Annotated in this window: 55 protein-coding genes (2 of these 55 running past the window's edge); 29 read left to right on the top strand and 26 right to left on the bottom strand. The window is 64.4% G+C overall.

Annotated elements, in window-relative coordinates; translation table 11 throughout:
* Positions 1 to 1,122: the 5' portion of an acyl-CoA dehydrogenase family protein gene (locus tag JQ631_RS29630; RefSeq protein WP_212332985.1), read on the bottom strand. It extends 24 nt beyond the left edge of the window; 1,122 of the gene's 1,146 nt are visible here — the first part of the coding sequence; its start codon is at positions 1,120 to 1,122; the stop codon falls past the left edge of the window.
* A 126-nt stretch (positions 1,123 to 1,248) separates the two neighbouring features.
* Between JQ631_RS29630 and JQ631_RS29625 the strand changes: the two genes are divergently transcribed.
* Complete coding sequence (locus JQ631_RS29625; RefSeq protein WP_212332983.1) at positions 1,249 to 1,926, top strand: alpha/beta hydrolase family protein; 678 nt, start codon at positions 1,249 to 1,251, stop codon at positions 1,924 to 1,926.
* 2 nt (positions 1,927 to 1,928) lie between these two features.
* Here the strand turns inward: JQ631_RS29625 and JQ631_RS29620 are convergent, their stop codons facing one another.
* Entirely contained in the window at positions 1,929 to 2,903 is a 975-nt protein-coding gene (locus JQ631_RS29620) for a ketopantoate reductase family protein (RefSeq protein ID WP_212332981.1), read from the bottom strand.
* A 156-nt stretch (positions 2,904 to 3,059) separates the two neighbouring features.
* Here JQ631_RS29620 and JQ631_RS29615 point away from each other — a divergent pair, with 156 nt between their 5' ends.
* Positions 3,060 to 3,863: an enoyl-CoA hydratase-related protein gene (locus tag JQ631_RS29615; protein WP_212332979.1), complete on the top strand. Its 804-nt coding sequence runs from the start codon at positions 3,060 to 3,062 to the stop codon at positions 3,861 to 3,863.
* Between the two features lie 37 nt (positions 3,864 to 3,900).
* Here the strand turns inward: JQ631_RS29615 and JQ631_RS29610 are convergent, their stop codons facing one another.
* Positions 3,901 to 4,785, bottom strand: a complete 885-nt coding sequence (locus JQ631_RS29610; protein WP_212332977.1) for a LysR family transcriptional regulator — start codon at positions 4,783 to 4,785, stop codon at positions 3,901 to 3,903.
* A gap of 111 nt (positions 4,786 to 4,896) precedes the next feature.
* Between JQ631_RS29610 and JQ631_RS29605 the strand changes: the two genes are divergently transcribed.
* The 4 genes from JQ631_RS29605 to JQ631_RS29590 all read left to right on the top strand — a co-directional run bounded on the left by JQ631_RS29605 (position 4,897) and on the right by JQ631_RS29590 (position 9,012).
* Complete coding sequence (locus JQ631_RS29605; RefSeq protein WP_212332975.1) at positions 4,897 to 6,264, top strand: FAD-dependent oxidoreductase; 1,368 nt, start codon at positions 4,897 to 4,899, stop codon at positions 6,262 to 6,264.
* A 35-nt stretch (positions 6,265 to 6,299) separates the two neighbouring features.
* On the top strand, positions 6,300 to 7,304 hold the full coding sequence (locus tag JQ631_RS29600; protein ID WP_212332973.1) for an ABC transporter substrate-binding protein: 1,005 nt from the start codon (positions 6,300 to 6,302) through the stop codon (positions 7,302 to 7,304).
* A 120-nt stretch (positions 7,305 to 7,424) separates the two neighbouring features.
* Positions 7,425 to 8,198: an ABC transporter ATP-binding protein gene (locus tag JQ631_RS29595; protein ID WP_212332970.1), complete on the top strand. Its 774-nt coding sequence runs from the start codon at positions 7,425 to 7,427 to the stop codon at positions 8,196 to 8,198.
* Entirely contained in the window at positions 8,191 to 9,012 is an 822-nt protein-coding gene (locus tag JQ631_RS29590; RefSeq protein ID WP_212332969.1) for an ABC transporter permease, read from the top strand. Before JQ631_RS29595 ends, JQ631_RS29590 begins: the two co-directional genes overlap by 8 nt.
* A 118-nt stretch (positions 9,013 to 9,130) precedes the next feature.
* Here JQ631_RS29590 and gtdA read toward each other — a convergent pair whose 3' ends face one another.
* Positions 9,131 to 10,171: a gentisate 1,2-dioxygenase gene (gtdA, locus tag JQ631_RS29585; protein ID WP_212332967.1), complete on the bottom strand. Its 1,041-nt coding sequence runs from the start codon at positions 10,169 to 10,171 to the stop codon at positions 9,131 to 9,133.
* Between the two features lie 103 nt (positions 10,172 to 10,274).
* On the opposite strand from gtdA, the gene maiA reads away from it, so the two are divergent.
* Positions 10,275 to 10,907 (top strand): maleylacetoacetate isomerase, encoded by a 633-nt coding sequence (gene maiA / locus JQ631_RS29580; protein WP_212332965.1) that lies wholly within the window; start codon positions 10,275 to 10,277, stop codon positions 10,905 to 10,907.
* Complete coding sequence (locus JQ631_RS29575) at positions 10,897 to 11,409, top strand: MarR family winged helix-turn-helix transcriptional regulator (protein WP_212332963.1); 513 nt, start codon at positions 10,897 to 10,899, stop codon at positions 11,407 to 11,409. Before maiA ends, JQ631_RS29575 begins: the two co-directional genes overlap by 11 nt.
* A gap of 182 nt (positions 11,410 to 11,591) precedes the next feature.
* On the opposite strand, the gene JQ631_RS29570 is transcribed toward JQ631_RS29575, so the two are convergent.
* The 5 genes from JQ631_RS29570 to JQ631_RS29550 form a co-directional block, all read right to left on the bottom strand.
* Positions 11,592 to 13,205, bottom strand: a complete 1,614-nt coding sequence (locus tag JQ631_RS29570) for a benzoate-CoA ligase family protein (RefSeq protein ID WP_212332961.1) — start codon at positions 13,203 to 13,205, stop codon at positions 11,592 to 11,594.
* Entirely contained in the window at positions 13,202 to 14,359 is a 1,158-nt protein-coding gene (locus JQ631_RS29565) for an FAD-dependent monooxygenase (protein WP_212332959.1), read from the bottom strand. The genes JQ631_RS29570 and JQ631_RS29565 overlap by 4 nt, the downstream gene beginning before the upstream one ends.
* A gap of 183 nt (positions 14,360 to 14,542) precedes the next feature.
* Entirely contained in the window at positions 14,543 to 14,758 is a 216-nt protein-coding gene (locus JQ631_RS29560; RefSeq protein ID WP_212332957.1) for a hypothetical protein, read from the bottom strand.
* A gap of 119 nt (positions 14,759 to 14,877) precedes the next feature.
* Positions 14,878 to 15,744, bottom strand: a complete 867-nt coding sequence (locus tag JQ631_RS29555; RefSeq protein ID WP_212332955.1) for a cysteine rich repeat-containing protein — start codon at positions 15,742 to 15,744, stop codon at positions 14,878 to 14,880.
* Positions 15,745 to 15,896: 152 nt separating this feature from the next.
* Entirely contained in the window at positions 15,897 to 16,898 is a 1,002-nt protein-coding gene (locus tag JQ631_RS29550; RefSeq protein WP_212332953.1) for an NADP-dependent oxidoreductase, read from the bottom strand.
* 211 nt (positions 16,899 to 17,109) lie between these two features.
* On the opposite strand from JQ631_RS29550, the gene JQ631_RS29545 reads away from it, so the two are divergent.
* The gene (locus JQ631_RS29545; protein ID WP_212332951.1) at positions 17,110 to 18,405 is read left to right on the top strand and encodes a dicarboxylate/amino acid:cation symporter; all 1,296 of its coding nucleotides are present in this window, start codon (positions 17,110 to 17,112) and stop codon (positions 18,403 to 18,405) included.
* A 12-nt stretch (positions 18,406 to 18,417) separates the two neighbouring features.
* Complete coding sequence (locus tag JQ631_RS29540; protein ID WP_212332950.1) at positions 18,418 to 19,338, top strand: amino acid ABC transporter substrate-binding protein; 921 nt, start codon at positions 18,418 to 18,420, stop codon at positions 19,336 to 19,338.
* Between the two features lie 10 nt (positions 19,339 to 19,348).
* Here JQ631_RS29540 and JQ631_RS29535 read toward each other — a convergent pair whose 3' ends face one another.
* The gene (locus JQ631_RS29535; protein ID WP_212332948.1) at positions 19,349 to 20,161 is read right to left on the bottom strand and encodes an ATP-grasp domain-containing protein; all 813 of its coding nucleotides are present in this window, start codon (positions 20,159 to 20,161) and stop codon (positions 19,349 to 19,351) included.
* Between the two features lie 373 nt (positions 20,162 to 20,534).
* On the opposite strand from JQ631_RS29535, the gene JQ631_RS29530 reads away from it, so the two are divergent.
* The 4 genes from JQ631_RS29530 (at position 20,535) to JQ631_RS29515 (ending at position 24,693) form a co-directional block, all read left to right on the top strand.
* On the top strand, positions 20,535 to 21,308 hold the full coding sequence (locus tag JQ631_RS29530) for a ferredoxin--NADP reductase (protein WP_212332946.1): 774 nt from the start codon (positions 20,535 to 20,537) through the stop codon (positions 21,306 to 21,308).
* Positions 21,309 to 21,638: 330 nt separating this feature from the next.
* Positions 21,639 to 22,517, top strand: coding sequence for a patatin-like phospholipase family protein (locus JQ631_RS29525; RefSeq protein WP_249161238.1), 879 nt, complete (start codon positions 21,639 to 21,641; stop codon positions 22,515 to 22,517).
* 201 nt (positions 22,518 to 22,718) lie between these two features.
* Positions 22,719 to 24,344 carry an FMN-binding glutamate synthase family protein gene (locus JQ631_RS29520; RefSeq protein ID WP_212333138.1) on the top strand — a complete coding sequence of 542 codons (1,626 nt, stop codon included), beginning with the start codon at positions 22,719 to 22,721 and terminating at the stop codon, positions 24,342 to 24,344.
* 106 nt (positions 24,345 to 24,450) lie between these two features.
* Complete coding sequence (locus JQ631_RS29515; protein WP_212332944.1) at positions 24,451 to 24,693, top strand: PilZ domain-containing protein; 243 nt, start codon at positions 24,451 to 24,453, stop codon at positions 24,691 to 24,693.
* Between the two features lie 84 nt (positions 24,694 to 24,777).
* Here JQ631_RS29515 and JQ631_RS29510 read toward each other — a convergent pair whose 3' ends face one another.
* The 4 genes from JQ631_RS29510 to JQ631_RS29495 all read right to left on the bottom strand — a co-directional run bounded on the left by JQ631_RS29510 (position 24,778) and on the right by JQ631_RS29495 (position 29,796).
* On the bottom strand, positions 24,778 to 26,076 hold the full coding sequence (locus JQ631_RS29510) for a hemolysin family protein (protein ID WP_212332942.1): 1,299 nt from the start codon (positions 26,074 to 26,076) through the stop codon (positions 24,778 to 24,780).
* A 124-nt stretch (positions 26,077 to 26,200) separates the two neighbouring features.
* A complete protein-coding gene (locus JQ631_RS29505; protein ID WP_212332940.1) occupies positions 26,201 to 28,252 on the bottom strand; it encodes a carbohydrate porin in 2,052 nt (683 codons plus the stop codon).
* 331 nt (positions 28,253 to 28,583) lie between these two features.
* Positions 28,584 to 28,850, bottom strand: a complete 267-nt coding sequence (locus JQ631_RS29500) for a hypothetical protein (protein ID WP_212332938.1) — start codon at positions 28,848 to 28,850, stop codon at positions 28,584 to 28,586.
* 139 nt (positions 28,851 to 28,989) lie between these two features.
* Positions 28,990 to 29,796: a creatininase family protein gene (locus JQ631_RS29495; RefSeq protein WP_212332936.1), complete on the bottom strand. Its 807-nt coding sequence runs from the start codon at positions 29,794 to 29,796 to the stop codon at positions 28,990 to 28,992.
* 139 nt (positions 29,797 to 29,935) lie between these two features.
* Between JQ631_RS29495 and JQ631_RS29490 the strand changes: the two genes are divergently transcribed.
* The 7 genes from JQ631_RS29490 to JQ631_RS29460 all read left to right on the top strand — a co-directional run bounded on the left by JQ631_RS29490 (position 29,936) and on the right by JQ631_RS29460 (position 36,144).
* Positions 29,936 to 30,958: an ABC transporter substrate-binding protein gene (locus tag JQ631_RS29490; RefSeq protein WP_212332934.1), complete on the top strand. Its 1,023-nt coding sequence runs from the start codon at positions 29,936 to 29,938 to the stop codon at positions 30,956 to 30,958.
* Positions 30,959 to 30,968: 10 nt separating this feature from the next.
* Complete coding sequence (locus tag JQ631_RS29485) at positions 30,969 to 31,784, top strand: ABC transporter ATP-binding protein (protein ID WP_212332932.1); 816 nt, start codon at positions 30,969 to 30,971, stop codon at positions 31,782 to 31,784.
* On the top strand, positions 31,781 to 32,599 hold the full coding sequence (locus JQ631_RS29480) for an ABC transporter permease (protein ID WP_212332930.1): 819 nt from the start codon (positions 31,781 to 31,783) through the stop codon (positions 32,597 to 32,599). Before JQ631_RS29485 ends, JQ631_RS29480 begins: the two co-directional genes overlap by 4 nt.
* Complete coding sequence (locus JQ631_RS29475; protein WP_212332927.1) at positions 32,599 to 33,588, top strand: 2-hydroxyacid dehydrogenase; 990 nt, start codon at positions 32,599 to 32,601, stop codon at positions 33,586 to 33,588. The genes JQ631_RS29480 and JQ631_RS29475 overlap by 1 nt, the downstream gene beginning before the upstream one ends.
* Positions 33,588 to 34,283 carry an AprI/Inh family metalloprotease inhibitor gene (locus JQ631_RS29470; protein WP_212332925.1) on the top strand — a complete coding sequence of 232 codons (696 nt, stop codon included), beginning with the start codon at positions 33,588 to 33,590 and terminating at the stop codon, positions 34,281 to 34,283. Before JQ631_RS29475 ends, JQ631_RS29470 begins: the two co-directional genes overlap by 1 nt.
* 141 nt (positions 34,284 to 34,424) lie before the next feature.
* Complete coding sequence (locus tag JQ631_RS29465) at positions 34,425 to 34,832, top strand: YciI family protein (RefSeq protein ID WP_212332923.1); 408 nt, start codon at positions 34,425 to 34,427, stop codon at positions 34,830 to 34,832.
* Between the two features lie 31 nt (positions 34,833 to 34,863).
* A complete protein-coding gene (locus tag JQ631_RS29460) occupies positions 34,864 to 36,144 on the top strand; it encodes an RNA polymerase sigma factor (protein ID WP_212332921.1) in 1,281 nt (426 codons plus the stop codon).
* Here JQ631_RS29460 and JQ631_RS29455 read toward each other — a convergent pair.
* Positions 36,141 to 37,622 carry a peptidoglycan-binding protein gene (locus tag JQ631_RS29455; RefSeq protein WP_212332919.1) on the bottom strand — a complete coding sequence of 494 codons (1,482 nt, stop codon included), beginning with the start codon at positions 37,620 to 37,622 and terminating at the stop codon, positions 36,141 to 36,143. The two genes, JQ631_RS29460 and JQ631_RS29455, sit on opposite strands and share 4 nt — an antisense overlap.
* A gap of 285 nt (positions 37,623 to 37,907) precedes the next feature.
* Between JQ631_RS29455 and JQ631_RS29450 the strand changes: the two genes are divergently transcribed.
* On the top strand, positions 37,908 to 38,282 hold the full coding sequence (locus JQ631_RS29450) for a hypothetical protein (RefSeq protein ID WP_212332917.1): 375 nt from the start codon (positions 37,908 to 37,910) through the stop codon (positions 38,280 to 38,282).
* 224 nt (positions 38,283 to 38,506) lie between these two features.
* On the top strand, positions 38,507 to 38,812 hold the full coding sequence (locus JQ631_RS29445; RefSeq protein ID WP_212332915.1) for a YMGG-like glycine zipper-containing protein: 306 nt from the start codon (positions 38,507 to 38,509) through the stop codon (positions 38,810 to 38,812).
* A gap of 34 nt (positions 38,813 to 38,846) precedes the next feature.
* Here JQ631_RS29445 and radC read toward each other — a convergent pair whose 3' ends face one another.
* Positions 38,847 to 39,560, bottom strand: coding sequence for a RadC family protein (gene radC, locus JQ631_RS29440; protein WP_212332914.1), 714 nt, complete (start codon positions 39,558 to 39,560; stop codon positions 38,847 to 38,849).
* Positions 39,561 to 39,824: 264 nt separating this feature from the next.
* Here radC and JQ631_RS29435 point away from each other — a divergent pair, with 264 nt between their 5' ends.
* Together JQ631_RS29435 and JQ631_RS29430 are read left to right on the top strand one after the other, a co-directional pair.
* Positions 39,825 to 40,265 carry an antibiotic biosynthesis monooxygenase family protein gene (locus JQ631_RS29435; RefSeq protein WP_212332913.1) on the top strand — a complete coding sequence of 147 codons (441 nt, stop codon included), beginning with the start codon at positions 39,825 to 39,827 and terminating at the stop codon, positions 40,263 to 40,265.
* A 66-nt stretch (positions 40,266 to 40,331) separates the two neighbouring features.
* Positions 40,332 to 41,249, top strand: coding sequence for a sigma-70 family RNA polymerase sigma factor (locus tag JQ631_RS29430; RefSeq protein WP_283841832.1), 918 nt, complete (start codon positions 40,332 to 40,334; stop codon positions 41,247 to 41,249).
* 16 nt (positions 41,250 to 41,265) lie between these two features.
* Here JQ631_RS29430 and map read toward each other — a convergent pair whose 3' ends face one another.
* Positions 41,266 to 42,084, bottom strand: a complete 819-nt coding sequence (gene map, locus JQ631_RS29425) for a type I methionyl aminopeptidase (RefSeq protein ID WP_212332911.1) — start codon at positions 42,082 to 42,084, stop codon at positions 41,266 to 41,268.
* A gap of 118 nt (positions 42,085 to 42,202) precedes the next feature.
* Complete coding sequence (locus JQ631_RS29420) at positions 42,203 to 43,513, bottom strand: mechanosensitive ion channel family protein (protein ID WP_212332910.1); 1,311 nt, start codon at positions 43,511 to 43,513, stop codon at positions 42,203 to 42,205.
* A gap of 216 nt (positions 43,514 to 43,729) precedes the next feature.
* Here JQ631_RS29420 and JQ631_RS29415 point away from each other — a divergent pair, with 216 nt between their 5' ends.
* Positions 43,730 to 45,523: a potassium/proton antiporter gene (locus JQ631_RS29415; protein WP_212332903.1), complete on the top strand. Its 1,794-nt coding sequence runs from the start codon at positions 43,730 to 43,732 to the stop codon at positions 45,521 to 45,523.
* A gap of 173 nt (positions 45,524 to 45,696) precedes the next feature.
* Complete coding sequence (locus tag JQ631_RS29410) at positions 45,697 to 45,957, top strand: PepSY domain-containing protein (protein ID WP_212332900.1); 261 nt, start codon at positions 45,697 to 45,699, stop codon at positions 45,955 to 45,957.
* Positions 45,958 to 45,999: 42 nt separating this feature from the next.
* Here JQ631_RS29410 and modC read toward each other — a convergent pair whose 3' ends face one another.
* The 8 genes from modC to JQ631_RS29370 form a co-directional block, all read right to left on the bottom strand.
* Positions 46,000 to 46,662: a molybdenum ABC transporter ATP-binding protein gene (gene modC / locus JQ631_RS29405; protein WP_212332898.1), complete on the bottom strand. Its 663-nt coding sequence runs from the start codon at positions 46,660 to 46,662 to the stop codon at positions 46,000 to 46,002.
* Between the two features lie 2 nt (positions 46,663 to 46,664).
* Positions 46,665 to 47,360, bottom strand: a complete 696-nt coding sequence (gene modB / locus JQ631_RS29400; protein WP_212332896.1) for a molybdate ABC transporter permease subunit — start codon at positions 47,358 to 47,360, stop codon at positions 46,665 to 46,667.
* A 19-nt stretch (positions 47,361 to 47,379) separates the two neighbouring features.
* Positions 47,380 to 48,165 carry a molybdate ABC transporter substrate-binding protein gene (modA, locus tag JQ631_RS29395; protein WP_212332894.1) on the bottom strand — a complete coding sequence of 262 codons (786 nt, stop codon included), beginning with the start codon at positions 48,163 to 48,165 and terminating at the stop codon, positions 47,380 to 47,382.
* Positions 48,166 to 48,356: 191 nt separating this feature from the next.
* The gene (locus tag JQ631_RS29390; protein ID WP_212332892.1) at positions 48,357 to 48,860 is read right to left on the bottom strand and encodes a hypothetical protein; all 504 of its coding nucleotides are present in this window, start codon (positions 48,858 to 48,860) and stop codon (positions 48,357 to 48,359) included.
* Between the two features lie 225 nt (positions 48,861 to 49,085).
* Positions 49,086 to 50,030 (bottom strand): penicillin-insensitive murein endopeptidase, encoded by a 945-nt coding sequence (gene mepA, locus JQ631_RS29385; protein WP_212332890.1) that lies wholly within the window; start codon positions 50,028 to 50,030, stop codon positions 49,086 to 49,088.
* A gap of 71 nt (positions 50,031 to 50,101) precedes the next feature.
* The gene (locus JQ631_RS29380; RefSeq protein ID WP_212332888.1) at positions 50,102 to 50,926 is read right to left on the bottom strand and encodes an adenylate/guanylate cyclase domain-containing protein; all 825 of its coding nucleotides are present in this window, start codon (positions 50,924 to 50,926) and stop codon (positions 50,102 to 50,104) included.
* A 124-nt stretch (positions 50,927 to 51,050) separates the two neighbouring features.
* Positions 51,051 to 51,536: a hypothetical protein gene (locus tag JQ631_RS29375; RefSeq protein ID WP_212332886.1), complete on the bottom strand. Its 486-nt coding sequence runs from the start codon at positions 51,534 to 51,536 to the stop codon at positions 51,051 to 51,053.
* 142 nt (positions 51,537 to 51,678) lie between these two features.
* Entirely contained in the window at positions 51,679 to 52,833 is a 1,155-nt protein-coding gene (locus tag JQ631_RS29370; RefSeq protein WP_212332879.1) for an acyl-CoA dehydrogenase family protein, read from the bottom strand.
* 211 nt (positions 52,834 to 53,044) lie between these two features.
* On the opposite strand from JQ631_RS29370, the gene JQ631_RS29365 reads away from it, so the two are divergent.
* Positions 53,045 to 54,664 carry an amidase family protein gene (locus JQ631_RS29365; protein WP_212332877.1) on the top strand — a complete coding sequence of 540 codons (1,620 nt, stop codon included), beginning with the start codon at positions 53,045 to 53,047 and terminating at the stop codon, positions 54,662 to 54,664.
* Positions 54,665 to 54,695: 31 nt separating this feature from the next.
* Positions 54,696 to 55,137: the 5' portion of a hypothetical protein gene (locus JQ631_RS29360; protein WP_212332876.1), read on the top strand. It continues 305 nt past the right edge of the window; 442 of the gene's 747 nt are visible here — the first part of the coding sequence; it begins with the start codon at positions 54,696 to 54,698; its stop codon lies off the right edge, out of view.

Below are 55,137 nucleotides of genomic sequence, written 5' to 3'. Positions count from 1 at the left end.
CTTCATGATCTCGTTGGTGCCGCCGTAGATCTTCTGGATACGGGAATCGATGAAGATGCGCGAGATCGGATATTCCTGCATGTAGCCGTAGCCGCCGAACAGCTGGAGACATTCATCGGCGGTCTGGACCTGCTTGTCCGAGCACCAATACTTCGCCATCGACGCCGTCACGGTGTCGAGATCCCCGGCGACCAGGCGCTCGATGCACCAGTCGACGAAGACTCGCGCGATCATCGCTTCGGTCTTGCGCTCGGCGAGCGTGAAGGCGGTGTTCTGGAAATCCATCAGCGGCTTGCCGAACGCCTTCCGCTCCTTGGTGTACTCGGTGGTCAGCTTGACGGCGCGCTCCATCGAGGCGACGGCGCCGACCGCGAGCGCAAGGCGCTCCTGCGGCAATTGCTGCATCAGCTGGGCAAAGCCCTGGCCTTCCTCCTTGCCGAGCAGATTTTCCGGCGGCACGGTGACATTGTCGAAGAACAGCTCTGACGTGTCGGACGCGTGCAGGCCGATCTTGTCGAGGTTGCGCCCGCGCTTGTAGCCATCGGCGCCTTCGGTCTCGACAACGATCAGCGAGATGCCCTTGGCGCCGGCTTCACCGGTGCGCGCGACGACGATGACGAGATCGGCAGCCTGGCCGTTGGTGATGAACGTTTTCTGGCCGTTGATGACGTAGGAATTGCCCTGCTTCTTGGCGGTGGTCTTCACGGCCTGCAGGTCCGAGCCGGTGCCGGGCTCGGTCATGGCGACGGCGCCGACCATCTCGCCTGAGGCCATTTTCGGCAGCCAGCGCTTCTTCTGCTCCTCCGAGCCGTAATTGAGGATGTAGTGCGCGACGATGGCGCTGTGCACGGAGACGCCCGTCGTCAGCTCCGGCACGGTGCTTTCGAGGTCGTCCAGCACGGCGGCGTCATAGGCAAAGGTCGCGCCCAATCCGCCATATTCCTCGGGCACGCTTGCCAGCAGCGCGCCCATGTCACCGAGCCCGCGCCAGGCGAAGCGGTCGACCATCTTCTGCTCGCGCCATTTTTCGGCATGCGGCGCCAGATCCTTGGCGAGATATTTCCGGAACTGGTCGCGGAAGACGTCGAGCTCTTCGGTCATCCAGGAGGAGCGGTAGGACATGGTTACCTCGGTTGATGCGGCTTGCGGGCTTGGTAGGCCAGTCGACTGCTGCAATTATTGTGTTTTCAGGCTGCGCCGGCGACGCTACCAAGGCGACCGGTGCAGCGTCTGTTGGGATGGTTGATTGTGGCTGTCAAAACTCATGAGCTCAAGCTCGACATCGCGCGCATCGGCGCGGTCTCCGCGATCCTGATGCAGCCGGACCATGCGCGAGCCTGCTTCATTCTGGCGCATGGCGCCGGCGCAGGGATGCGGCACGCATCCATGGACAGGATTGCGGAGGGTCTCAGCGAACGCGGCATCGCGACGTTCCGCTTCAACTTTCCCTACATGGAAAATAAGCAGGGTCGTCCCGATCAACCCGCCGTCGCGCATGCCACCATCCGCGCGGCAGTCGACGAGGCGGCGCGGCTGTGTCCGGGATTGAAGCTCGTTGCGGGCGGAAAGTCGTTCGGTGGACGGATGACATCGCAGGCGCAGTCGAAGGCAGCATTGCCCGGCGTGAGAGGGCTCGCCTTCCTCAGCTTCCCCCTGCATGCCGACAAGAAGCCATCGATCGAGCGCGCCGAGCACCTCGGCGGCGTCGCCATCCCCATGTTGTTTCTTCAGGGCACGCGCGACGGGCTTGCCGATCTCGGCCTGCTCAAGCCCGTGATCGCGGCGCTCGGGGCGAAGGCGACGCTGCATGAGATCGAAGGCGGCGATCATTCCTTCGCGGTGCTGAAGAGGTCCGGCCGCACCAATGACGAAGCGCTTGCCGAGGTGCTCGACACGCTCGCGACCTGGATCGATCAACTCGCCTGAAGCTAGGCTGAATAGAGTCCCTGGTCGCGCGCCTTCTGGATCGCGAGCGCGGCGATCAGATCGAGTGTCGGCGTCGACAGCCCGGCGGTGCGCGCGAAGGCAGCGGGCGCTTTCACCAGAACGTCGATCTCCATGGCGCGGCCGAGCTCGTAGTCCTGCAGCAGCGACGGCTTGTGGTTGGGGGCGGGGCCGCTGCGCGTGACGCGCTTGACCTCGGGAATGAAGTGCTGCGCGATATCGTTTGCCTCGTTCAGCATCCGCGGGATGAGCTCGGCGAAGGCAGGATCGTCGCGCACGCCGCGCGCGGTCTGGCCCGTCAGCAGGCACAGCACCGACAGCGACATGTTGGTCAGCAGCTTTGACCAGATGGCTTCGCGGATTTCGGCCACCGGCGGCGATTCCAGCCGCGCGTCGTTGAACACACCGCGCAGTCTGGTGATGCGCTCGCAATTGCGGTCGTCGCATTCGCCGATCAGCAGGCGATTGCGGTCCGGCGTCAGGTTTTGCACCACGCCGGGCGCCGTCACCTCGTTGGAGGAGAAGATCACCCCGCCGATGATTCGTTCCTTCGGGATGCAGGCGCGCAGGCGTCCGCCCGGATCAAGGAAGGATATGTCCGGTGGGGTCGGATGCCGCGGCGGCAGGCCGATCCCGTACCACCAGGGAATGCCGTTCTGCGCAAACACGATGGCGGTGTCGTCCTGGAGCAACGGCTTGATGCTGGAGACCAGCCCGGTGAGCGCGGTGGCCTTCAGCGTGGAGATCACCACATCCTGCGGACCGAGTTGAGCCGGATCGCCCGAGGCGTTCACCTTGGCCGAAACCTCGGAATCACCGACGCGCAGCTTGAGGCCATTGGCGCGGACGGCCTCCAGATGCGCCCCCCGCATCACGCATGAGACTTCATGACCGGCGCGCGCCAGCCGTACCGCAAGGTGGCTGCCGACGGCGCCCGCGCCGAAAATGCAGATACGCATAGATGATGTCCCGTCTCTGATTCCAAGGGTGCCGCCCGATGCCAGCATGACACATGCCGCCATGCGATGGGCGCGACCGCCCCACGCCAAAAGATATGGATCAGGACGAGCAGCCTCAGCCATAGTGCAGGGCAAACAATGACCGGAGGATCGCCGATGACTGTCAACCCTGTCCTGTGGAGCCTCGATGAACGCGGGGTCGCGACCGTCACGCTGAACCGGCCCGAGGTCAACAATGCCTATGACGGCGCATTGATCGCGGGCGTGCTCGCGGCCATGGACGATCTCGGCAAAATGTCGAATCTCCGCGTCGTCGTGCTCAGGGGCAACGGCAAGCATTTCCAGGCCGGCGCCGACCTCAAATGGATCAACGGCGTGCGGCCGCAATCGCCCGAGGCCAACGAGGCGGCCTCGCGGGCCACATTCGAGGCCGTGCAGCGGCTCAATACGTTACCGATTCCGACCGTGGCACTGGTGCAGGGCGGCTGCTTCGGCGGCGGCACCGGCGTGATTGCGGCCTGCGATGTCGTCATTGCCGCCGACAACGCCCTGTTCTCCATCACGGAGGTGCGCTGGGGCCTGACCGCCGCGATCATCATCCCCCAGCTCTGCGATGCCATTGGTGTGCGGCAGGTGCGCCGTTACGCGCTGACCGGCGAACGTTTCGGCGCCGAAGACGCCCGCCGGATCGGCCTCGTCCATGAGGTGGTGCCGCTCGCCGATCTCGAAGCCGCAGGCGGCAAGGTGGTCGAACAGCTGCTGGCTAACGGCCCGGAGGCAATGGCCGAGACCAAGCGGCTGGCACTGGAGAGCTCGTTCGGCGGCATGGCGGTGGACGATGCGGCCTACACGCGGCTCGTCCAACTGCATTCGCTCAAGCGCCAAAGTACGGAAGCGGCCGAGGGACTGGCCTCGTTCGCCGAGAAGCGCGCGGCGAATTGGAGTGGCGGAAAGGGCTGAGCGCGGCCGCGACAGATGCGTTGGACGCTGCGACCTTTCACAAGGACGGCGCGAGCGACGTTTTCAGCAAAGTGAGCAGTGCCTGCACAGCGGCCGCATTGCGCCGGCGTTCGGGGATGGCAGCCTTTACCCATAGTTCCGGAATCGGAAAGTCACGCAGCACCGGCCTCAGCGTGCCGTCGCGCAACGCGTCCGCTACGAGGTAGTGCGACATCAGCGCGATGCCGTTGCCGGCGATCGCGCTGCGCGCCAGCACGTGTCCCTCATTGGAGGAGAGCAGCGGACTGACCTGGATGCTGATGCGGCCGCGCGGCCCGTCAAAGACCCATTCGGGGCCGGTCGGCATGAAGCTGAGGCAGCGATGCTCGACGAGGTCGCTCGGATGCTTTGGCGTGCCGTGTTTCTTCAAATAGGCCGGCGAGGCGCAGAGCAATCGCTTCAGCGGGACCAGTGGTTCGTCGACCACGCCGCCGAAGGAATGCGGAAAGGCGCCGATCGCGATGTCAAAACCTTCGGCGACGGGATCGACCGGACGGTCGATCAGCACGATCTCGAGCTTCAGTCGCGGGTTCTGGGTCTGGAATGCGCTGAAGGCATCGGCAAGCCGTGCCACCGTCATCGAGGTCGGCGCCTTGATGCGGAGGTGATCGACGAGATCGTGCCCCTTCTCGCCCATGCGCGACAGCAGGTCGGTCGCGTCGGTCACGACGCCGCGGGCGCGATGCACATAGCGCCGGCCGGCCTCGGTCAGCCGCAATTGCCGGGTGGAGCGGTGAAACAGCGGCGTGCCTATCCGCGCCTCCAGCTGCGTGACGCGCTTGGCGACGACCGAGGTCGAGACATTGAGCTTTCGCGCTGCGGCGGAGAAGCCGGCTGTATCAGCAGTGGCGAGGAAGGCCTGAAGGTTCACCAGGATGTCCATGTCGACCTTTCTCGATTCGTGAAAGCTGATCGCATATTTTGGTGGATTGTAGTCCACCGCGCGCTAATTCATAGTCGTCCCCAAGCAAAAGGATTTTGGGAAGGACGCGCCATGCGGGCCACGACGATCAATGAACCGGCACGTCAGGTGCCGCTCTACGGCGAATATGAAGTCGTCGTGCTCGGCGGTGGACCGGCCGGCATCGTGGCCGCCGCGTCAGCCGCGCGCGCCGGGCGCAAGACGCTGCTGATCGAGCGCTATGGCTTTCTCGGCGGCATGGGTACCGCGGCCGGCGTCACCAATTTCTGCGGCCTGCACGGCAACGTTTACGGCGAGGCCATCAGGCTGGTGCAGGGCATGGCCTCCGATCTGCTGGCGCGGATCGACCATCTGAACGGCCTCAACGCGCCGCATCTGATCCTCGGCAAGGTCTTTGCGCAGGCCTATGACACCGCCGCCTACAAGATTGCGGCGGACGAATTGCTCGCCAGCCACAAGGTACACATCCTCTTCCACGCCCTCGGCGCCGGCGTGGTGATGGGCGCCGACCGCTGTATCGACGCACTGATGGTCGAGACCAAGGCCGGCCGGCAGGCGGTGCGCTCGGAGATTTTCATCGATTGCTCGGGCGACGGCGATCTTGCGGTCTGGGCCGGTGCGCCGTTCGAGTTCGGCGATGAGCACGGCCATCCGATGTATCCGTCGATGATGCTCCGCCTCAATGGCATCGATCCGGCGAAGGCGGGCGACGCGTGGCGGACGATCCCGCAATTGATGGAAGCGGCCACCGCCGCCGGCACGCACAAATTCCCGCGCAAGAGCGCGATCGTGCGGCCGCAAAAATCCGGGATCGAATGGCGGGTGAATTTCACCCAGGTGGCGCGCGAGGACGGTCATGCCATCAACGGCGTCGAGCCCGACGATCTCACCCGCGGCGAGATCGAGGGCCGCAAGCAGGCGCTCGCAGCGTACGAGTTCCTGCGCAGCACCGTGCCCGGATTTGAAAAGTCCTACATCGTCGATCTGCCTCCGCAGCTCGGCATCCGCGAGACCCGCCGTATCAGAGGCGGCTACCAGCTCAGCGGCGAGGACGTGCTCGGCTGCGCCTCGTTCGAGGACAGCATCGGCGTCAACGGCTGGCCGATCGAGGCCCACGTTCCCGGTGATGTCGTCTTCACCTTTCCGCCGATCCCGGAATCGCGCGGCTATAACGAGCTGCCCTACCGGATGCTGGTGCCCAAGGGCGTCGACAACCTGCTGGTCGCTGGTCGCTGCGCCTCCATGACCCATGAGGGCCAATCGGCGGCGCGTGTCTCCGGTGCCTGTTTCGCGATGGGGGAAGCCGCCGGTTCCGCGGCAGCGCTCGCACTCTCCGGAAACCGGATCCCACGCGAAATCCCCATTGAAAAATTGCAGGAAACGTTGAAACAACAGGGTGCCTTTATCGGACGGGACCAACCCGTGCCAAAGGGCCTGTAACGGGCTGCAAAAAGAGAAATATTGGAGGAAGCGGGATGATCGGGATTGCAAGGGTCGCGGCTGTTAGCCTTTTGGCTATGATGGCGATGGGCACGGCCCGGGCCGAAGATGCACTGAAGGCCAAGATCGGCGTGCTCCGCCTGTCGTCGTCTGCGCCTGTTTTCATCGCCCAGGACAAGGGCTATTTCCGCGATGCCGGCCTCGACATCGAGCTGAAGTTCTTCGATGCGGCGCAGCCGATCGCGGTCGCCACCACCTCGGGGGATGTCGATTTCGGCGTCACGGCTTTCACCGCGGGCCTCTACAATCTCGCCGGCAAGGGCGTGCTGAAGGTGATCGGCGGCATGAGCCGCGAGAAGGCCGGCTATCCCCTGATCGGCTATTTCGCCAGCAACAACGCCTATGCCGCCGGTCTCAAGACGCCGAAGGATCTCGCGGGCAAGCGCATCGCGATGACCCAGGTCGGCTCGAGCTTTCACTATTCGCTCGGCCTGCTCGCCGACAAATACGGCTTCAAGCTCGCGGACGTGAAGATCGTGCCGCTGCAATCGCTGTCGAACGCGGCGGCCGCACTGAAGGGCGAGACCGTCGACGCGGCGCTGCTGCCGATCTCAACCGCGCGAAAGCTGATGGACGACGGCGGCGCGAAGTTTTTGGGTTGGGTCGGCGACGAGACGCCTTGGCAGCTGGGCGCGGTGTTCGCCTCGCCAAAGACGGTGGCCAACAAGGCGCTGGTGACAAAGCTGCTCGGCGCGCTGGCCAAGGCCGATCGCGAATATCACGACGTCATCCTGGCTTCGATGAAGAACGGCGTCGCGCCGATCAACGACAAGACCAAGCCGCTGCTGGAGATCATCGCGAAATATACCAACCTGTCGGTTGAGCAGGTGGTCGGCAATTGCGCCTATATCGATCCGGATGGCAAGCTCGACGTCAAGAACGTCGACAACCAGATCAAATGGCTCCAGGAGCAGGGTTTTGTCGACAAGGGCTTTGCCGCGGATACCATCATCGCCAAGGATTTTGTGAAGGCGGATTGATGCCCTTGCCGAAGGCTGCCAACCATCCCCGTCATCCTGAGGTGCTCGCGAAGCGAGCCTCGAGGGATGCACGGCCCGGATGCAGCGGGGCCTTCGCCGGGACCACACTGAGGCCGTGACATGGACCTGATCGCCAACCACATCTCTCACCATTTCGGCGATCTTGCCGTGCTCGACGACGTCTCCTTCACGGTGAGCGCCGGCGAAGTGGTGGCGATCGTGGGTCCTTCCGGTTGCGGCAAGAGCACGCTGTTGTCGATCCTCGGCGGGTTATTGCAGCCAACCTCCGGCGCACCCGAACTGCGCGGGGCGCCGCCGGCGGACAGTCTCAATCCGCTCACCTTCGTGTTCCAGGACTTTGCACTGCTGCCCTGGGCCACGGTGGAAGACAACGTCGAATTCCCCCTGCTGCATACCCAGCTCTCGGCCACGCAGCGCCGCGCGCTGGTCGACGATGCCTTGCGTCGCACCGGCTTGACCGATTTTCGCAGGGCCCTTCCCAAACAGCTCTCCGGCGGCATGCGCCAGCGCGTCGGGATTTCGCGCGCGCTCGCGGTGAAGCCGGCCATTCTCCTGATGGACGAGCCGCTCTCGGCACTGGATTCGCAGACGCGCGAGCTCTTGATGGAAGATTTCGTCCGCCTGCTCGCCGACGGCGGCATGGGTGCGGTCTATGTCACCCACAATCTCGAAGAGGCCGCGCGGCTGGCCGACCGCATCGTCGTACTGTCGCGGCGGCCGGGCCGCATCCGCGAGCTCGTGTCCGTGCCGATGACGCGCGCCGCGCGTGGTGAAGCTGCGGCGCGTGAAAAACTGCTCGCGCTTCAGAACCAGATCTGGTCGCTGATCCGCAATGAGGCGATCGATGCCGAGCGCGAGGTTCAGCATGCTTGATCGCGCGACGGACATATCAGCCAGGGACGAAACGATCCGGCGCGTCCGCTTTCGTGGCGCGGGCTTCGTCCCCGCCAGCAGCCGTTTTGGCGGCTGGATCGCGCTCGCCCTGGTCATCGCGATCTGGCAGGCGGCCGGCAGCACCGGCCTCGTCAATCCGCTGTTCCTGCCGGCGCCCTCGGCTATCGTGCGGGCGATCTATCAGCTCGCGATGTCGGGCGCGCTCTGGCAGCATCTCTCGGCTTCGATTCTGCGCATCGGCGTCGGCTGGGTTCTTGGCACGGCCGCCGGCGTTGTCGTCGGCTTCGCCATCGGCCTGTCCAGGCTGGCGCGCAGCGTCGGCATCACCTTCATCTCGGCGCTGTTCCCGATCCCGAAGATCGCGCTGCTGCCGCTCCTGATCCTCTGGCTCGGCATCGGCGAAGAGCCGAAGATCGCGACCATTGCGTTAGGGGTGTTCTTCTCCACCGCGATCTCGGTCTATAGCGGCGTCGACGCGGTGCCGCGCAACCTCATCCGCATGGCGCAGAGTTTCAACGTTCCGTTCGCCACCATCGTGCGCAAGGTGGTCTGGCCAGGTGCCTTGCCTGCGATCCTCGCCGGCTTCCGCATCACGGCGTCAGTGGCGCTGCTGCTCGTCGTCAGCGCCGAGATGATCGGCGCGCAATACGGCATCGGCGCCTTCGTGCTCCAGGCCGGCAATCTCATGCAGACGGATCAACTGCTCGCGGGTGTGGTGATTTTGTCGGTGTTTGGGCTGGCGGTGGGGAAGGTGATCGGCTGGCTTGAGGTCAAGTTGCTGCACTGGCGGTGAGGCTCTCGCCGTCATTGCGAGCGAAGCGAAGCAATCCAGAAATGTTTCCGCGGAGGGATTCTGGATTGCTTCGTCGCAAGTGCTCCTCGCAACGACGGCGTGGTTGGCAGCGATGCCATCACGCGTTGCCGCGATCCTCCCGAAACAGATCCAGCTTCTGCTGCACCGGCCGATCCGAAAAGCTGAACAGCACCGCGTCGTCATCCGCCTCGTGCGTCACCCATTGCCAGCTCGGCACCACGAACAGATCGCGCGGGCCCCATTCGAACACGACATCGCCAATGCGACTGCGACCCTTGCCTTCGATCGGGCAGAACACGGTCGCATCCGTCGAACGATAACGTGCTGTCTTGAAACCCTTCGGCAGCAGCTGGATGAACGTCCCGATGGTCGGCATCGCGAAATCGCCGGTCTCGGGGTTGCTGAACTTCAGCTTCAGCCCGTGGCAGGCGTCCCACTCCTGGCTGGTCCTGGCTTTCTCCAGCGCTTCGCGGGTGTAGGCATAGGGATAGCTGAAGATCGGAGAGGTCTTCGATGACCGCTTCACGTCGACCGGCAGCAGATTGTGGCCGTAGCGGGCAAAACTGTCGCCGGCGGGTCTGGTAATCTTCTGCTGGTCTTCCTTTGAGCCTTCCGCGAAGGAGCAGTCGAAGAACTGCACCAGCGGAATATCGAGGCCATCGAGCCAGAACATGGGCTCATTCGTTTCGTTGGAATGATCGTGCCAGGTCATCGAAGGTGTGATGATGAAATCGCCGGGCTCCATCGCGGTGCGCTCGCCGTCCACCGCGGTGTGGGCACCCTTTCCTTCGAGAACGAAGCGCAGCGCCGACTGGCTGTGCCGGTGCGCGGGTGCGACGTCGCCGGGCACGACCATCTGCACGCCGGCATATAGCGAGGTCGTGATCTTGGACTGGCCGCGCAGGCCGGGGTTCTCAAGCACCAGGACGCGCCGCTCGGCTTCCTTGGCGGTGATGAGCTTGCCTGCTTCCGTCATGTAGTCGCGGATGATTTCGAACTTCCACAAGTGAGGCCGGCAGGCACTCCTCGGCTCCGGCGTGATCAGATCGCTCATCACCGTCCACAGCGCGGTGAGATTCTCGCCGTCGATCTTCTTGTAGAACGCCTCGCGTTCGGGCGTCTTGGTCACGGCTTCCATGATGAGCCTCCCGTCATTCTATAGATTGACAGCATACTGCCAATCTTTGTAGCGTCAATGGCGCCCCGGCCTGCTAAGTCATGAGAAAACCGGGAGGGTTCCGATGAAGCTGCACGGCTATTTCCGCTCCAGCGCCGCCTATCGCGTGCGGATCGCGCTGAATCTCAAAGGCCTTGGTGCCGAGCACCTGCCGCATCATCTTCGCAAGGGCGAACAATGCGCGCCCGCTTATCTCGCCATCAACCCGCAAGGTCTGGTGCCGACATTGGAGAACGATGCCGGCGCGGTGCTGACCCAATCAGTTGCCATCGTCGAATGGCTCGACGAGTCGCACCCCAATCCACCGTTGCTGCCGCAGGATGCGCTGCAGCGCGCCAGGGTGCGGGCGTTCGCGCTGGCGATCGCCTGCGACACACACCCCGTGCAGAATCTGAAGGTGCTGGCGCGGCTGCGCGAGCTTGGGCTCGCCGAGGAGAAGGTTCAGGACTGGGCCGCCTGGGTCAATCGCGAGGGCCTGTCGGCCTGCGAAACCCTGATCAAGGACGAGCCGGGGCCGTTCTGCTTCGGGGCTGCGCCGACCCTCGCCGATCTTTGTCTCGTGCCGCAGCTTGCCAACGCGCGCCGCTTCGGCGTCGATGTCTCGGCCTATCCGCGCCTGCTCAAGGCTGAAGCTGCCGCCAAGGCGCTGGCTGCGTTTGCCGATGCCGCGCCGGAGAAGCAGCCCGATGCCGAGTAAGACTGCTGCTCCGATCACGATCGATGCGGTCTATGCCGCGCCGGGCTATTTGTTCCGGCGCATGCAGCAGATCGCGGTCTCGATCTTCATGGAGGAGTGCAAGGCGTTCGACCTCACGCCGGTGCAATATGCAGCGCTGATCGCGATCCACACCCACCCAGGCATCGACGCGACACGGCTGTCGGCGGTGATCGCCTTCGACCGCTCCACGCTCGGCAGCGTGATCGAGCGTCTGCAGGCCAAGGATTTCGTCGAGCGCAAACCGGCGCCGGAGGACAAGCGGATCAAGCTGCTGTACCTCACCAAGCAAGGCGCCGCGATCCTGCGCGAGATCATTCCTGCCGTCGAACGCGCGCAGGCGCGCATGCTGGAGCCGCTCAAGCCCGCCGAGCGCAAGGCGCTGATGGGACTGCTGTCGCAGCTCGTCGATCTCAACAACGAGGCCTCAAGAGTGCCTCTGCGGGCGGAGGATGCCCTGGAGCATTTGGGGAAGGCGGGGTGAGGGGTATGAGCGCGTGAGGCTATGCTCACGCCTCATTCTCCGCCGTCGTCCCGGACACGTGAAGCGCAGATCCGGGATCCATACGCCGCGGCAGCAGTTTGACGAAGGCAGGCCATGACCATCTCGCGCCGCAACTGCTGCGGCGTATGGGTCCCGGCGTTCACCGGGACGACAGCGGGGCCTCACATCCGCAACAGCGCCTGCCGATCGATCTTCCCCGTGCCCGTCTTCGGCAACTCGTCGATGAAGATCACCTCGCGCGGATATTTATAGGGCAGCAGCTTGCCCTTCACGTAGTCCTGCAGCCGCCGCGTCGCCTCGCTCTGGTCGGCGGCGCGATTGTTCATCACCACCACCGCCTTCAGCGTCATGCGCCGGTCCGGCAACTCGGCCGCGAACACGGCGCATTCGCGGATGTCGGGATGGTCGGCGAGGCACAGCTCGACCTCGAGCGGATAGACCCACTGGCCCGAGATCTTGATGAGATCGTCGGCGCGTCCGCGGAAGAAGTGGAAGCCGTCGCTGTCGCGGACGAAACGGTCGCCGGTGTAGATCCAGCCGCCGTCGCGAATCGTCTCGGCGGATTTGTCCGGCCGGTTCCAGTACAGCGGCGTGTTGGAATCGCCGCGCACCCACAGGATGCCTTCCTCATTGTCGCCAACGTCGCGTCCGTCCTTGTCGCGGAGCGCAACCTCGTAGCCCGGCACGCGCAGGCCCGCGGCGCCGAGCTTCTTCTGCTCGGGGCGGTTGGAAAGGTAGATGTGCAACACCTCGGTCGAGCCAAGCCCTTCGACGATCTCGAGTCCCGTGAGCGTCTTCCAGCCGTTGAAAACTTCGGCCGAGAGGACTTCGGCGGCCGAGAGCGACATGCGCAACGACGAGAAGTCCGTCTTGGTTGCGCCTTCAGCCTTGGTCAGGGACGTGTAGAGCGTCGGTAGCCCGAAGAAGACAGTCGGCCGATACTGCTCGATCGCGGCAAAGATCGACGCGGGCTTCGGTTGTCCTGGCAACAGCAGTGTCGCCGCGCCCGCGGAGAACGGGAAGGTGACGGAATTGCCAAAGCCGTAGGCGAAGAAGATCTTCGGCACGGAGAAGCAGATGTCGTCAGGCGTCAGCTTGAGCACGTTCCGCGCAAAGGCGACCTCGCTATAGGCCATGTCGTGCTGGAGATGCACGATGCCCTTGGGCCGGCCGGTCGAGCCGGAGGAGTACATCCAGAACGCCATCTCGTTGCGATGCGTCGGCACTTCGGCCAACACGGCCGGAAATTGCAAGAGCCACTCTGCTGCGGCCAGCGCTTTCGGTGCAGCGTGGTCGCCGACCTTGCCATTGACCACGATCAGCGTACGCAGCGCCGTGTCCTTGCAGGCCTCGGCATTGAAGCGCGTGCAGAACTCGGCGTCAGCGACAGCAACGGCCGCACCGGAATCGGCGAGGTAGAATTGCAGCAGGTCCGGCGGCGTCAGCGTGTTGATCAGCAGCGGCACGAAGCCGGCGCGCACGGCGCCGAAGAAGGCGGCCGGATAAGCGGGGGTGTCGTCGAGGAATAGCAGCACGCGGTCGCCGCGTTGCAGGCCGAGCGAAATGAAGCCATTGCCCCAGCGGGCAGCGTCCGCGCAGAGCTCGGCGTAGGTGCGCTTGCCGGCGGGTCCGATCAGCGCGACCCTGTCGCCGTTGCCCTTGGCAAGGTTGTCGAACAGGATCCGGCCGGCATTGTAGATTTCCGGAACGGCAAAGCCGATCTCACGGGCGCCCGCAGAGTCCGCGGGCACCTGGTCGCGTATCTCGTTGCTCATGCGGTAGCCTCGTCGACCGCATCTCCGCCGTCGTTCTTCTCGGCCTCGTAGCGGGCCATGAAGGCCGGCGACATCGCGCGCAGCCGGGAATCGTCGATGCGGCCGGAGCGGGTGATGTAGCTGTAGGCAAAGTCCATCAGGCCAAGCTGCATATGCTGGGCAAAATGCTCGTACCAGAAGGCGCTGGTGCGCGCGGCATTGACGAGCTTCTGCACCACGGGCTTGCGCGCGGCCTGGTAGCGATGCAGCGCGGTCGAAAGATGAGCATCCGATTCCAGCGCCTTGACCAGCGCGATGGCGTCCTCGATTGCGAGCCGTGTGCCCGACCCGATCGAGAAATGCGCCGAGTGCAGCGCATCGCCGATCAGCACCATGTTCTTGAACGACCAGTGCTCGTTCCAGACCCAGGGGAAATTGCGCCAGACCGACTTGTTCGAGACCAGGCAGTGACCACCAAGCGTGTCCGCAAACACCTCCTCGCAGACACCCTTGGACTGCTCGACGTCCTTGTAGGCAAAGCCATAGGCCTGCCAGGTCGCGTGATCGCACTCGACCAGGAAGGTGCTCATGCTCGGCGAATAGCGATAATGGTGGGCGTTGAAGGCACCGCGATCGGTCTTCACGAAGGTCTGCGACAGCGTGTCGAAACGCTTCGAGGTGCCGTACCAGACGAATTTGTTGGAGGAGTACGACAGCGAGGTGCCGAAATCGCCTTCATAGGCACGACGTACCAGCGAGTTGAGGCCGTCGGCGGCGACGATCAGATCATGGCCGTTGAGCTGATCGATCGCCTGGATCTGGGTGTCGAAGTGCGGGGTGACGCCAGCATCAAGCGCGCGCTGCTGGAGGAACTGCAGGAGCTCGAGCCGGCCGATTGAGGAGAAGCCGACGCCGTCGAGGGCGACGCTGTCGCCGCTGTGGTTCAGCGTGATGTTCTCCCAGCTCTCCATATGCGGCGCGATCGCGTCGACCGTCTCCGGGTCGTCGGCACGCAAAAATTCCAGGGCCTGGTCGGAAAACACGACACCAAAGCCCCAGGTCGCGTCGGCCGGGTTCTGTTCGAACAGGTCGACCTGATCCTCGGGGTGACGCTTCTTCCAGAGATAGGCGAAGTAGAGCCCGCCGGGCCCCCCGCCAATCACGGCGATCCGCAAATCCTGCCTCCCTAATTGACAGTATACTTACTATCTCAGGGTAGACTAATGGGCTCCGGCTTCCCACACCAGCGGAATTATCGACAAGGCGAGGTGCGCCGCAGCACGGCCGCGGGCACCTGCGCGCCCGAAACCGTCAGTTGCGAATCATAGCCAAACTGCGCCGGATTGACCACCCGCGCGTCAAACGCAGCGCTTCACGTAAACCCCGTTCACCAGCACCCTGGTGCAGCGGACCACCGGGACCGGCTTGCGGACGACGACGGCGCCGTTCGGACCGGCGCAACCGGCGCGATAGACGCCGCGGGCGCACACCACCGCATTGGCGTCGGCGGCCTTGAAGGTCATGGTCGTCGCGAAGGCGAGCAGCGCAATTGCGATGAGCAGAAATGCACGCATGTCGTTTCTCCCGGTCTTGTTCTGATTGAATCGATTATCGGCGGAGGATTGGTCGTTGCAGGCGTGCGAAATTCATTCGCGCGCCGCTCGATATCAACGGCGCGTACGCCGTGTGCTGCTCATCGCGCCGCGAACGGCGCCAGCACGTCCTTGCAGGCTGGCGACAGCGACGCCGCATTGCCGGCGATGCATTGCACGATGCGGCCGCCGCCGGGCTGGACGCCGGCGCAGAGCGAGCGGACATCAGCGCCGCAGGCGGAGCGGATGATGAACAACTCTTCGCGCGGCCGCAGTGGACGCAGAACGATCACGGCCGGCGCGGCTGCCGGTGCTGCTCCGGCGGCGGGAGCGGCACCGGTTGCCGGCGCGGCAGTCGCCGCTGTGCCGCCACCACCAGCCACGGCGCTCACGGCCTTGGCGCAAGCCGCCGAAACCTTGGCCTTGTTTTTCTCCAGGCATTCGAGCGCCGGAGCCCCGCCCGGCGGAACGCTGGCGCACACCTTGGGATAATCGGTACGGCACGCGCTCTTGACCGCAGCAACCTGTGCGCTGCTCGGCTGCTTGGCTGCGGCAGCCTTCGGAGCGGCTTCGGCGGCCGGCTTCGTTGCTGGCTCGGCCGCGGGCGCAGCTTCGGTCTTTGCAGGTTCGGATTTGGCAGGTTCGGATTTGGCCGGTTCAGATTTGGCCGGCTCAGATTTGGCGGGAGCCGCTTCGGTCTTCGGTGCCGCAGCCGGCTCGACGGCGCGAACGGCCGTCTGGCATCCTCCCGACAGGCTCGACATATGGCTCTGCAAACATTGATACGCTTCGACGCCGCCGGGCGTCACGCTCGAGCAGTGTGCGATGAAGTCCGAGCGGCATGCGGAACGGATGGCGCTCTTCTGGGCTTCGGTCGGCGCTTGCGCGAACGCGCTTGTTGCAGTTGCGAAGAGTGCTGCGGCGAGCAACGCGTGACGCGTTGATGCATGTTTCAACGTGTTGAACATTTGAGTGAATTCCTGCCCTGTCGGTAACGCCGACGCATTATTAAAAGTGATGCAAGCAATCGTCGCGGGTGATGCCGCGTGCGGCATCATTGGCCGCTTTAGCCACTACCGCAAGTAGATATTACCTTTGCAATTACGACGTAACTACGTCGTCACAGCTTCACCATGCGCTTGCCGCGGTTCTCGCCGGCGAGCAATCCGATCAGCGCCTTCGGTGTGTTCTGCAATCCGTCGATGATGTCTTCCTGCACCTTCAACTTGCCGGACTTCACCCAGGCCTGAAGGTCGGCGAGCGCGCGCTGGCTTTCCTTCATGTAGTCCATCACGATAAAGCCCTGCATCACGAGACGCTTCACCACGATCAGGCCGGGCACGCCGCGCGGGCCGTGCGCCGATGGCGCGCCGTCATATTGCGAGATCGCGCCGCAGCAGGCGACCCGACCGTAATTGTTCATCTGCGGAATGCAGGCTTCGAGAATGTCGCCGCCGACATTGTCGAAATAGACGTCGATGCCCTTTGGCGCGGCTGCGCGCAGCGCCTTGAAGACCGCGCCGTCCTTGTAGTCGACGGCGGCATCGAACCCGAGCTCGGAGGTCAGCCAGTGGCACTTGTCGGCGCCGCCAGCGATGCCGATGACGCGGCATCCCTTGATCTTGGCGATCTGTCCGACGATCGAGCCGACCGAACCCGCGGCCGCCGAGACCACGACGGTCTCGCCTTCCCTGGGCTTGCCGACCTCGAGCAGGCCGAAATAGGCGGTAAGGCCGGCGATGCCGAACACGCTGAGAAGGTGCGTCATCGGCTCGAGCTTCGGCATTTTCGTCAAATGCTTTGCGGGCACCGCGGCAAATTCCTGCCAGCCGGTGTCGCCGAAGACGATGTCGCCGGGCGCTAGCCCCTCGGCCCTCGAGCTCACGACCTCGGCAATCGCGCCCCCGGCCATCACGCTGTTGGCTTCGACGGCCGAGCGATAGGTTGCGCCGTGCATCCAGGCGCGGTTGGCGGCGTCGAGCGAGATGTAACGTACGCGCAGTAAGACCTCGCCGTCCTTCGGTTCCGGCAGCGCGCTCTCGACCATCTTGAAATGCTCGGGCCCGAGCTTGCCGCTCGGCTTTTCCACCAAGAGAATTTGGCGATTGATGCTGGCGGTCATGGGCGCTCCTCTCCGATGGCTTGGCGATTATTGATGCAGCCGCAGCAAACGAAACGCGCAAGCCGCATTCGTTGTGCGCTGCATGAAGGCTAGATCGCTGCGTCCCGTTTCGCAACGGGAACATCCGGCGCGCGTGACTGCACGCAAAGCGTGTTGCGTCGCTGTCATATCTGCGACATCATGAAGCTGCCGGTGCAGCGGGGGTTCTTCGATGTCGAACAGGTTCACGCAATACATTCTGGCGGCGATGGTGCTCGGCATCATCATGGGCTCTGCGATCTTCAACTTCATGCCCGAGACGCGCGGCGACTGGGCCTCCTCCATCAACCTGATCGCCGTGATCTTCCTGCGCCTGATCAAGATGATCATCGCGCCGCTGGTGTTTGCGACGCTGGTCGGCGGCATCGCCCATATGGGTTCGGGCTCGAAGCTCGGGCGCATCTTCGCCAAGACCATGGGCTGGTTCGTCAGCGCGTCCTTTGTCTCGCTGATGCTCGGCCTCGTCATGGTGAACCTGCTTCAGCCGGGCGCGAACTTTCCCGGCACGCTGCCCGCGGCAGGGCAATCGACAGGCCTGCCGGTCTCGGCCTTCTCGATCGAGAAATTCCTGACCCATCTGATCCCGACCTCGATCGCGGATGCGATGGCGCAGAACGAAATCCTCCAGATCGTGATCTTTGCCGTGTTTTTCTCGGTGGCGATGGGCGCATTGCCCGAACGCTCCAAGCAGATCCTCTCCCTGATCGACGATCTCGGCCACATCATGCTCAAGGTGACGGGCTATGTGATGCTGTTCGCGCCGTTTGCGGTCTGGGCCGCCATCACCGCGACGGTCGCCAAAAACGGCCTGCTGGTGCTCTGGAAGCTCATCGTGTTCATGGGTGGCTTCTATCTCTCGCTGTTCATCCTCTGGGGCATCCTGGTGGCAGTCGGCTTCATCGTCATCGGGCCGCGCTACAGCCATCTGCTCCGGCTGATCCGCGAGCCGCTGATGATCGCGTTCTCCACCGCGAGCTCGGAAGCGGCCTATCCGAAGACGCTGGAGGGCCTGAACAAGTTCGGCGCCTCGTCACGGATATCGAGTTTCGTGCTGCCGCTCGGCTACTCTTTCAATCTCGACGGCACGATGATGTACTGCACATTCGCCAGTATCTTCATCGCGCAGACCTATCACATCGAGATGCCGCTCGCGACGCAGCTGGCGATGCTCGCGACGCTCATGATCACGTCCAAGGGCGTTGCCGGCGTGCCGCGCGCCTCCCTCGTGGTGATCGCTTCCACCCTCTCGCAGTTCGGCATCCCCGAGGCGGGACTCTTGATGATCATGGGCATCGACACCTTCCTCGACATGGGCCGCAGCGCCACCAACGTGATCGGCAACACGCTGGCGACCTCGGTCGTGGCGAAGTGGGAAGGCGAACTCGGGCCCGAGCATGCGATGGGACCGGGCGATGTCGTGCCCGGCGACATGGTGCCGGGCGAAGTGCCCGCGATGGCCGGTCATTGACGGGAGTGCGTCATGCGCCCTTTGACGGCGATTTCAAGCGGCCTGCTGCTGGCAGCGTGTCTGCTGGCGTCAGGGGCCTCCGCCCAGACCGGCGGCAGCGAAGGGCTTAGCCCGACGCTGTCAGCCATCAAGAATGCGCACACCGTGCGGCTCGGCTACCGTGAAAGCTCGCCGCCGTTCTCCTTCCTCGATCAGGCCAACAGGCCGATCGGCTACAGTCTCGAACTCTGCGAGGCCATCGTCGAGGAGATCGGCGTCGAGGTCGACGATCCCAATCTGAAGATCGACTACGTCAAGGTCACCTCGGACGACCGCATCGATGCCGTGCTCCAGAACAAGATCGACCTGGAATGCGGTTCGACCACGGCCAATTCCGAGCGCGGCAAGCGCGTCGCCTTCTCGCCGCTGATGTTCGTCGCCGGCACCAAGCTGATGGTGCCGAAGGCGTCCAGCGTCCAGTCGCTGACTGATCTGAAGGGCAAGACCATCGTGGTGACGAAGGGCACCACCAACGAGCAGGCGATCCAGGCGGCCGACAAGAAGCTCTCGCTCGGCCTGAACATCGCCGTCGGCGCCGATCATGAACAGTCGTACCAGATGCTGGTGGACGGGAAGGCCGATGCCTTCGCGACCGACGATATTCTCCTCTCGGGCCTGATCGTGCGCCACAAGGCGCAGGACAAGTTTCGCGTCACCGGTGATTATCTCTCCTACGATCCCTACGGCATCATGTTCCGCAAGGGCGATCCGCAATTATCAGCCGTGGTCGACCGCACCTTCCGCAAGCTCGGCTCCAACCACGATCTCGTGCCGCTCTACAACAAATGGTTCACCGCGCGGATGCCGACCGGCGAACGGATGAACGTGCCGATCTCGCTGCAGCTCGAAGAAGCCTTCAAAGCGATGGACGATTCCGCCAGCGCGAATAATTAGCGCCGATAGATCAGCGCTCGCGGGGCGCTTCAGCAAACACCCGGTCCAGCGCCGCGTCATACGCCGCCTGCACCAGCTCCGGATGCAGCTTGCCCAGTGCTTCCATCATCACGCCAGAATTGATCTCCAGCACCTTCCACTCACCATCGACGCGAACCACGTCGATCGACGCAAAGGTAATACCGATCGCGCGCGCGGCATCGATCGCGAGCCTCACGCACGTCGCACGAACCTCGCCGTCCTCCAGCAACACCGGCTTTGCGCCGGCATCGAGATTGTGTCGCCAATCGTTGCCGCGCAGCTTGCTGTAGACGACGAGGGGCACATCATCGAGCAGCACCACGCGAACCTCGTCCTCGATCGCGACATAGGGCGAGATCACCAGCCCGACGCTCATCGAAAAGACCTCGTCCACCGCGTGATCGAGTTCCGTCTCCGTCGTCACTTTGAACACCGAGCGCCCCGAGGTTCCCTCGTTCGGCTTCACCACCACGCCTTGCGGATGGTCATGAAGCAGCGCGAGCATTGCGTCGCGCCAGGCGGGGTCGACGACACTCTCGCCCAGCTTCGGATTGAGGAAGAGGTGATGCGGGATGCAGGGCACGCGTGCAAGTGACAGCGCCTCCGACGTCGCCGATTTGTCGTTGGCGAGGCGATGGGCAATCGCGCTGTTGAGGCCGACGTCGTAGCCGAACGCGAACCGGCGCATCGGCCCGCGGCGCATTGCGATCAGCCAGCCGCCGGAGCGGATATCGACGTCGATGCCATGGCGCGCGCCATAGCTTCTGATCGCCTGGACGAAGATCCGCTCGTGACTTGCCATGGCCTGTTCGTTCCGAGCGCCAAAAGCCGCAAAATTGCGGGAAATGGCGCCAAGCAGGGGTGAAAATCAGAGCTATTCTTAATGAAATTCTCGCGAGCGCGATGGAAATTAAGTGCTGCATTCGCGCTCGAAAGGGAAAAGAAATTGCCCTCCACGCGCTCCGGACAGCAGATCCGTTAATGATGTGACCATTTCCGCCGCAAATGCCTGATGGCCCGGCATCAATTGCATCCGAAACGAGGTTGATTATTGGTCTCAAAGGCGTAGATCACACACGCGAAATCCTCCGCCATGGCAATGGTGTCCGCCCCGTTTTCAGGGCCGGGCAACGCTTTTGCCCGAAAACCCGCAGACATTCGGAATATCGAAAATCATGAGCGCGTTTTACCGAGAGAAAGTTCTTTCCGTCCAGCACTGGACCGACACGTTGTTCAGCTTCCGCGCCACGCGCGACACCGGCTTCCGCTTCCAGAACGGTCAGTTCGCCATGATCGGCCTCGAGGTCGACGGCCGTCCGCTGCTGCGCGCCTACAGCATGGCCAGCGCCAACCACGAGGAAGAGCTCGAGTTCTTCTCGATCAAGGTGCAGGACGGTCCGCTGACCTCGCGCCTTCAGAAGATCAAGGAAGGCGATACCATCCTGGTCGGCCGAAAGGCGACCGGTACGCTGATCACCGACAACCTGATCCCCGGCAAGCGGCTGATGCTGCTCTCGACCGGCACCGGCCTTGCGCCCTTCGCCAGCCTGATCAAGGACCCCGAGGTCTACGAGCAGTTCGAGAGCATCGTGCTGGTGCATGGCTGCCGCCAGGTCTCCGAGCTCGCCTATGGCGAGAAGCTCGTCGCCAGCTTGCGCGAGGACGAGCTGTTCGGCGAACTGCTCGCCGACAAGCTGATCTACTATCCGACCGTGACCCGCGAGCCGTTCCGCAACCGCGGCCGCATCACCGACCTCATCAGCTCCGAGCAGATCTTCAACGACATCGGCCAGGGCCCGCTCAACATCGAGACCGACCGCGTCATGATGTGCGGCAGCCCGGCGATGCTCGAAGAGCTGAAGGTGATGTTCGAAGGCCGCGACTTCATCGAGGGCTCCGGCAACAAGCCCGGCCATTTCGTGATCGAGAAGGCGTTCGTCGAGCGCTGATTGGCGCTCGACTTTGATCGCGACGCTTTAGCCGCAACATTGGTGTCCTTCCGGACAAGCGAAGCGCCGATCCGGAACCCATGACCACAGGAAGTCGTTTGGCGACGACCAGTGGTTATCAACTCGCGCACCGACGTCTTCCTGTGGCCATGGATCCCGGCTTTCGCCGGGATCAAACTGGTGCGATCAGCCTCTCGCTTCCCGCTAGCTCCTCCTCACCATCCTCCCCCGACTTTGTTATTGGCATCGCCCAGGCGCGCCTTGTTATAAGCGCGCGGCAAATTCTCGCACCGATGTTGCGATGCGAGAAGTGGGGGAGCTGCGTACGCCTTGTCTGCGATCGACCATGGTCGTCCGCCAAAACCGACCGCCTATGTGCTGGCGGGTGGCGGCAGTTTCGGAGCGATCCAGGTCGGCATGATGCATGCTCTGGCCAAGCACGGGGTCGTTGCCGATCTTGTTGTCGGCTCCAGTGTTGGCGCGATCAACGGCGCCTATTATGCCGGCGATCCCTCGCTCAAGGGCGTGCTCGGGCTGGAAGCGCTCTGGCGCGGGCTGAAACGCCACGATGTCTTTCCGGTCACCTGGCGGACGCTGCTCGGCTTCATGTGGCGGCGGGACTTTCTGATTCCCCATGACGGCATTCGCAAGCTGATCGAGGATCATCTGCCTTATCGCAACCTTCAGGACGCCCAGCTTCCCCTTCACATCGTCACCACCGATTTCGTCTCCGGCGAGAGCGTGGTGCTGTCGGATGGCCCGGCGGTCGAGGCGATCCTGGCGTCGACCGCGATTCCCGGTGCCTTCACCCCGATCCACTACCGCAACCTGTTCCTTGCCGACGGCGCGATTTCCTCGAACACGCCGGTGCGGATCGCGGTGAAGATGGGTGCAAAGCGGCTGATCGTGCTGCCGGCGGGGCACGCCTGTGCGGTCGCAAGTCCCCCGGTCGGTGCGGTCGCCAATGCCCTCCATGCGCTGACGCTGCTGACCGCGCGGCAGCTGGTGGCCGAGCTGGAAGGGCTCTCCCCCGAGATCGAATATGTCGTGGTGCCGCCGCTCTGCCCGATGGTGGGGTCGCCTTACGATTTCTCGCGCACCGGCGAACATATCGATCGCGCGATCGAGTCGACCGGCGAATGGCTGACGCAGGGCGGCCTCGAGCGGCACGGCGTGATTCCGCATGAGGCGCAGCTGCACGGTCACTGATTTGTCATGTCATTGAATCTATTGCACTGCAAAAGCCCGCCGCTTGGCGGATTGATTTGGAGCGTGCGGATTCGGTAGCCTCAAAACGGGTCCGCGTCATATCCATAGACGCGGCGCGGGCGTATCATACCCCGTCATGCTGGCGAGAGGGACGAGGTCGTGGCCAACGATAACAAGACGCAAGCTCCGTCCGAAGGGCTGATGGAAACACTGCTGCTTCCATTTTCGCCGCGCTTCATCATTCTGACGATCTGCGCGGTCGTCACCGCACTGCTGATCGGCATCGGCATCGCGGACCGCAGGATCTTCGACATCCTGCTGATCCCGATCGCGATCTTCGGCGCGCTGACGCTGCTCGGCATCCGCGATCTCATGCAGAAGGGCCATGCGGTCCTGCGCAACTACCCGATCTCGGCGCATATCCGCTTCCTGCTCGAGGAGATACGCCCGGAGATGCGGCAGTATTTCTTCGAGAGCGAGAAGGACGGTATGCCGTTCTCGCGCGACATTCGCGCGGTGGTCTATCAGCGCGCCAAGATGCAGCTCGACAAGCGTCCGTTCGGCACCCAGGAGGACGTCTATCGCGAGGGCTACGAGTGGATGCATCACTCGGTATCGCCGAAGGCGCATGCCGCGGAGAAGTTTCGTGTCACCATCGGCGGGCCCGACTGCACCAGGCCGTATTCGGCCTCGGTGTTCAACATCTCGGCGATGAGCTTCGGTGCCCTCAGCCCGAACGCGGTGCGCGCGCTCAATGCCGGCGCGAAGAAGGGCGGCTTCGCCCACGACACCGGCGAAGGCGGTGTCAGTCCCTATCATCGCGAGATGGGTGGCGACATCATCTGGGAAATCGGCTCCGGGTATTTCGGCTGTCGCCATCTTGACGGCACCTTCGATCCGGAGGCCTTCGCGCGCGTCGCCAGCGACGATCAGATCAAGATGGTCGAGCTCAAGGTCAGCCAGGGCGCCAAGCCCGGCCATGGCGGCGTGTTGCCGGCGGCGAAAGTCTCGGAGGAAATCTCCAAGATTCGCGGCGTCTCGATGGGCGAGGATTGCATCTCACCGGCCTCGCATCGCGCCTTCTCCACGCCTGTCGGCATGATGCAGTTCATCGCCGAGATGCGGAAGCTCTCCGGCGGCAAGCCGGCCGGCTTCAAGCTCTGTATCGGCCATCCCTGGGAGTTTCTGGCGATCTGCAAGGCGATGCTGGAGACAGGAATCTATCCCGATTTCATCGTCGTCGACGGCAACGAAGGCGGCACCGGCGCCGCGCCGCTCGAGTTCATGGACCATCTGGGCATGCCGATGCGCGAGGGCGTCAGTTTCGTTCACAATGCGCTGGTCGGCATCAATGCGCGCGACCGTATCAAGATCGGTGCATCCGGGAAGATCGCCACCGCCTTCGACATGGCGCGCGCGATGGCGATCGGCGCCGACTATTGCAACTCGGCGCGCGGCTTCATGTTCTCGCTCGGCTGCATCCAGTCGCTGAGCTGCCATACCGATCGCTGCCCGACCGGCGTCGCGACCCAGGATCCGACCCGGGCGCGCGCGCTCTATGTGCCGCTGAAGATCGACCGCGTGCACAATTATCATCACGCCACGCTGCACTCGCTCACCGAGCTGATCGCTGCGGCGGGCCTCGAACATCCGCAGCAATTGCGTCCGATCCACTTCAACCAGCGGACGTCCACGACCCAGGTGCAATCCTTTGCGCAGCTCTATCCAGCGCTGCGTCCGGGCGAGCTGCTCGAAGGCACGGAAGACCCGCGGTTCCGCGACGCCTGGCGCATGGCGCAGGCGGCGTCGTTTCAGCCGGCGCAGTGAGGCAGTGATCCACCACATGATACCGCCGCGGCCTGCTGCGGCGTAAAATCATCGCGAGCCGGTTGCATCTTAACCTCTGTGTCAGCTTCGGGTGTAAATTGGCCCGATGGACGAAGAACGGCGCAGCAAATCCAGGCATCGCGTGTTGAAGGCCGGAACCATCGAGTTCGGCGGCGGCGCGATCGACTGCACCATCCGCAATTTCTCCGACACCGGCGCAGCCCTCGACGTCACCAGCCCGGTCGGCATCCCCGAGCGCTTCACCCTGTCCATCAAGGCCGACGGAGCGCACCTCATCTGTAAGGTAGTCTGGCGCAAGGAAAAGCGGATCGGGGTGCGGTTCGGGTGATACGACTTTCGCTCGTCCTTGCGACGACGGTGCACCTCTCCCACAAGGGGGAGAAGGAAAGTCAGCCGCAAGCTTAGCGCAAACTCAACCCGTCTCCACTTCCCCCAGTCGGCTCGCCAAAATCTTGTCGATTCTCCTGCCATCGAGATCGACCACCTCGATGTGCCAGCCGGCGAAGTCGAAGGCGTCGCCGACATTCGGCAGCACCGTGAATTGCTGCAGCACGAGGCCGGCCACCGTGTTGTAGCGGTGATGCGGCGGCAGCTCGACGCTGAGCAGCTCGCCGAACTCGTCGACCGGCATCCAGCCCGAGACGAGCAGAGAATCGTCCGCGCGCCTGACGTAAGCCGGCTCCGGCGGGCCTTCTTCGGAATGGAAGGCGCCGACGATCGATTCCAGGATATCCGCCGCCGTCACCACGCCTTCGAAGGCGCCGTACTCGTCATAAACGAAGCCGACATGAACCGGTGCGGTCTTCAGGATCGCGAGCACATCGCGGGCATCCGCTGATGCGGGAATGCTGGGCGCTTCGCGGACCAGCGCGCGCAAATCCGGCGTGCGTTCATTCATGTAGGCGACCAGCAGGTCCTTGGCCTGGAGCACGCCAATCGGCTTGTCGCGATCGCCGTCCGAGACCGGAAAGCGCGAATGCGGGCTCTTCGTGATAATCTCGTGAATGGTCTGCGGCGCATCGTTGAGGTCGATCTCGTTGACCTCCGTGCGCGGCGTCATCACGGCCCCGACCGGGCGGTCGCCGAGCCTCATCACGCCCGCGATCATCTCTTTCTCGCCAGGCTCGAGCACGCCGGCGTTCTCGGCCTCGTTGACCAGATGATGGATCTCGTCTTCCGACACTTTCTCCTCGGCCTTGCCGCCGCGGCCGAGCAGCGTGAGGATCAGCTTGCCGGAGAGGTCGAGCAGAAACACCAGCGGCAGCGAGACTCGCGCCAGCACATGCATCGCGGGCGCGACCTTGACTGCGATGCTTTCAGGATCGCGCAGCGCCACCTGCTTCGGCACCAGCTCGCCGACGATCAGGGTCGCATAGGTGATGATGGTGACGACGATGCCGACGCCGACGATGTCGGCAATGCCTGAGGACATGCCGAGCTCGACCAGCCATTGAGTCAGCCGTTGTCCCAGCGTCGCGCCGGAGAAGGCGCCCGAGAGCACGCCGACCAGCGTGATGCCGATCTGCACCGTCGACAGGAATTTTCCAGGGTCGGCAGCCAGTGTCAGCGCGCGCTCGGCGCCGCGCACGCCCTTGGCCGCCAGCAGCGACAGCCGCGCCGGGCGCGACGAGACCACCGCCAGCTCGGACATGGACAACAGGCCGTTGATGACGATCAGGACGACGACGATGATGAGTTCGACAGACAACATTTGTGCGCAAGGGAGAGGAACATGAGGGCCCGGCGGGCGCCGGACCAAGCCCCTTATATATGAACGTGATGCGCGTTTTGCCGGTTCCAACCAAATTGTCGCACCGGGAATGTGCCTGCGAGGCTCAGAACTCGGCATGCATGCGGCCCGAGAAGATCGAGACCGGGCCGCGGTCCGCGTTGTAGGCGGGGTTGACGACGAGCTGATAGTCGGCGGTCAGCGTCACGCCCTTGATCACCGAATAGGCGTAGTAGGCCTCGAGGATGCGCTCGGTGCGATAGTTGAGCTGACCGTCGCCGATCAGGAGTCCGACGCCCCCGGCCGCCAGGAAATCGCGATGCGCGGCCGACAGGCCGTTGATCGCGCCGCCGATGCCGACCGTGTCGTCAGGGCGTCCCCAGCGGCTGCCCTTGATCGAAAGCCCGCCCGACAGGCTGCGGTCGATATCGGTGAAGGACAGGATCTGGTTCTGGCCGTCGTTCCAGCTGGCGCGCGCGAACACTCCGACGTCCTTGACGATCTGCTGCTCGAGATTGACGTAGAAGCCGTATTTGAGCCGGTCGCGTTGGGTCGCGCCGGCAATATCGTTGATGTCGAGCGCGGGGTTCGCCGCCGCGAGATCCACCACCTCGCGGTAGTTCGCAGTGTGGCCGCTGTTGGCGAAGACGCCGACGCGCAATTTGCCGGGCTGCTCGAAGATCGAATGGCGTTCCTCGAATTCGACGACGGTGCCGCCGGTCTTGAAGGTCAGCACGTCGCTGTTCGGCGCATCCGGCACCTGGAATAGTCCGGCGCGGATCGCCCAGTCCTTGCGGTTGAGCTCGACCACGGCGCCGCGGGTGTAACCAGGCAGGTCGGCCGGGAAGTCGTAGGCGGCCGACGACCACATCGCCCAGTTCATGAAATCCGCGCGAGGATCCTTCGCATAGGAGTTGCCGTCGAAGAAATCGCCGACGGCGAAACGGCCGACGATCACCGTGACGCGGTCGATATCGCGCTTGCCTGCGAGCTGGTTCGGTGCGTCTTCCACCGCTTCCTGCTCGCCGCCGAGTCCGAAAGTCTGTTTGAAAAAGTAGCGCTGCGCGCGGATTTTCGGGAACGGCGCGCCGGCCTTCTGCGCTTCGCCATTGGAAAAGCCTGCCAAGCCGAGCGTGCCGTTGAGGCCGAAGCCCTGCGCCAGCTCAGGATCGAAATAGAGCTCGCCGCCGTCCCAGAGACGCGCGCCCAGGAAGGCCGTGGTCGTCCATGTCGCCTGGAACTGGCCGCCGCCGGGCAGGCTCTGCGGGCTCGCATAGGGCGAGTGGATCGGCCCATAGCCCTGCGGCAGCACGGTTGTCTGGGCGTGAACGTTCCAGTCGTCGGACTCTGGGAGCCTGGTCTTGCCACCGACCACCGGCATCCATGGCGTATCGCCGAACTGGTAGTTCAGGCCAAGCTTGAACAGGTGAATGCGCGGATCGACATTGATGCTGCCGAGGCCAAAGCCGCTGAGGTCGTACGTCTTGTGCGACAGGTCGACATAGTCGTATTCGGCCTTCGTGGTCCAGTTGCCGCTGACGGCGTATTCGAGACCGAGGCCCGCGGTCCATCCGGCCTGGTAGTGGCCGACCGGAAAGAGCGGCGTGACGCCATCGGCATCGTTGACGTTGATATGCGTGTGGCCCCAGGCGACGCCGCCTGTGACGTAAGGCATGAAGCGGTCGAAGGCATAGCCGACGCGGCCCCGCACGGTGCCGACATAGTCGATCGTGGTGTTGAAAGGCACCGGCGAACGCGCGAGTGCCGGACCATCCAGCGGGCCCGTGAACGTCGCATCCGCTTCGATGCCAAGCACGACACGGTTTGCGAGCTGTCTGTTGTAGCCGAGCTGATAGCCGCCGCTGAAGCCCGTCGCGCTGTGAGGCAGCAGTACGCCTTGCTCGGGCAGGGGATTGGTGCCGGGACCGAAGGAAGCATCGCCGTAAGCAACGTGGCCGCCGACATAGAAGCCGGTCCAGTCGTACACGGTCTTGGCGGCGCGTGCCTTCAACGGCAGGTCGGCAGCAAAGCCGGCGCCCGGCAAGGCGAGCACGCCCGAGGCAAGCGCCGCGGCCGTCCGCAAAGACCTGTAACGGTGACCCCTCAACGTCAAAACTACGCCCCCAAGACGCGACTGCGCCCCAACCGCTCCCGACATCCCTGCCGATTCGCGGCGATCCTGTCATCAGGCTCTTGGCTGTTCACGCGACCGACGAGATCAGCTCGTGACGGCCCGATTTCACCCCGAGCCTTGCCAAGCCCCTGCACTTGTTGCGAACCTTATTGCTAATAATTCGCAATAGCAATTAGTCCAGAACGTCGCAGCGGATGGTTCGCATCCTTATGTGACGGGACGGCAACAAATTCCCGGGGCCGAAAAGGATGACCCCGCCCGGGGGGACATCCGGGCGGGGTCGGGGGCACGACACGGGTGGATGAGGCGCCGTGTCGGACGCAGGATCCACGAAGATCGGCCTCAAGCCCTCAAATCAGTAGCAAGTACGAACGCTGCCGACGTACTGGCCGAAGGCATTGTAACGGGGGGACCAGCCGCAATGGGCGTAGCCGCCGTAGTAGTAAGGCTGGTTGCTGGCGGCGATCGCGGTGCCGACGATGGCGGCGGTGGCGATGCCGGCGCCGACACCCACGCCCCAGCCGAGCGGCTTGGCTTCGGCCTGCGAGGTCGTCGATGCGATGCTGCCGGTGACGGCAAGGGTGGCGAGAGCGAGTGCGGCAAGCTTGGTCTTGATCGACATGTGTAACTCCATCCGGGTTGAGGCGGCCCGATGTGGTCCGCGTGCCCAGTTGGACGGAGCCTTGCCGTATCAGGTTCGAAGACGCCTCAGGCGGCTCCGGAGCCGGTCGCTTTTCCTAATGATTACAGTTGGATGTAAGCTAACCGAGGGGGCCTTTGGCGAGGTTGTTCACGTCGAAGTTATCGACCTCGGCCAGCAACTCGCAAAAGGCGCGCGCACCCTGGTCGAGGAGCTGGTCGCCCTTCGCCGGCACCGCCAGCGTTGCGTTGCCGATCGCGCCGCTCGGGTGCAGATCCTGCGCCTGCCAGGCAAAGGGCACGGGTCGTTGCGTCGAGAGCCAGCGATATTGTTTTTCCATCGCGATGCTGCTCGCGCGAAAATCCGCGATCGCATGCGTGCGCACCTGCTCGGGATAGCGCGCCAGCATGATCGAGGTCTCGACCGCGCCACCGTGAATGCCGTGGCGCACTTCATCCGGTGGGAACAGCCTGTCCGCGCCTGATAGCCGCGACCACGACGTCGTCACCACGAACAGTTTCTGATGCGCGCGAAGATCCTGCGCCACCAGCATCATCGCCGCGCTGTTGCCGCCGTGGCTGGTGATGATGACGAGCTTTCTCACGCCGCGTCGCGCGACGTCCTCGCCGATCGCGTTCCAGCGCTTCAGCGCGACCGCGGTCGGCAGCGTCTGCGTGCCGGGATAGTCGATATGCTCGGTCGAGATGCCGACGGGTTCGATCGGCAGGAACGTGGCCGGAAGCGTCGCAGGCAGCACGTCTCGCACACGTGCGAGATAGGCCCCGGCGATCAGCACGTCGGTTTCCAGCGGCAGATGCGGGCCGTGCTGCTCGGTTGCGGCCAGCGGCAGCACCGCGATCCAGCGCGACACATCCACGGACGCGGCGTCGGCCCAGCGAATCTCGGTCCAGTCGCGGGAAGGCGTCATCAAGGTTTCTTTGCCCGAATTTGTCACGTAGTTTGGTGTTATCAGGGGACGCGGGCCCGGCCGGCCAGCGTCCCCTGTTATGTTACGGTTTTATCGCGTTGTTTTCATATCGGCCAGACACGATCGACGGAGTGCATGCATGAGCCCCTCTCATCTGTGGCGAGCGTTAACGGCGGGCTTGCTGGCCACAGTCCTGTCGATCCTGCCGGCGCGTAGCGAGACGCTGGACAAGGTCACCTTCGGCACCAATTGGGTCGCCGAGGCCGAGCATGGCGGCTTCTTCCAGGCGGTCGCCGACGGCACCTACAAGAAGTACGGGCTCGACGTCAGCATCGTGCCGGGCGGGCCGAACGAGAACAACCGGATGCTGCTGATCGCCGGCAAGATCGATTTCTTCATGGCCGCGAACACGCTGATGTCGTTCGACGCGGTTGCCAACAACGTTCCCGTGGTGACGATCGCCGCGGTGTTCCAGAAAGATCCGCAGGTGTTGCTGACGCAGCCAGATGCGAAGGTCACCAGGATCGAGGATCTCAAGCCGCTGACGCTGTTCGTCTCCAAGGAGGGCATGACCAGCTATTTCCAGTGGCTGAAGTCCGAATACGGCTTCAGCGAGAAGAATGTCCGTCCCTATAATTTCAATCCGCAGCCGTTCATCGCCAACCCCAAGAGCGCGATGCAGGGCTACGTCACCTCCGAGCCGTTCGCAGTGGAGAAGGCCGCAGGTTTCAAGCCGAACGTCATCCTGCTCGCCGATGCCGGCTTCAACACCTATTCGACGTTGATCGAGACCCGGCGCGACCTGGTCGAGAAGAAGGCGGATCTGGTGCAGCGATTCGTCGATGCCTCGATGATCGGCTGGTACAATTACATCTACGGCGACAATTCCGCCGGCAATGCCATGATCAAGAAGCTCAATCCGGAGATGACCGACGAGCTGCTCGCCTACTCCGTCGCCAAGATGAAGCAATACGGCATCGTCGATTCCGGCGACTCCTTGAAGAACGGCATCGGCGCGATGAGCGACGAGCGCTACACGTCCTTCTTCAACAAGATGGTGAAAGCCGGCGTCGTGAAGGGCGACCTCGACTTCCGCAAGTCCTACACGCTGCGCTTCGTCAACAAGGGCGTCGGCGTCGAGCTGCGCCCCGCCAAGCCGTAACGCTGCGTTGATGCCTGACGTCAAACCCTCGTCCGGACTCGAGGCCAGCCTGACGGCTCTCGCCGTCAGCCTGCGCGGCGTGACGAAGGTCTATGACACCGGCGTCATGGCGCTCGGTCCACTCGACCTCGCCGTCCGCAGGGGCGAGTTCATTTCACTGCTCGGGCCCTCCGGCTGCGGCAAGTCGACGGCGCTGAGGCTGATTGCGGGGCTCAGCCCAGCGTCATCGGGCACAGTGCGGGTGTCGCGCCACGAGGGCGAGGCGCAACCCGGCCATGGCATCGGCTTCGTGTTCCAGGAACCGACCCTGATGCCCTGGACCAGCGTGCGGGAGAACGTCAGGCTGCCGCTGAAGCTGGGCGGGATTTCGAAGACTGAAGGGCGGGCGAGGGCCGACGCGGCGCTCGCCAGCGTCGGGCTCGCCGATTTTGCCGATGCATTCCCGCGCGAATTGTCCGGCGGCATGAAGATGCGGGTGTCGCTGGCGCGCGCGCTCGTCACCGATCCCGATATCCTGCTGATGGACGAGCCCTTCGCGGCGCTCGACGAGATCACGCGTTTTCGCCTCAACAACGATCTGCTCGCGCTGTGGCGCAGTCTTGGCAAGACCGTCATCTTCGTCACCCATTCGGTGTTCGAATCCGTCTATCTGTCGCAGCGCGTCGTCGTCATGACGGCGCGGCCCGGTCGCATCCAGGCCGACATCCGCATCGAGACCGTGGAGCCGCGCGGCGAGGAATTTCGCACCTCGGCCGCCTATTCCGATTACTGCCGGAAGGTATCGGCCGCGCTGGCGCCGTCCTATCAGGGACAGCCGCTGCTATGAACGCGCAAGCCTTCGTTACCACCAGGCCGACCGCAGCCCAGCGCGCGATGCGCTTCGTGCTGCCTGTCATCGTGTGCGCGGCCGGCCTTGCCGCCTGGGAGCTCGTGGTCCGCATCAAGGACATCCCGCCTTACGTACTGCCGGCGCCCTCCGTCATCTTCCTGACGCTGATCAAGGACTGGGCGGTGCTGTCACAATCGCTCGCGACCACGCTGCTGACGACGCTGGAAGGTTTTGTCGCCGCCAGCATCGGCGGCATCGCGCTGGCGCTGTTGTTCAACCAGTCGAAATGGGTGGAATATTCGCTGTTCCCCTATGCCGTCGTGCTCCAGGTGACACCGGTGATAGCGATCGCGCCGCTGCTCCTGATCTATCTGGAGCAGCAGACCGCCGTCGTCGTCTGCGCCTTCATCGTCGCGTTTTTCCCGGTGCTGTCGAACACCACGCTCGGGCTGAATTCGGTCGACCGCAACCTCGCGGGCCTGTTCCAGCTTTACGGTGCCTCGCCGCCGCAGACCCTGCGCTTCCTGAAGCTGCCCGCAGCGCTGCCTTACATCCTCGGCGGTCTGCGCATCGCCGGCGGCCTGTCGCTGATCGGCGCCGTCGTGGCCGAGATCGCGGCGGGCACGGCTGGCGCCGGCTCCGGCCTTGCCTACAGGATCGCAGAATCGGGCTACCGATTGAACATACCCCGCATGTTCGCAGCGCTGCTTTTGTTGTCGCTGGCCGGGATTGTCATCTATGGGGTGCTGGCGCTAATTTCCCACCTCGTTTTACGGCGCTGGCACGAGAGCGCGCTTGGAAAGGAAAACTGATGTCTACCGGTTCGATTTCGTCCGACAAGATCGACCTTTTGATTTATGGACCGGTCCGGCCGATCCTCGAGAACGGGTTTTCCGATCATTTCGTCGTGCACAAGGCTGAGACTCACGGCGATCTCGAGCGGCTGACACCGGCGATCCGGGAGAAGATTCGCGGCGTGGCCGTGACCTATCACACGGTGCGTGCGGATAAGGACTCACTGTCGCGATTGCCCAAGATCGAGATGGTGGCGAGCTTCGGCGTCGGCTACGACCATATCGACGCCAAATACGCGGCCGAGCACAACATCATCGTCACCAACACACCCGACGTGCTGACCGAAGAGGTCGCCGACGTCGCGATGGGCCTGCTGATCTCGACCGTGCGCGAATTCATCAAGGCCGATCGCTACGTCCGCTCCGGCCTCTGGCAGACCCAGAACTATCCGCTCAGCGTCGGCTCGCTGCGCGACCGCAAGGTCGGGATCGTCGGCATGGGTCGGATCGGCCAGGCGATCGCGCGTCGGCTCGAAGCCTCGCTGGTGCCTGTGGTCTATCACTCGCGCAATCCGTCCAAGGACGTCTCCTACAAGCACTACCCTGATCTGATCGAAATGGCGAAGGCGGTCGACACGCTGATGGTGATCGTGCCGGGCGGCGCCAGCACCAACAAGATGATCAACGCCGAGGTGTTCAAGGCGCTCGGCCCGCGCGGCGTGCTGGTCAACGTGGCGCGCGGCTCTGTCGTCGACGAGCAGGCGCTGGTGCAGGCTCTGAAATCAGGCACCATCCTCGCGGCGGGCCTGGACGTGTTCGCGGCCGAGCCAAACGTGCCGGATGAACTCAAGACGATGCAAAACGTCGTGCTGCTGCCGCATATCGGCTCTGCCTCCGTCGTCACGCGCAATGCCATGGACCAGCTCGTGGTCGACAATCTCAAGTCATGGTTCTCGGGCAAGGCGCCGTTGACGCCGGTTGTGGAAACGCCGTTCAAGGGGCGCTGATGTCTGGTCTTCGGGGCGTTGCATTCGCCGTCGCGGCTCACTTGGCCGCGATCGGCATCGCGCATGCGCAGGATGCGACGACCCTGAAGAAGGAAATGGTCGGGCAATGGGAGCTCTCGACCACGGAACGCAGCAAGACCTGCGTCGTCACGATCAAGGGCGATAACGTGCCGCAGGGTTTCAAGCTGGAGCTCGAGCCGGCCTGCAAAACGGCGCTGCCCTTCACCAAGGATATCGTTGCCTGGAGCATTCGGGGTCTCGGAGATATCGTTCGTTTGCAGGATGCCACCGGTGAATCCGTGATCGATTTCACCGAGGTCGAGGCCGGCATTTTCGAGGGCCTGCGGCAAGGCGAGGGCGTCTACATCCTGCAGGATCTCGCCGCCGCCCGCTCCATGGCCAAGTCGATGGACCAGATGATCGGCGACTGGGCCATGGTTCGCGGCAACGGCCAGCCGATCTGCGGATTGACGCTGACCAACACGGATGCCGGACAGGACAATTTCCAGGTCTTCCTCAAGCCGAAATGCGACGCCGCGATCGCCCAGTTCAACCCGACGCAATGGCGGCTGGAGCGCGGCCAGATCATCCTGATGTCGAAGTCAGGCGACGTCTGGCAGTTCGAGGCCGATGACAACGCGCAATGGCGGCGGGTTCCCGATACGGCCGATCCCCTGATCATGCTGCGCCAATAGGCGCTGTTCCACTCCTGCAATTTTCCCTGCGCCGAATTTTTCCTGGGGGCATGTCGATCCGGCCGCGGCTGGATCGTCATCCCTATAGCGAGCTGATCGCGCGGCCGAACCGGCCGTATCTCGCTTTATCAGGAGTTTTGCATGCGCTTCATGTACCTCGTCACCTCCAGCCAGCCCATGAGAGGCCCGACTCCGGCGCTGATGGAGGCCATGCAGAAGATTTCCGAGCGGGAAATCAAGGCCGGCCGGATGATCGACAATGGCGGTCTGATGCCGCTTGCGACCGGCGCGCGGGTGCGGATCATCGACGGCGAGCTCAGCGTCGTCGATGGTCCCTTCATCGAGGCCAAGGAAGTGGTCGGCGGCTATGCCATTTTCGAGCTGCGCGACAAGGCGGAGGCCCTCGCTATGGCCAAGGAATTCATGCAGCTGCACCTCGACCATCTGCCGGGCTGGGACGGCACCTGCGAGCTACGGGCCTTCGCGACACCAGGCGTGGACGGCGCCTGCGACGTCAACGCGAAGTCGGGCGTAGCCGCCCACGCCTGATGAACACCAGCGCTCGTCACGGTCGGCGGCGATGACGGCCGCCGACATCGATCAGACGATCCGTGCCGCGATTCACGCAACCTGGCGCGTCGTGCAGCCGCGGCTGATCGCGACGCTGTCGCGGATGCTGCGCGACGTGCCGCTGGCGGAAGAACTGACCCAGGATGCGCTGGTGGCGGCGCTGGAAGCCTGGCCCAGCATCGGCGTCCCCGACAATCCCGGCGCCTGGCTCATGACGACGGCCAGGCGCCGGGCGCTCGATCATCTGCGCCGCGGCAAGATGCTGGCAGACAAGCACGACATGCTGGCGCGGGACATGTTGCAGGAGCAGGAGAGCGTGCCGGATTTCGATGCCGCGCTCGACGACGACATCGGCGATGAATTGCTGCGGCTGATCTTCACCGCCTGTCATCGTATCCTGTCGCGCGAGGCCCGCGTGGCGCTGGCACTGCGCATGATCTGCGGCCTGACGACGTCGGAGATCGCCCGCGCTTATCTCGTACCTGAAGCCACCATCTCCCAGCGCATCGTCCGCGCCAAGCGCGCGCTGTCGAATTCGGGCCTCGCTTATGAGACGCCGGGCGGTGAGGCTCTGTCGGAGCGTCTCGCCTCGGTGCTGGAGGTCGTCTACCTCATCTTCAACGAGGGCTATCTCGCGGCGCGCGGTGAGGAGTGGCTGCGGCCGCAGCTTTGCGACGAGGCGCTCCGCATCGGCCGCGTGCTTGCGGGCCTGGCGCCGGACGAGCCCGAGGTTCACGGCCTCGTCGCCCTCATGGATTTGAATGGCTCGCGGGCTCGTGCGCGCACCGACGCCAATGGCGATCCGATTCTGCTGATGGACCAGGATCGCACGCTCTGGGATTGGCTGCAGATCCGCCGCGGCCTGCGCTCGCTCGAACGCGCCGGCGAGCTCGGCGGTGCAGGAGGATTTTACGCGCTTCAGGCCGCGATCGCGGCGTGTCATGCCAGAGCGGAGACCGCCGGAGTGACCAACTGGCAGCGTATCGCACAGCTTTATGCCGAACTGGCGCAGCTGGTGCGCTCGCCGGTCATCGAGCTCAATCGCGCGGTCGCGGTCGGCATGGCCGAAGGGCCGCAAGCCGGACTCGACGTGCTGGAGGCGGTCGCCGGTGCGCCGGCATTGAGCGCCTATCATCATCTGCCGGCGGTTCGTGGTGACTTGCTGCAAAAGCTCGGGCGGCTCGCGGAGGCGCGGCAGGCGTTCGAAGCCGCCGCGCATCTTGCGACCAACGGGCGCGAACGCGCGCTGATGCAACGCCGCGCCGCCGCGCTCAGCGGTGAGCCTCGCTAAGTCGTGGGCTTGGGCGGCGGCGCGGTGCCCTGCGCCCATTTCTCCATCTTGCCGAGCACGCCCCACGCCGTGAGCGCCAGCGATATCGGCATCGCGAACTGGCTCAGGCCCGGCACTGCCGATGCGATCGTTCCGAACAGTCCGGCAAGGCCGCCTGCATTGGGGCTTGCCGTCACCGCGGAGAGCAGCGCGGTGATGAGAGAGCCGCCGATGCCGAGCGCGGTCTTCTTGCCGTCGAGCATCTTGCCGATGGTTTCGCCGAGCGCGCCGTTGACCTGGCCGAGCACGGGCTTGTTGCTGAGCAGGCCGCTGAGCAGGTCGACCACCTGTTTGATCTGATCCGTCGGCGCGGGAGTTGTCGTTGCCGGCGTGGCGGGCGCTGCCTTGGTGATCAGCGAGAGGAGCTGGCCAAGCACGTTGACTGGCGTGTTGGCCGCCGGCGTTGTGCCCACTGGGGGTGTCGCGCCCGGCTGCAAGACCTGCGTGAGGCTTTGCAGTTGGGTCAGGATCTGGGAGAGCTGGTTGGACTGCCCCCCAGGCAAGGTCCCTGTCGGCGGGATCGCGATCGGCGTTGCGCCCGTCGGAGCCGCGCCCTGTTGGAGAAGCTGCGCGAGGTTTTCCAGGCGGCCCAGGATCCTGGACAGGTCGACATTGGCCGACTGGACTGGTTGCACCCCCGCGCGCGTGATGGCGGCAATCGTGGTCCCGTCGAGCAGCCCGGTGTCCCCGAGTCCGTGCTGTTGCTGAAATTGCGAGACCGCCGCCTTGGTCCTCGGTCCGCTGATGCCGTCTTCGTCGAGCGGCGGATTGGCGCCGAGCTTGTTGAGCGTCTGCTGCATCAGCAGCACCGACGATGCCACGTCCTCGTCGGGCTCGAAGCGAGGGGCAATCGACGGGCTGTCGCCGATCTTGATGGAGGAGTCCAGCGACATCATCGCGTGCAGGATCACCGCCGTGCCGAGCTGGGAATCGACATGGTTTGAGTCGAAGACATGGTCCGCGACGAATTTTCCGGCGCTCGCTTCGGGCGGTCCGTAGAGCGTCGAGCCGCCGTAGAGATAGGGCGAGTTGACGCCCTTGGCGTGATAGCCGAGGCCGTTGAAGCATTCGAGCCGGTACAGGGTGCGTGCGATGCTCCAGTCCTGCGTGCCGACGAAGTTCTGGATCCTCAGTGCGTCCACGGCGCCGTCGACGAACGAGGTAAACGGGCCGCGCCCTTTCGGGACGAGACTTGTGACGCGATGAAGAGACTCGCCATTGCCAAGATAGGTGTCGAAATCGAAATTGGATTCGCGATAGTGGCAGAGCGCGACGAAATACCAGGGCACGCCGGTCAGCCGTTCGATCTGCTGGTAAGTCTCCTTGCCTTTGATGGCCTTGCGCGCTGTTGCGTTGGCCTCGCCAAGGCGTGCTGGTCTGATCTGGAGATTGTCCCAGCTCTTCTCATATCCACTCTTCAAACTCTCGTATGACACCATCTCCCGCTCCCGCGAATTGATAAAATTATCGGTTCGTTGTGCAAATCAGGCGTGAGCCGCATGCCGCCATCGGCGGGCAAGGGCGCTGGGCGTGGTTCGGCAAATGTGGCAGGTCGCCGCCCATATGCATGTGAAATGGCTTACACGTGCAACGCGAAAGATTGCGGTCAAAGGACGCAATATCGGATCGAGGCACGCGCGAGTGCGCGGCCACCACACGTGATCCGGGAACCGGCCGCTTGCCAGCCCGTTGGCCATAGACACGGTCCGGCTCAGGAGTCCTGCATGGCCAAGCGTGTCCTTGCGATCGGTATCGAACCCGGCAATGCGGACTACAGCGCGTTTCCGCAGCTCACGCCGGCGCTTGTGCGCAACTACATCGAAGCGCAGCTCCTGCGTCTGCGCGGTCTCGGCTACGAGGTCACGAGCTGCCTGATCGATCTCGATGTGGCCGCCGAAGCTGCCGTGACGGCGGCGCTGCGGGACGAGCGCTTCGACTGCATCGTCATCGGTGCCGGCCTGCGCGAGCCCAAGGAGCGGCTATTGTTGTTCGAGAAGGTGCTCAACCTCATCCACCACCTGGCGCCTCAGGCTGCGATCTGTTTCAACACGACGCCCGCCGACACTGCCGAAGCCGTGCAGCGCTGGGTCGATCCGTAATCGCGGACAGGGTGCCCGAGGCATTCAGGCAGATGCCGGAGGCGATCGGCTTTCGCCTGGACAAAGGCCCCTCGATCTGAGGCGGACCAATCGTTACCCTCATGTGTCGTGACTGGCTGGCCCGTTGGCGCAAGGGTCTGGGACGCGTCGGATGCAGGCGAATGTTCTGGCCCGGAATCGCTTCAAAGGCTATGACAGGCCCGATCATATGGGGAGGATTCGGGATGCTTCGACGCCTTGGAATTGCGGCATGTTTCTCGGTTGCGATGGCCGTCCCGGTCCATGAGGCGATGGCGCAGGACGCGGTCGGCGGCGCCATCATCGGTGGCGTGGGCGGAGCGATCCTGGGTGGCGCGCTTGGCGGCGGCCGCGGTGCGGCCATCGGTGCGGTCGTCGGCGCCGGCACCGGGGCGGCGATCGCTGCCGAAGGCGAGCGCCGCCGCTCCGGCTATTACGCCTATCAGCGCGGCTGCTACATGCAGCGCCGCGACGGCCGTTACGTGCCGGTCGATCCGCGATACTGCTACTGACTTGTCATTCGGCGCTGGCGCGGCTGGCGGGCCTTCAGATCAGTCGCATGCCGCGCAGGCTCGCATGTCCGCTTTTGCCGACAATGATGTGGTCATGCACGGCAATCCCCAGCGGCTTGGCGATGTCGATGATCGCTTTCGTCATCTGGATGTCGGCTTGCGAGGGCGAGGGATCGCCGCTCGGATGGTTGTGCACCAGGATCAACGCTGTCGCTGACAATTCCAGCGCGCGCTTGATCACCTCGCGCGGATAGACCGGCGTGTGGTCGACGGTGCCGGTCTGCTGCACCTCGTCGGCGATGAGCTGGTTGCGCTTGTCGAGGAAGAGCAACCGAAACTGCTCCTTGTCGGCGAAGGCCATGCTGGTGCGGCAATAGGCGATCACCTCGTTCCAGGACGACAGCGCGTTGCGGCTGTTGACCTCGCCCCTGGCGACGCGGTGCGCGGCCGCTGCGATGAGCTTGAGCTGGTTGACCGCCGCGTCGCCGACGCCGTCGACGTCGCGCAAGCGCGCGACCGGCGCGTGGATCACCTCGGCGAACGAGCCGAAGGTCTTGATCAGCGTCTTCGCCAGCGGCTTGGTATCGCGCCGCGGCAGCGCCGGAAACAGCGCCATCTCGAGCAGTTCGTAGTCGCTGAGCGCATCCGCGCCGGCGCTGTAGAAGCGTTCGCGCAGCCGCTCACGATGGCCGAGATAATGCGGCGTGTCCTCTGGCTTGCTGTCGTCGGCGTCGGGCTTGGCGGGCATCGCCCACCAGCATTGCCGCGGATCATCGCATTTGCAACCGTCAATTGCGGTCGGCCCATGCCGCGGGGCGGCTGAGCGGGCCTGCGCCCGATCGCCACCTCCACCGGGACGGTGACGCCGAGCGAATCCGAACGTTCGGCGCCGTCCAGGGGCGGGCGGCCGGACGAAAAATATTCGTGGCCTACCGTTTCCTTTTCACCGCCGCGTTCGTCTCTGAGCTGAGGGCCTCAATGAGCGGCCAGCAGAGTTCAAAGGGGAACATCGATGTCAGGGATCAAATCCACGCCTTCGCGTCGTGCGGTCGTCGCTACCGGCGTCAGTGCCGGCGCCCTGCTTGCCGCTCAAATCGTCCCGTCCTACAGCCAGACCAGGAGTTCGAACATGGAAGCCACCATCCGCGCCGGCAGCGATGTCACCACCCTCGTCAATGTCTTCACGGTCGAGCCCGACAACCAGCAAAAGCTGGTCCAGCTCTTGAAGGAGGGCGCCGACGCCTTCTTCAGCAAGCAGCCCGGCTTCATCTCGTCCAGCGTCCATGCCAGCAAGGAGGGCGGCCGCGCCATCAACTACTCGCAATGGCGAAGCGCTGGAGATATCGAGAACTTCCGCAAGGACCCGAAATTCGCACCGTACATCCAGCGCCTTGCCGCGATCGCAAAGGCCGAGACGATCCTGTGCGAGGTCGTCGAGGTCAATCATGCCTGACCTTTGGCTGATGGCGCCTCCCTCCCGGTTGACGTATCCCGCTGATCGATGACGGGGAGATCCTGCTTGGCAGACGATACGACGAACAACAGCGCGGGGGCGGTCCAGCAGACCGCCCAACAGGCTCTCGAGCGTCTTGCGGTGGAAATGCGGCCGCAGCTGCATCGATACTGCGCGCGGATGACCGGCTCGGTCATCGATGGCGAGGACGTGCTTCAGGAGGCACTGCTCAAGGCCATCGAGGCCGCGCCGCGAACCGGGCCGCTGGACAATCCGGAAGGCTGGCTGTTTCGCATCGCCCACAATGCCGCGCTGGATTTCTTGCGCCGGCGTGTCCGCTACAACGCTGCTCATTCCGATGAAGATCTCGACATGATGGCTGCCCCGACCAGTCCCGTGACAGAACGAGAGATCGTCACCGCGAGCCTCGGGACCTTCATGAGGCTTCCGGTGGCGCAGCGAGGCGCCGTGATCCTGCGCGACGTGCTCGGCTATTCCGTCGACGAAGTCTGCGCGATCATGGGCGGCAGCGTGGCGGCTACAAAGGGCGCGCTGCAACGCGGCCGCGTCCGCCTCCGCGAGCTCGCGGAGGAGCCCGATGACGCCAGGCCTCCCGAGCTGGAGACGACCGAACGCGCGCGCCTGATGCACTATGTCGAGCGCTTCAATGCGCGCGATTTCGACTCCTTGCGCGACATGCTGGCCGCCGACGTGCGGCTGGAGATGGTCAACCGGATTCGCAGGACCGGCCGTCACGACGTCGGGGAGTATTTCGGGCGTTATGCGCAGACCAGCCCCTGGCATTGCGTCCCGGGCTTCGTCGACCGGCGGCCTGCGATCATCATGTTCGATCCGCAGGACCCGTCAGGCCCGCCGCGCTACTTCGTCCTCCTCGATTGGGAGAACGGCAGCATCGTCAACATCAGGGATTTTCTGTTCGCGCACTACGCGATCGAGGGCGCGGAATTGTTCACGCTGGACTGACCGGCGCGGAAGCAGATCAGCCGATCTGCTTCTCGCCGTGGCGCTCCGACAGCGTAAAGATCTCGACGCCGGTGGCGGTGACGCCGACGGAATGCTCGAACTGCGCCGACAGCGAGCGATCGCGGGTCACGGCGGTCCAGCCGTCGGACAGGATCTTCACATGCGGTTTGCCGAGATTGATCATCGGCTCGATGGTGAAGAACATGCCGGGCTTGAGCTGCACGCCTTCGCCGGGCCGGCCGATATGGATGATGTTCGGCTCGTCGTGGAACATGCGGCCGAGGCCATGGCCGCAGAAATCCCGCACCACGCTCATGCCCTGCGGCTCGACGAAACTCTGGATGGCGTGGCCGATGTCGCCGGTGGTGGCGCCGGGCTTCACCGCGGCGATGCCGCGCATCATCGCCTCATAGGTCACTTCGATCAGCCGTTCGGCCTTGCGCGCAATCGGGCCGACCGCATACATCCGGCTGGAATCGCCGTACCAGCCGTCGACGATAAAGGTGACGTCGATGTTGACGATGTCGCCGTCCTTCAGCGGACGGTCGCCGGGCATGCCGTGGCAGACCACGTGATTGAGCGAGGTGCAGGTCGAGTAGCGATAGCCGCGATACATCAGCGTCGCCGGATAGGCGCCGTGGCTGAAGGCGAAGTCGCGGACGAATTCGTCGATGCGGTCGGTCGGCACGCCGGGGCCGACGATGTCGGTGAGCTCGTCGAGGCACTTTGCTACCAAAGCACCCGCCTTGCGCATGCCGGCAAAGGCACTCGGCCCGTGCAGCTTGATCTGTCCGGTCTTGCGCAGGGAGGTATCGGTGGCTTCGACGTAGCTCATGCTTCTCTGGTCTTCTGGGGCTAAGGCGGGTGCGGAAGGGCTTGAATTCAGGCTTCAATTTAATGATTGCGGGCCCTCGCGCAAGCTTCGCCTACCCGCCATGCGCCCGAAAGCGGTCTCAATTCGGGACTTCTACGGTGGTTTCGACCGGCAACGCGCCGCCGCGGACGCGGATTTCCCGGACCGGGTAGGGAACCCGGATGCCCTCGCGCTTGAAGGCGTCCCACAGCGCCAGCATCACGTCGCTCTTGACGGCATCCATGCCGTCGGGGTCCGCAAGCCAGAGCGTCAGCGAGAACTTCATGCCGGCCTCCGCGAACTCGGTCAGCAGGCAGTTCGGCGGCTTGCCTTTCTGTGCGCGCGGATGGGCCGAGGCGGTTTCGATCGCGAGCCTGCAGACCAGCTTCGGATCGGCGTCGTAATTGGTGCCGAAGGTGATCTTCACCAGCGTGTTCTTGTCGGTGTAGGTCCAGTTGACGACCTTCTGCGTCACCAGATCCTCGTTCGGCACCAGGAATTCGCGGCCGTCGCCGGCGGCAACGGAAATATAGCGCGTCTTCATCGCGCTGATGCGCCCGGTATTGTCGCCGATGGTGACGAGGTCGCCCGGCTTCACCGATTTGTCGGCGAGCAGGATGATGCCGGAGATGAAGTTGGCGACGATCTTCTGCAGGCCGATGCCGATACCGACGCCGACCGCGCCGGAGAACACCGCAAGCGCCGAGAGGTCGATGCCGACAGCGCCGAGCGCGATCACGATGGCGACCGCAAGCAGCCCGATGCGGATGATCTTGATCAGCAGCACCTGGACCGACGGCGTCAGATCGGTCGTCGAGTTGATCTTGCTCTCGGCGAAATTGCTGGCAATGTTGGTGAGCCAGAGCGCAATGATCAGAAGCGCACCGGCCTTGATCACCAGCAGCGGTGACAGCCGCAAGCCCCCGAGCACAATCGCGTAGGAATCGAGCAGGTCGACCGTGGTGTCGAGCTCGCCGAGGATCGACAGTGCGGCAAATAACCAGGCCGCAACCGACACCAGCTTGACGATGAAGGCGTTGCGCAACACCGAGGTCACGAGCCGGATCGCAAGCCAGGCGAGCCCGAGCTTGGCGGCGACCATCAGGAGATAGCTGCGGCTCGGCCAGGTCGCGTGATACATCACCACGCGCGAGACGATCACGAGCAGGGTGAACACGGCCGTCGAGGCGCTGGCGGCCATCACATGGGCGAAGCGGCGAAGCGGCATCGGCCAGCGCATGGCGAGCGAGTTCATGTCGACCCGGTTGCGAATGGTGGCTTCCGCAGCATAGGCGATCCCGGCCGCCGCCAGGATCAGCCCGAATTGCAGGTAGAACCAGGGCGAGGAGATTTCCGCCCCGACGCTGCGCGCGGTGGTCTGCACGAACTCCATGAAGTCTTTGAGGTCCATCGGGCAAAATCTCGTCGGGAAGCAGGCGGGAGGACTTGATTCGAATTCGCCGCAGAATCCCACAAACGACGCGGCCGGGCCATCGATACACCGCGAAGTGAAGCGCGTTAAGGCCGCAAAATACGGGCAGATTGCCGCGAGTGGGCGAAAATGGGTTGGCGCGCCGGGGCGGCGACGATAAGGATGCAATTCCAGCGATTTGTACCCGGAAGGTGGATGGCTTCCCTCGACTCTTTCAGCATTGCCATTCTGCTCGGCGCCGTCCTCGTCATGGCCGGTATCCTCTCGAGCCTGCTCGCGCTGCGCTTCGGTGCGCCGTTGCTGCTGGTCTTCCTTGTCATCGGCATGCTCGCCGGCGATTCCGGCCCCGGCCAGCTCCAGTTCAACGACGTCGGCACCACCTATCTGGTCGGCTCGGTGGCGCTCGCCCTGATCCTGTTCGACGGCGGGTTGAAGACGCGTTTTGCCAGCATCCGCACCGTGCTCGCGCCCTCATTGGTGCTCGCGACCGTCGGCGTGCTCCTGACCGCGCTGATCACGGCGCCGTTCGCCAAATTCGCCCTCGATCTCAACTGGGCGGAGTCGCTGCTGGTCGGCGCGGTCGTCGCCTCGACCGACGCAGCCGCCGTGTTCCTGCTGGTGCACACCCAGGGTCTGCGCCTGCGCCCGCGCGTCGGCGCGACGCTGGAAGCCGAATCCGGCACCAACGATCCCTTCGCGATCTTCCTCACCTTGATGCTGGTGGAATACATCTCGCTGGGTTCGAGTTCGCCCGGCCATGTGGTGATGGAATTCGTCCAGGAGGCGGTGCTCGGCGCTGTCATCGGCGTGATCGGCGGACGTCTCGTCGTCATCGGGCTGAACAGGGTGGCGCTGCCGCAAGGCCTGCACGCGCCGTTCGTGACCACGGCCGCGCTGGTCATATTCGGCGGCTCGCAGATCATGCACGCCTCCGGCTTCCTCGCCGTCTATCTCGCCGGCATCATCATCGGCAACCGGCCGACGCGCGCGCATAATTCAGTGGTGGCGTTCCTGGATGCCGCGACCTGGCTGGCGCAGATCGTGATGTTCGTGCTGCTCGGTCTCCTGGTGTCTCCGATCCGGCTCGGTTCCAGCGTGCTGCCCGCGGTCGGCGTCGCCTTCGTCCTGATGCTGGTGGCGCGACCGATCGCGGTGTTCGTGTGTCTCGCACCATTCCGCTTCAACTGGCGGGAAAAGATCTTCATCGCCTGGACCGGCCTGCGCGGCGCGGTCGCGATCTTCCTGGCCTCGATCCCGATGCTGGTCGGCCTGTCGAAAGCCTATCTCTATTTCGACGTCGCCTTCGTCGTCGTCATCATCTCGCTGCTGCTGCAAGGCTGGACGCTGGCGCCCGCCGCGCGCAAGCTGCACGTGGCGCTGCCGCGCGCCGAGCGCGGGCCGCGCCGTGTCGAGCTGGATCTGCCCGGCCAGCTCGAGCAGCAACTGGTCGGCTATCCGGTGCGGCCGAAGAGTCTTTATTTCCGCCGCGGGCTGATCCCGTCCTGGTCCAAGCCGACGCTGGTGATCCGCAAAGAGAGCATTTTGACGCCTGTCGAAGCCGAGCCGATTGCGCCCGGCGACTACATCTATCTGTTGGCGCCGCCGGAAAAGGCCGAGGCGCTCGACCGCTTCTTCGTCGACATGCAGCCGAGCACGGCGCCCGACCCGCATCTGCTCGGCGACTTCATGGTCTCAGGCGAGCACACGCTGGCCGAGCTTGCCGAGATCTACGGCGTGAAGGTCGGCGAGGATGATGGCAAGCTGACGCTCGCCGATTATTTCGATGTCCATCTCGATCGCGCGCCGAAGGAAGGCGCCGAGCTCGCTTTGGATTCGATCGTGCTGGTCGCGCGCAGCATTTCCGGTGGCCGCGTCAACGTCGTCGGCCTGCGCCTGCCGGAAGAGGACGAGACTCCCGCACCGCTGACCCGCAGTCAGGCGCTGCGGCGCAAGCTCGCAGAGCTCTGGACCTCCGTGGCGGGCGTCTAGCGCGCTGCGCCCGCAATGACGGTGTTGTGGAACATCGACCGCCCGACAACTGCCACCAAATCGCCGCAACCGCCAAAGATTTGCGCGGCTTCGTGAGGTCCGGTTCCGGAACGCTCTGCGGCGTTGTCAGTTCTTAGCCGCGTAACGGTCAACGCATCTGACAGGAGCAACCCATGCGTAAACTCATCCTGCCCGCCATCGTCGCAATCGGTCTGGGAGCAGCGGCACCGGCGATGGCCTATGACACGGGCGATCAGGTCTCGATGCAGGCCGCGCTCGATGTTGCGACCGACATCGGCGTCATGACCATTTCGCACACCGAATTCGCCGGCGACGAATGGCAGATCGAGGGCCGCGACAGTCGCGGTCGCTGGATGGAGGTCGACGTCGACGCCCGGAGCGGCGACGTGCGGAACGTCGATCGCAGCTGGTAGATGCAGGGCGAGGCGGATCGTGCAAAGCGCGATCCGCCTCGCTTACGTCAGCACCTTCACCCCGCCGAACGACGTCACGCGGCCCTGCCTGAGCATCACGATCTGGGTCGCGAGCTGGCGCAGTTCGGCAACGTCGTGGCTGACATAGACCATTGGGATATTGGCCTCGTCCCGCAGCCGCACCAGATAAGGCAGGATCTCGAGCTTGCGGGCCTCGTCGAGCGCGCCGAGCGGCTCGTCGAGCAGCAGCAAACGCGGCTTCGACAGCAGCGCGCGGCCGAGCGCGACGCGCTGGCGTTCGCCGCCGGAGAGCTTTCCGGGACGGCGATCCAGAAGCGCGCCGATGTCGAGCAGCTCGACGACGCGGGTGCGTTGCGCCGGATCGGCCGCGAGGCGGTTCATCCGCCGTCCATAGTCGAGATTTTGCGCGACGTTGAGATGCGGAAACAGCCGTGCGTCCTGGAAGACGTAGCCGATGCGACGGCGATAGGTCGGCACATGAAGGCCAGCCGCGGTGTTGTCGACGGTCTCGCCGTCGATGACGATGGTGCCGCGATCGGGCAGCAGAAGGCCCGCGATCATGTTGATCAACGAGCTTTTGCCGGCCCCGGAAGCGCCGAACAGGCCGGTGACGCGGCCTTCGCTCGAGAATGACGCCGAGAGCGAGAATTCACCGAGTTGTTTTTCGACATCGACGCGCAGCATGGTCAGTTTCCGTGCAGGCGCTGCGTGGCGCGGCGGGCGAACCATTCGGCGGCGATCAACGCACCGAGTGCGAGCACAACCGAGACGATCACGAGCCGTCCCGCGGCAGCGTCGCCATCAGGCGTCTGGATCAGCGAATAGATCGCCGAGGAAATCGTCTGGGTCTCGCCCGGAATATTGGAGACGAAGGTGATGGTCGCGCCGAACTCGCCGATTGCCTTGGCAAAGCCGAGCACCATGCCGGCGAGCACGCCGGGCAGAGCCAGCGGCAGCGTCACCGTGAAGAACACCTTGAAAGGGGCGGCACCGAGCGTCTCGGCGGCCTGTTCGAGCCGGCGGTCGATCGCCTCGATCGACAGCCGCATCGGGCGTACCAGCAGCGGAAACGACATCACGCCGCAGGCGAGCGCAGCGCCAGTCCAGCGGAAGGCGAAGACGATGCCGAGATGATCGGCGAGGAACGCGCCGACGAGGCCGCGGCGGCCGAACGTCAGAAGCAGGAGATAGCCGGTGACAACAGGCGGCAGCACCAGCGGCAGATGCACGACGGCATCGAGCACCGACTTGCCCCAGAAATCCTTGCGGGCGAGCAGCCACGCCAGCGCAATGCCGAACGGCGTTGCCACCAATGTCGCGATGACGGCGACCCTGAGCGAGAGCAGGATCGCCGTCCATTCGGCAGGAGAGATGTCGAGCACGAAAATCAGGTTGCAAAGATTACGTTGTGGGGCTGACCAGGAATTTGAAGCCGTATTTCTCCAGGATGGTCTTTGCCGCCGTCGAGCGCAGGAAGGCGAGATAGGCGTTGGTCTCGGGCTTCGCCGTCGTGGTCGCCGCCACGGGATAGATGATCGCGGGGTGCGATTCCGCCGGGAAGGTGCCGACGATCTTCACGCCGGGCTCGACCTTGGCGTCGGTGGAATAGACGATGCCGAGCGCCGCTTCGCCACGCGCCACCAGCGTCAGCGCGGCGCGCACGCTCTCGGCCATCGCGAACTTCGGCTCCGCGGCCTGCCAGGCGCCGAGCTTCTCCAGCGCAGCCTTGGCGTATTTGCCGACCGGCACCGACTTGACGTCGCCGGTGGCGATCTTGCCGTCGCCGGCGAGCTTTGCGAGGTCGAAGCCTTGCGCGATGGTGACGTTGTCGATCTTCGAATCCTTCGGTGCGATCAGCACGATGCTGTTGCCGAGCAGGTTCACGCGGGTCGGCTCGTTGATGGTCTTCTTGGACAGCGCATAGTCCATCCAGTCGGTGTCTGCAGAAACGAACACGTCCGCCGGCGCGCCCTGCTCAATCTGCTTTGCCAGAGCCGAGCTTGCTGCGTAGCTTGCCGTGATCTTGACGCCTGTCTTGGCGGTGTAGGCAGCGTCGACCTCGTCGAGCGCATTCTTCATCGAGGCGGCAGCGAAGACGGTAATGGTCTTGTCCTCGGCGCTGGCAGGCGAGAGTGTCGTGCCTGCGAGCATGACGAAGGCAGTGAAAAGTCCGGCAAGTCGATACATGAATGGCGCTCCGTGCGAGCCCGCGCGCGCAAACGCACGCGCAAATCTGGCGTTGGGTGGGTTGGGCGACGGGCGGAAGCGCTGTTCCACGTGTCCCCGCAACGGCTTACGGCCGGCGAGGATATCGCAGGGGCGAAGATAGCAGGCTGAGCCCTCAGGTCAAAGGCGACCCTTTGTCTAAAGTGATGGGTTTATTGCGCCGGCAGGATCGAAATCGAGAGCGAATTGTCCCTGGCGCCACTGACCTGAAGCACGAAGGGCTTGTCCGAGAGCTCGTATTTCATGGTCTTGCGGATGCCGTCGCAATCGGTGGCGCCGCTGAAGGCCACGGGCTTGAGGAAATGCCCGTCCTGGACCAGATCGACCCAGGCGCCCGAGGACAGGCTGACGGTGTAGAGCCCGGCCTTCGCGGCCTTGATGCTGGTGAAGCCGGCAAAAGTGCCGTCCTTCGGTGCGCGCTCGGGCGGCGAGGGCAGTTTTGCCTCCTGAGGCGCGACCAGCCCCAGCATGATCGCCGATGACGGCACCGCGGCCTGCTCGGCCCCCGAGGCGAGCTTGGCGCGATCAGGCGCGGTCAGCGCGGCGCGGTCGCGCTCGATCGGCCATTTGAACTTGTCGCAGCCGCTCGGCTCCTCCGCGGCGAAAGCGGAGGTCGCACTGATCGAGAGCACGGCAAGGAGAGCGGGGATGCGCATGTCAAATCTCATCGTTGGCCACGCGATAGCCGCGGGCTTGCAGCCAGGTTTCGTTGGAGGCGGGATGCGCATCCCGGAATGCCGCGGACTTACGGCCGCGCGGCCAAGGCGATGTTAGCGCATTTGATGTGGACGAACCAACCAACTAGTTCGTCATCCCGCGGCGCGCGTGGCGCGAGCCGGGGACGACCCCGGTGGCTTGGTGTCCGTGTGTGCTCACATCCGCTACGGCTTGGCGTCCGCCGCGTGCAGCACGGCTTTGCAGGCCGCGGGCATCTGCGCCAGCGTCATCGGCGGTTTCGGCTTCGGCGGCTGCGGCGGCGGCTTGGGATGCAGCACGCCCTCGCTGAACCAATAGGCGAAATCGGAGGGCTTGCAGCCTTCGTCCCCGGATTGGGACGGCTGGCCCTGGCATTCGCCTGATCCCGCCGGGCAACGCATGCGGATATGGAAATGATAGTCGTGGCCCCACCACGGCCGGATCTTCGACAGCCAGGAGCGGTCGCCCTTGGCCTCGCGGCACAGCGCCTTCTTGATCGCGGGATTGACGAAGATGCGCTGCACCGCCGGCTCCTGCGCGGCGTCGCGCAGCACCAGCACATGGCTCGGCGTGAAGACGCGGGGATCGATGTCGAGCCGGTCGTCGCGCACCATCATCACCGCCGACATCTCCTCGCGCTCCTCGCGCGAGAGCCGATGGTCCGGCATCGGCGTCAGCCAGATGTCGGCGTCCAATCCGATCTGATGGCTGGCATGGCCGGACAAGGCGGGCCCGCCGCGCGGTTGGCCGATATCGCCGACCAGAATGCCCGGCCATCCCGCATCCTTGTGCGCCTTGGCAGCCAGGCGCTTGATCAGCGCGATCATGTCGGGGTGGCCCCAATTGCGGTTGCGCGACAGCCGCATCACCTGCCAGGTGTCGCCGTTGAGCGGCATCTGCTGGGCGCCGCCGATGCAGCCCTTCACATAGGAGCCGATGACATGCGCCGGCCCGGTCGAGGGCAACAGCTTGCGCGCGAAAAGTTCCTTGGCGCCGATCTTGGGATCGTTCGGATGGGCGAGCGGCGGCAACGGTTTTGGGTTCACGCTGCCTTTGTCCTGGGCCAGCGCGTCGCCGGCGGCCAGGAGTGTCATGACAAGCAGGAGAGGGATGATGCGGCGGGGACTCATGCGAACGTGCTTATACCCCAATGCCACCTCAGGGTCACTGAACGATGCGGTGTATGACCCGGCCGCGTTCCCTAACGGAGAGCCCGATTGGGTTGACCGGAAACCGTCGCGACATAGGCATCGACGGGGGCGTCGTAGCCTTTGAGTGTCAGGCTGCGCTGCTCGGCGGACATATTGGCCGGCGCGCCTTCCCAGACGGCCGCACTGATCACTGCTTCGCCGCCCTTGGCCGCGGCGACGAGCCGCGCGCAGAAATTCATGGGATCCCCAAGCGCGGCAAACTGATAATTGCCGTCCTCGACGCCGATGGAGCCGACGAAGGTCCTTCCCGCATGCACGCCGACGCCGATGGAGAGCCACGGGCCGGCGGGATCGTCGTGTCCGGTTGCGCGCAGCAGAGCGAGAGCGGCCTTGATCGCGTGCCGGCGATAGTCGCTGCCGCAGAAGCCCGGCAGATAGATCCCGATTACCTCGTCGCCGACCATCTTGTCGACCACGGCGTCGCTCTTGTTGAGCACATCCGTCGCGATCTGGAAAAAGCGCTGCATCAGCGCGGCAAAGGCGGCCGGGCCCAGGCGCGCGGCGAGCTGGGTCGATCCCCGCACGTCGGCATAGAGCATGCCGATGTCGATCTCGGCGCCGCCGCGCTCTTTCGCCAGCACCGCCTCGCACTGCTCGCAAAAATGCGGATTGCGCCGCCATGGCCGAAAGCCCGCCAGGCGCAACGCCGGCGCGGTGAAGCCGTCGAAACCGACGCAGCAGAGCCGGCAGCGATCGTTCGCCGTGGGCGACAGCGCGCGCATCACCTTGCGGCCACGGCGCAGTGCGGGATGCTCGCCGGACAGCATCTGTTGCCAGAACAGGTTGCGATCCTGACCGTCTGTGAAGTCCGACATCCGTCCCGATGGCCGAAGTTGGTTTCCGCCATCGTAGTGCAGCTGCGGGAAGCGAGCAATGAGCCGGGCATTTCGGCGCAGCGAGGCCGCCGCGCCGGTCGTGTCACCCTGGATAGATTGGAGTCTAGTAGCCGGCGTAGGCACCAGAGGGCGCGCAATAGTCATAGCCATAGCCGCCGCCGTAACCGTAATACGATGTGGACGGATAGCCGTAGGCGGGATAGCCGCCGCCGTAATAGCCGCCATAGCCTCCGTAATAGGCGCTCGCGATCCCGGCGCCGACCACGGCGCCTGCGACGCCGTAACCCAGGCCGCGATAGCCGTAACCGCGATAGCCATAGCCACGGTAGCCGTAGCCGCGATAGGCCAGACCGCCGCGATAGCCATAGCCTCCACGATAGCCATAGCCGCCTCGATAGCCCAAACCGACGCCGCGATAGCCGTAGCCGCCGCGGTAGCCGTAGCCCCAGCGCACTTCGGTGGTGGCGGGATCGATCATCGATTTCATCGTCGCCACTGACGTCGGCATCGGCCCGGCCTGGGCGCTGGTGACAAGCAGGGCACCGGCAGCGGCGAGAATGGCAGTACGCAGAGTACTCGAGGACCTCATGATCATCTCCGTGCTGTTCGGCAGCGCTTCTGCGCGGCCGTCGACAGCCTATTCGGGGATGGCGCCGCTGCGGCGGGCTTGATTTAAATCAAGCATTTTCAGCCCCTCGCGACCGATCGTTTGACGAGGCAGCGCGGCCCGATCAGCGGCCTTCCGACAGGATCGCCTTGCCGACATCCTCAAAATGCGTGTCGCGCGCCTGGATCTGCTGGGCAATCGCGTGCATGTCGCGAAACCGTCGCTCGAACGGATTGCTGCGGAACACGGCGGTGGCGCCGGCCATGCGGTAGGCGGTGTCGACCACCCTGGCCGATTGCTGGATGGTCCAGGTCGCGGCGAGACGGACGGCGCTGCGATGCGCCGGGCTGAAGACGCCAGATACCGAGAGGTCGCGCCACATCGCATGGGCCGTTCCGTAGAGATAGGCGCGCGCGGCGCGCAGATCGCCCTCGGTGCGCCCGATCAAGCCCTGGACCGCCTGGTTGTCGCGCATTGCGCTGGCCGCCAGCGACTGATGCTTGGCGCGCGCCAGTGCGATCGCCGCATCCAGCGTCGCGCGCGCGACGCCAAGCGAGACCGACGCAAAGCCGAGGCTGAAGGTCGAACCGGTCGGAAGCCGATAGAGTGGGCCCGGCTCGCGCAGGGCACTCGGCACGTCGCGAAACGCGGCAAAGCGATCGGGGACGAAGAGGTCGTGCACCTCATAGGAATCGGTGCCGGTGCCGGCGAGCCCGATCGTCTGCCAGACGTCGTGCATGACGGCATGCGAAAGCGGGAACAGCATGGTGCGCATCTCCGGCGACCCATCGGCATTCTTGCGCGGCGTGCCGTCGGCATCGATGATGCGGACATGCGCGCCGAGCCAGGTCGCCTGTCGCGAGCCCGAGGCAAAATCCCATCGGCCCGTAACGCGGTAACCGCCATCGACCGCGCGCGCCTCGTGTGCCACCGCGCCCCAGGCGAGGATGCCGGGGGCGGTGTTGAAGATCTCGTGCGCACTGTCGTGGTCGAGTGCGGCTGCGATCATCGCGCAGACGCTGCATTGGCCGAGACACCAGGCCGTGGACGCATCGACCTTCGCGATCTCCTCCAGCATCTGCATGAAAATCTCGGGCGGCGCTTCCGAGCCGCCCAGGCTCTGCGGCAGCAGCGCGCGGTAGAGCCCGTTCTCGATCAGAGCGCCCACGACATCAGGCGTCAGCCGCCGCGTCCGCTCGATCTCGTCTGCCTCGTCAGCAATCAGCGGCGCGATGGCCCGCGCCCGCTCGACGAGGCCAATTCCCACAGTTCCGTCCATATCTGCGTTTCCTCGCCCATTCTGGTGTGAGCGGTGAAACGCGATGGTCCTCTATCTGCTGGCGTCAATCAAGCCGCAACGGCCGCGCTGATGTCGGCGGCGTCATCGGAATGCGCAGGCCGGATCGTGCAGTCCATCACGCGCTCCTGCTTGTCGCGCAATCCCGATAAATGCTACGTTTTGTAGCATATATCCGTTCAGGGGGCACGTCATGAAGAAGCCGACCCGTCGCGACGCGGCGCCGGAGCTGCCGCGCGAGGATGGGCCGATGAGCGACATCGTCGACGCCCTGGCCGACGGGCGGGTCACCGCAACAATGCTGACAAAAGCCTATCTTGCACGGGTCGCGGCCTACGACCGCGCCGGGCCGATGCTGAATTCCGTTCGCGCGCTCAATTCCGACGCGCTCGCGATCGCCGCCGAGCTTGATGGCACGAGGCCGTCAGCCAAGCGGCCGCTGGCCGGGGTGCCGATCCTGGTGAAGGACAACATCGCGACATCGGACCAGCAGCCGACGACGGCGGGCTCGCTGGCGCTGGAGGGCGCGCGTGCCAGGCGCGACGCCACCGTCGTCAAGCTGCTGCGCAAGGCCGGTGCGGTGATCCTCGGCAAGACGAATTTGACTGAGTTCGCCAACATCCTCGCAGTCGAGATGCCCGCGGGCTATTCCTCGCTCGGCGGCCAGGTGAAAAATCCTTATGCGCCGGCGCTGATGGGTGAGCACGACATTCCGGTCGTCACTCCCGGCGGATCGAGCTCGGGTTCGGCGGTGGCCGTGGCGGCCGGCCTGTGTGCGGCCTCGATCGGGACCGAGACGTCGGGCTCGCTGCTGCATCCCGCCAGCCGCAATGGCATCGTCACCGTGAAGCCGACGGTCGGATTGATCAGCCGTGCCGGCATCATTCCGATCGCGCATAGCCAGGACACGGCGGGTCCGATGACGCGCACGGTGCGCGACGCCGCGCTGCTGCTCAACGTGCTCGCGACCAGGGATCCGCGCGATCCCGCAACCGAGCGGCAGAAGCGGCCGGCCGACTACACCGCCGATCTCGCGCGCGACGCGCTGAGAGGTGCGCGGATCGGCGTGCCCAGCGATCCCTCAGATCCGCTGAACGACTGCTATTACGGCAAGCTGCCTGCCGACGGCGCCAAGCTGATGGCCGACGTCATCGAGCTGCTGGAGGATCTCGGCGCCGTCATCGTGCGCGCCAGCATGCCGACGCGTGGCTGGCTTGCCGGTCCCGGCACCAACATGGCCGTGCTCAACCGCAATCCGCTGAGTGCCAACAAGGGCAATCCAACCGGTGCGCCGATCGTTTTCCTCTACGAGCTGAAACACGGTCTCAATCGCTATCTGAAGGATTGGGCGACCAATACCGATATCAAGACCATGGCCGACATCATCGCCTTCAACGCGGCGAATGCGAAGGAAACCTTGCGCTTCGGCCAGGACCTGTTTCTCGCCGCCGACCTCACCAAAGGCGACTTGAGCGAGCGCGAGTACAAATCCGCGCGCGCCATGGACCTGCTTGCGGCCAGGACGCACGGCATGGGCGCCTACATGAACCTGCACAAGCTGGATGCCGTCCTGTTCCCCGCCGCGACGGGCGCAGCGATTGCGGCCAAGGCCGGCTATCCCAGCGTCATGGTGCCGGCTGGCCTCGTCTCGGGCGCCGACGGCAAGGAGGCGCCCGATTGTCCGGTCGGCGTCACGTTTGCAGGCCGCGCCTGGAGCGAGCACAAGCTGTTGCGCCTGGCCTATGCCTATGAGCAGGCCTCGAATATGCGGAAGCCGCCGCCGGGGCTGACCGCGCTCCAGGCTCCCGCCTGAACCTTCATGGTGCGGAGCCCGACCAACTCCCATGGCCATCGTCAGAATTCTCCTGGTCCTTCTCGCATTCGTCTCGCCGGCGTTTGCACAGGACGGCGTGCAGGATCTCGCCGCCGCGCGTGACGCCGCGAAGGCCTTCAAGGCCTATGTCGAAGGGGTCGCGAAGAAGGGTGAGCGGCCTGATCTGACCCGGCCCGATATCGCAGCCTTGCTTGGTCATGTCTTTGATCTCGACGCCCTCGCGGCGCTGCCGCCCGCGCAGGCGAGCGACATGGGCTGGCTGATGGACTGGACCGACACCGCAAACCAGACCCACAAGCTGTTCATCTTGTACGGCATGAAGCCCGGACCGCAGCCCGATCTCGCCGCTCTTGGGCGCAACATGACCGAGTACGGGGATCAGTATGCAGTGGCGATGAGCTTCATGATCCGCGGCATGGCCCGCGAGGCGGTTGCGGGCCAATTGTTCTGGG

This window comes from Bradyrhizobium manausense, assembly GCF_018131105.1.
GTDB lineage: Bacteria > Pseudomonadota > Alphaproteobacteria > Rhizobiales > Xanthobacteraceae > Bradyrhizobium > Bradyrhizobium manausense_B.
This window is presented reverse-complemented; position numbering and strand designations above follow the sequence as displayed.

Excerpts from the sequence above, each read along its gene's own strand:
- JQ631_RS29460 (WP_212332921.1), top strand. The coding sequence starts at position 34,864 with ATGACGGCCGCCGACATCGATCAGACGATCCGTGCCGCGATTCACGCA.
- JQ631_RS29550 (WP_212332953.1), bottom strand. The coding sequence starts at position 16,898 with ATGACCGCCAGCATCAATCGCCAAATTCTCTTGGTGGAAAAGCCGAGC.
- JQ631_RS29480 (WP_212332930.1), top strand. The coding sequence starts at position 31,781 with ATGAACGCGCAAGCCTTCGTTACCACCAGGCCGACCGCAGCCCAGCGC.
- JQ631_RS29415 (WP_212332903.1), top strand. The coding sequence starts at position 43,730 with ATGGCTTCCCTCGACTCTTTCAGCATTGCCATTCTGCTCGGCGCCGTC.
- JQ631_RS29610 (WP_212332977.1), bottom strand. The coding sequence starts at position 4,785 with ATGGACATCCTGGTGAACCTTCAGGCCTTCCTCGCCACTGCTGATACA.
- JQ631_RS29465 (WP_212332923.1), top strand. The coding sequence starts at position 34,425 with ATGCGCTTCATGTACCTCGTCACCTCCAGCCAGCCCATGAGAGGCCCG.
- JQ631_RS29605 (WP_212332975.1), top strand. The coding sequence starts at position 4,897 with ATGCGGGCCACGACGATCAATGAACCGGCACGTCAGGTGCCGCTCTAC.
- JQ631_RS29450 (WP_212332917.1), top strand. The coding sequence starts at position 37,908 with ATGGCCAAGCGTGTCCTTGCGATCGGTATCGAACCCGGCAATGCGGAC.
- JQ631_RS29365 (WP_212332877.1), top strand. The coding sequence starts at position 53,045 with ATGAAGAAGCCGACCCGTCGCGACGCGGCGCCGGAGCTGCCGCGCGAG.
- JQ631_RS29570 (WP_212332961.1), bottom strand. The coding sequence starts at position 13,205 with ATGAGCAACGAGATACGCGACCAGGTGCCCGCGGACTCTGCGGGCGCC.
- JQ631_RS29575 (WP_212332963.1), top strand. The coding sequence starts at position 10,897 with ATGCCGAGTAAGACTGCTGCTCCGATCACGATCGATGCGGTCTATGCC.
- maiA (WP_212332965.1), top strand. The coding sequence starts at position 10,275 with ATGAAGCTGCACGGCTATTTCCGCTCCAGCGCCGCCTATCGCGTGCGG.
- gtdA (WP_212332967.1), bottom strand. The coding sequence starts at position 10,171 with ATGGAAGCCGTGACCAAGACGCCCGAACGCGAGGCGTTCTACAAGAAG.
- JQ631_RS29380 (WP_212332888.1), bottom strand. The coding sequence starts at position 50,926 with ATGTCGGACTTCACAGACGGTCAGGATCGCAACCTGTTCTGGCAACAG.
- JQ631_RS29510 (WP_212332942.1), bottom strand. The coding sequence starts at position 26,076 with ATGTTGTCTGTCGAACTCATCATCGTCGTCGTCCTGATCGTCATCAAC.
- JQ631_RS29435 (WP_212332913.1), top strand. The coding sequence starts at position 39,825 with ATGTCAGGGATCAAATCCACGCCTTCGCGTCGTGCGGTCGTCGCTACC.
- JQ631_RS29370 (WP_212332879.1), bottom strand. The coding sequence starts at position 52,833 with ATGGACGGAACTGTGGGAATTGGCCTCGTCGAGCGGGCGCGGGCCATC.
- JQ631_RS29490 (WP_212332934.1), top strand. The coding sequence starts at position 29,936 with ATGAGCCCCTCTCATCTGTGGCGAGCGTTAACGGCGGGCTTGCTGGCC.
- JQ631_RS29500 (WP_212332938.1), bottom strand. The coding sequence starts at position 28,850 with ATGTCGATCAAGACCAAGCTTGCCGCACTCGCTCTCGCCACCCTTGCC.
- JQ631_RS29410 (WP_212332900.1), top strand. The coding sequence starts at position 45,697 with ATGCGTAAACTCATCCTGCCCGCCATCGTCGCAATCGGTCTGGGAGCA.
- radC (WP_212332914.1), bottom strand. The coding sequence starts at position 39,560 with ATGCCCGCCAAGCCCGACGCCGACGACAGCAAGCCAGAGGACACGCCG.
- JQ631_RS29535 (WP_212332948.1), bottom strand. The coding sequence starts at position 20,161 with ATGGCAAGTCACGAGCGGATCTTCGTCCAGGCGATCAGAAGCTATGGC.
- map (WP_212332911.1), bottom strand. The coding sequence starts at position 42,084 with ATGAGCTACGTCGAAGCCACCGATACCTCCCTGCGCAAGACCGGACAG.
- JQ631_RS29495 (WP_212332936.1), bottom strand. The coding sequence starts at position 29,796 with ATGACGCCTTCCCGCGACTGGACCGAGATTCGCTGGGCCGACGCCGCG.
- JQ631_RS29595 (WP_212332970.1), top strand. The coding sequence starts at position 7,425 with ATGGACCTGATCGCCAACCACATCTCTCACCATTTCGGCGATCTTGCC.
- modA (WP_212332894.1), bottom strand. The coding sequence starts at position 48,165 with ATGTATCGACTTGCCGGACTTTTCACTGCCTTCGTCATGCTCGCAGGC.
- modC (WP_212332898.1), bottom strand. The coding sequence starts at position 46,662 with ATGCTGCGCGTCGATGTCGAAAAACAACTCGGTGAATTCTCGCTCTCG.
- JQ631_RS29475 (WP_212332927.1), top strand. The coding sequence starts at position 32,599 with ATGTCTACCGGTTCGATTTCGTCCGACAAGATCGACCTTTTGATTTAT.
- JQ631_RS29445 (WP_212332915.1), top strand. The coding sequence starts at position 38,507 with ATGCTTCGACGCCTTGGAATTGCGGCATGTTTCTCGGTTGCGATGGCC.
- JQ631_RS29620 (WP_212332981.1), bottom strand. The coding sequence starts at position 2,903 with ATGCGTATCTGCATTTTCGGCGCGGGCGCCGTCGGCAGCCACCTTGCG.
- JQ631_RS29540 (WP_212332950.1), top strand. The coding sequence starts at position 18,418 with ATGCGCCCTTTGACGGCGATTTCAAGCGGCCTGCTGCTGGCAGCGTGT.
- JQ631_RS29375 (WP_212332886.1), bottom strand. The coding sequence starts at position 51,536 with ATGAGGTCCTCGAGTACTCTGCGTACTGCCATTCTCGCCGCTGCCGGT.
- mepA (WP_212332890.1), bottom strand. The coding sequence starts at position 50,030 with ATGAGTCCCCGCCGCATCATCCCTCTCCTGCTTGTCATGACACTCCTG.
- JQ631_RS29555 (WP_212332955.1), bottom strand. The coding sequence starts at position 15,744 with ATGTTCAACACGTTGAAACATGCATCAACGCGTCACGCGTTGCTCGCC.
- JQ631_RS29615 (WP_212332979.1), top strand. The coding sequence starts at position 3,060 with ATGACTGTCAACCCTGTCCTGTGGAGCCTCGATGAACGCGGGGTCGCG.
- JQ631_RS29590 (WP_212332969.1), top strand. The coding sequence starts at position 8,191 with ATGCTTGATCGCGCGACGGACATATCAGCCAGGGACGAAACGATCCGG.
- JQ631_RS29485 (WP_212332932.1), top strand. The coding sequence starts at position 30,969 with ATGCCTGACGTCAAACCCTCGTCCGGACTCGAGGCCAGCCTGACGGCT.
- JQ631_RS29505 (WP_212332940.1), bottom strand. The coding sequence starts at position 28,252 with ATGTCGGGAGCGGTTGGGGCGCAGTCGCGTCTTGGGGGCGTAGTTTTG.
- JQ631_RS29530 (WP_212332946.1), top strand. The coding sequence starts at position 20,535 with ATGAGCGCGTTTTACCGAGAGAAAGTTCTTTCCGTCCAGCACTGGACC.
- JQ631_RS29470 (WP_212332925.1), top strand. The coding sequence starts at position 33,588 with ATGTCTGGTCTTCGGGGCGTTGCATTCGCCGTCGCGGCTCACTTGGCC.
- JQ631_RS29455 (WP_212332919.1), bottom strand. The coding sequence starts at position 37,622 with ATGGTGTCATACGAGAGTTTGAAGAGTGGATATGAGAAGAGCTGGGAC.
- JQ631_RS29390 (WP_212332892.1), bottom strand. The coding sequence starts at position 48,860 with ATGCGCATCCCCGCTCTCCTTGCCGTGCTCTCGATCAGTGCGACCTCC.
- JQ631_RS29560 (WP_212332957.1), bottom strand. The coding sequence starts at position 14,758 with ATGCGTGCATTTCTGCTCATCGCAATTGCGCTGCTCGCCTTCGCGACG.
- JQ631_RS29420 (WP_212332910.1), bottom strand. The coding sequence starts at position 43,513 with ATGGACCTCAAAGACTTCATGGAGTTCGTGCAGACCACCGCGCGCAGC.
- JQ631_RS29520 (WP_212333138.1), top strand. The coding sequence starts at position 22,719 with ATGGAAACACTGCTGCTTCCATTTTCGCCGCGCTTCATCATTCTGACG.
- JQ631_RS29600 (WP_212332973.1), top strand. The coding sequence starts at position 6,300 with ATGATCGGGATTGCAAGGGTCGCGGCTGTTAGCCTTTTGGCTATGATG.
- JQ631_RS29545 (WP_212332951.1), top strand. The coding sequence starts at position 17,110 with ATGTCGAACAGGTTCACGCAATACATTCTGGCGGCGATGGTGCTCGGC.
- JQ631_RS29515 (WP_212332944.1), top strand. The coding sequence starts at position 24,451 with ATGGACGAAGAACGGCGCAGCAAATCCAGGCATCGCGTGTTGAAGGCC.